The organism is Mycolicibacterium sphagni (assembly GCF_002250655.1).
In the GTDB taxonomy this organism is placed as follows: domain Bacteria; phylum Actinomycetota; class Actinomycetes; order Mycobacteriales; family Mycobacteriaceae; genus Mycobacterium; species Mycobacterium sphagni.
Genome location: NZ_NOZR01000008.1, coordinates 57,672 through 115,342, shown reverse-complemented (window position 1 = coordinate 115,342; position 57,671 = coordinate 57,672). Strand labels below are relative to the sequence as shown.

The 57,671-nt window shown below is 65.2% G+C and carries 51 protein-coding genes and 2 pseudogenes (2 of these 53 cut by a window edge); 22 read left to right on the top strand and 31 right to left on the bottom strand.

What is annotated here, in order from left to right:
- Both CG716_RS31325 and CG716_RS11690 read right to left on the bottom strand, forming a co-directional pair.
- Positions 1–238 (bottom strand): annotated as a pseudogene (locus tag CG716_RS31325) (tyrosine-type recombinase/integrase); its annotated part reaches 191 nt to the left of the window's first position; the annotation flags it as partial.
- A 571-nt stretch (positions 239–809) separates the two neighbouring features.
- Positions 810–1,385, bottom strand: coding sequence for a helix-turn-helix transcriptional regulator (locus CG716_RS11690; RefSeq protein ID WP_165774115.1), 576 nt, complete (start codon positions 1,383–1,385; stop codon positions 810–812).
- Between the two features lie 137 nt (positions 1,386–1,522).
- Here CG716_RS11690 and CG716_RS11685 point away from each other — a divergent pair, with 137 nt between their 5' ends.
- The 4 genes from CG716_RS11685 (at position 1,523) to CG716_RS11670 (ending at position 4,807) form a co-directional block, all read left to right on the top strand.
- On the top strand, positions 1,523–1,708 hold the full coding sequence (locus CG716_RS11685; RefSeq protein WP_094479629.1) for a helix-turn-helix transcriptional regulator: 186 nt from the start codon (positions 1,523–1,525) through the stop codon (positions 1,706–1,708).
- 2 nt (positions 1,709–1,710) lie between these two features.
- Positions 1,711–2,877, top strand: coding sequence for an AAA family ATPase (locus tag CG716_RS11680; protein ID WP_165774114.1), 1,167 nt, complete (start codon positions 1,711–1,713; stop codon positions 2,875–2,877).
- Between the two features lie 615 nt (positions 2,878–3,492).
- Positions 3,493–3,912 carry a hypothetical protein gene (locus tag CG716_RS11675; RefSeq protein ID WP_094479625.1) on the top strand — a complete coding sequence of 140 codons (420 nt, stop codon included), beginning with the start codon at positions 3,493–3,495 and terminating at the stop codon, positions 3,910–3,912.
- A 7-nt stretch (positions 3,913–3,919) separates the two neighbouring features.
- Positions 3,920–4,807, top strand: a complete 888-nt coding sequence (locus CG716_RS11670) for a hypothetical protein (RefSeq protein ID WP_094479623.1) — start codon at positions 3,920–3,922, stop codon at positions 4,805–4,807.
- A gap of 99 nt (positions 4,808–4,906) precedes the next feature.
- Here the strand turns inward: CG716_RS11670 and CG716_RS11665 are convergent, their stop codons facing one another.
- Positions 4,907–5,782, bottom strand: coding sequence for a hypothetical protein (locus CG716_RS11665; protein WP_133066925.1), 876 nt, complete (start codon positions 5,780–5,782; stop codon positions 4,907–4,909).
- Positions 5,783–6,061: 279 nt separating this feature from the next.
- Positions 6,062–9,481, bottom strand: coding sequence for a DEAD/DEAH box helicase (locus CG716_RS11655; RefSeq protein ID WP_094479617.1), 3,420 nt, complete (start codon positions 9,479–9,481; stop codon positions 6,062–6,064).
- A gap of 125 nt (positions 9,482–9,606) precedes the next feature.
- On the opposite strand from CG716_RS11655, the gene CG716_RS11650 reads away from it, so the two are divergent.
- The 5 genes from CG716_RS11650 to CG716_RS11630 all read left to right on the top strand — a co-directional run bounded on the left by CG716_RS11650 (position 9,607) and on the right by CG716_RS11630 (position 20,705).
- Positions 9,607–13,017: a helicase-related protein gene (locus tag CG716_RS11650; protein WP_094479615.1), complete on the top strand. Its 3,411-nt coding sequence runs from the start codon at positions 9,607–9,609 to the stop codon at positions 13,015–13,017.
- Positions 13,017–15,779: a DUF1156 domain-containing protein gene (locus CG716_RS11645; protein ID WP_094479613.1), complete on the top strand. Its 2,763-nt coding sequence runs from the start codon at positions 13,017–13,019 to the stop codon at positions 15,777–15,779. The genes CG716_RS11650 and CG716_RS11645 overlap by 1 nt, the downstream gene beginning before the upstream one ends.
- A gap of 1 nt (position 15,780) precedes the next feature.
- Positions 15,781–19,143 (top strand): Swt1 family HEPN domain-containing protein, encoded by a 3,363-nt coding sequence (locus tag CG716_RS11640; RefSeq protein ID WP_207760645.1) that lies wholly within the window; start codon positions 15,781–15,783, stop codon positions 19,141–19,143.
- A gap of 366 nt (positions 19,144–19,509) precedes the next feature.
- Entirely contained in the window at positions 19,510–19,854 is a 345-nt protein-coding gene (locus CG716_RS11635; RefSeq protein WP_207760644.1) for a cation efflux transmembrane domain-containing protein, read from the top strand.
- 401 nt (positions 19,855–20,255) lie between these two features.
- Entirely contained in the window at positions 20,256–20,705 is a 450-nt protein-coding gene (locus CG716_RS11630) for a hypothetical protein (protein ID WP_094479609.1), read from the top strand.
- Between the two features lie 155 nt (positions 20,706–20,860).
- Here the strand turns inward: CG716_RS11630 and CG716_RS11625 are convergent, their stop codons facing one another.
- The 3 genes from CG716_RS11625 to CG716_RS11615 form a co-directional block, all read right to left on the bottom strand.
- Entirely contained in the window at positions 20,861–22,219 is a 1,359-nt protein-coding gene (locus CG716_RS11625) for an alpha/beta hydrolase (protein WP_094479607.1), read from the bottom strand.
- A gap of 146 nt (positions 22,220–22,365) precedes the next feature.
- Complete coding sequence (locus tag CG716_RS11620; RefSeq protein WP_133066924.1) at positions 22,366–22,959, bottom strand: hypothetical protein; 594 nt, start codon at positions 22,957–22,959, stop codon at positions 22,366–22,368.
- 119 nt (positions 22,960–23,078) lie between these two features.
- On the bottom strand, positions 23,079–24,749 hold the full coding sequence (locus tag CG716_RS11615) for an FAD-binding dehydrogenase (RefSeq protein WP_094479603.1): 1,671 nt from the start codon (positions 24,747–24,749) through the stop codon (positions 23,079–23,081).
- Between the two features lie 351 nt (positions 24,750–25,100).
- On the opposite strand from CG716_RS11615, the gene CG716_RS11610 reads away from it, so the two are divergent.
- Entirely contained in the window at positions 25,101–26,060 is a 960-nt protein-coding gene (locus CG716_RS11610) for an iron-containing redox enzyme family protein (RefSeq protein ID WP_207760643.1), read from the top strand.
- Here the strand turns inward: CG716_RS11610 and CG716_RS11605 are convergent.
- From CG716_RS11605 to CG716_RS11590, 5 genes are all read right to left on the bottom strand, one after another.
- Positions 26,040–26,207, bottom strand: coding sequence for a CDGSH iron-sulfur domain-containing protein (locus CG716_RS11605; protein WP_094479841.1), 168 nt, complete (start codon positions 26,205–26,207; stop codon positions 26,040–26,042). The two genes, CG716_RS11610 and CG716_RS11605, sit on opposite strands and share 21 nt — an antisense overlap.
- Before the next feature lie 44 nt (positions 26,208–26,251).
- The gene (locus CG716_RS11600; protein WP_094479839.1) at positions 26,252–26,935 is read right to left on the bottom strand and encodes a HemK2/MTQ2 family protein methyltransferase; all 684 of its coding nucleotides are present in this window, start codon (positions 26,933–26,935) and stop codon (positions 26,252–26,254) included.
- A gap of 105 nt (positions 26,936–27,040) precedes the next feature.
- A complete protein-coding gene (locus CG716_RS30180) occupies positions 27,041–27,205 on the bottom strand; it encodes a hypothetical protein (protein ID WP_165774113.1) in 165 nt (54 codons plus the stop codon).
- Between the two features lie 60 nt (positions 27,206–27,265).
- On the bottom strand, positions 27,266–28,252 hold the full coding sequence (locus CG716_RS11595) for an LLM class F420-dependent oxidoreductase (RefSeq protein ID WP_094479599.1): 987 nt from the start codon (positions 28,250–28,252) through the stop codon (positions 27,266–27,268).
- A gap of 43 nt (positions 28,253–28,295) precedes the next feature.
- The gene (locus tag CG716_RS11590; RefSeq protein WP_094479597.1) at positions 28,296–28,760 is read right to left on the bottom strand and encodes a GatB/YqeY domain-containing protein; all 465 of its coding nucleotides are present in this window, start codon (positions 28,758–28,760) and stop codon (positions 28,296–28,298) included.
- Between CG716_RS11590 and CG716_RS11580 the strand changes: the two are divergent.
- The 5 genes and pseudogenes from CG716_RS11580 (at position 28,759) to CG716_RS11560 (ending at position 34,169) form a co-directional block, all read left to right on the top strand.
- Positions 28,759–30,083: pseudogene (locus CG716_RS11580) on the top strand (DUF7847 domain-containing protein). The gene CG716_RS11590 and the pseudogene CG716_RS11580 sit on opposite strands and share 2 nt — an antisense overlap.
- A gap of 12 nt (positions 30,084–30,095) precedes the next feature.
- Entirely contained in the window at positions 30,096–30,749 is a 654-nt protein-coding gene (locus CG716_RS11575) for a DUF4129 domain-containing protein (RefSeq protein ID WP_094479591.1), read from the top strand.
- Positions 30,746–31,867, top strand: coding sequence for a DUF4350 domain-containing protein (locus tag CG716_RS11570; RefSeq protein WP_094479589.1), 1,122 nt, complete (start codon positions 30,746–30,748; stop codon positions 31,865–31,867). Before CG716_RS11575 ends, CG716_RS11570 begins: the two co-directional genes overlap by 4 nt.
- Positions 31,864–32,847, top strand: a complete 984-nt coding sequence (locus CG716_RS11565) for an AAA family ATPase (protein ID WP_207760642.1) — start codon at positions 31,864–31,866, stop codon at positions 32,845–32,847. Before CG716_RS11570 ends, CG716_RS11565 begins: the two co-directional genes overlap by 4 nt.
- Positions 32,847–34,169, top strand: a complete 1,323-nt coding sequence (locus CG716_RS11560; protein ID WP_094479587.1) for a DUF58 domain-containing protein — start codon at positions 32,847–32,849, stop codon at positions 34,167–34,169. The genes CG716_RS11565 and CG716_RS11560 overlap by 1 nt, the downstream gene beginning before the upstream one ends.
- On the opposite strand, the gene CG716_RS11555 is transcribed toward CG716_RS11560, so the two are convergent.
- Positions 34,166–35,158 (bottom strand): stage II sporulation protein M, encoded by a 993-nt coding sequence (locus CG716_RS11555; protein WP_094479585.1) that lies wholly within the window; start codon positions 35,156–35,158, stop codon positions 34,166–34,168. The two genes, CG716_RS11560 and CG716_RS11555, sit on opposite strands and share 4 nt — an antisense overlap.
- 28 nt (positions 35,159–35,186) lie before the next feature.
- Here CG716_RS11555 and CG716_RS11550 point away from each other — a divergent pair, with 28 nt between their 5' ends.
- Complete coding sequence (locus CG716_RS11550; protein ID WP_234817812.1) at positions 35,187–36,035, top strand: RDD family protein; 849 nt, start codon at positions 35,187–35,189, stop codon at positions 36,033–36,035.
- Here the strand turns inward: CG716_RS11550 and CG716_RS11545 are convergent.
- Genes CG716_RS11545 through CG716_RS11520 form a run of 6 tightly spaced genes read right to left on the bottom strand, consistent with a single transcriptional unit; the run spans position 36,032 to position 40,604 of the window.
- On the bottom strand, positions 36,032–36,373 hold the full coding sequence (locus CG716_RS11545) for a hypothetical protein (protein WP_094479581.1): 342 nt from the start codon (positions 36,371–36,373) through the stop codon (positions 36,032–36,034). The genes CG716_RS11550 and CG716_RS11545 overlap by 4 nt on opposite strands.
- A 44-nt stretch (positions 36,374–36,417) precedes the next feature.
- Positions 36,418–37,518: a cation:proton antiporter gene (locus CG716_RS11540; protein WP_094479835.1), complete on the bottom strand. Its 1,101-nt coding sequence runs from the start codon at positions 37,516–37,518 to the stop codon at positions 36,418–36,420.
- Between the two features lie 41 nt (positions 37,519–37,559).
- A complete protein-coding gene (locus CG716_RS11535) occupies positions 37,560–37,937 on the bottom strand; it encodes a hypothetical protein (protein ID WP_094479579.1) in 378 nt (125 codons plus the stop codon).
- Between the two features lie 25 nt (positions 37,938–37,962).
- The gene (locus CG716_RS11530) at positions 37,963–38,463 is read right to left on the bottom strand and encodes a nuclear transport factor 2 family protein (RefSeq protein WP_234817811.1); all 501 of its coding nucleotides are present in this window, start codon (positions 38,461–38,463) and stop codon (positions 37,963–37,965) included.
- Positions 38,456–39,208 (bottom strand): SDR family NAD(P)-dependent oxidoreductase, encoded by a 753-nt coding sequence (locus CG716_RS11525; protein WP_094479574.1) that lies wholly within the window; start codon positions 39,206–39,208, stop codon positions 38,456–38,458. The genes CG716_RS11530 and CG716_RS11525 overlap by 8 nt, the downstream gene beginning before the upstream one ends.
- 49 nt (positions 39,209–39,257) lie before the next feature.
- Positions 39,258–40,604 (bottom strand): carotenoid oxygenase family protein, encoded by a 1,347-nt coding sequence (locus CG716_RS11520; RefSeq protein WP_094479572.1) that lies wholly within the window; start codon positions 40,602–40,604, stop codon positions 39,258–39,260.
- A 104-nt stretch (positions 40,605–40,708) separates the two neighbouring features.
- Between CG716_RS11520 and CG716_RS11515 the strand changes: the two genes are divergently transcribed.
- Together CG716_RS11515 and CG716_RS11510 are read left to right on the top strand one after the other, a co-directional pair.
- Positions 40,709–41,233, top strand: a complete 525-nt coding sequence (locus CG716_RS11515; RefSeq protein WP_094479570.1) for a PadR family transcriptional regulator — start codon at positions 40,709–40,711, stop codon at positions 41,231–41,233.
- A gap of 83 nt (positions 41,234–41,316) precedes the next feature.
- Positions 41,317–42,063 carry a PadR family transcriptional regulator gene (locus tag CG716_RS11510; RefSeq protein WP_094479568.1) on the top strand — a complete coding sequence of 249 codons (747 nt, stop codon included), beginning with the start codon at positions 41,317–41,319 and terminating at the stop codon, positions 42,061–42,063.
- 57 nt (positions 42,064–42,120) lie between these two features.
- Here the strand turns inward: CG716_RS11510 and glpK are convergent, their stop codons facing one another.
- Positions 42,121–43,686 carry a glycerol kinase GlpK gene (gene glpK / locus CG716_RS11505; protein WP_165774111.1) on the bottom strand — a complete coding sequence of 522 codons (1,566 nt, stop codon included), beginning with the start codon at positions 43,684–43,686 and terminating at the stop codon, positions 42,121–42,123.
- 1 nt (position 43,687) lies between these two features.
- Between glpK and CG716_RS11500 the strand changes: the two genes are divergently transcribed.
- Genes CG716_RS11500 through CG716_RS11490 form a run of 3 tightly spaced genes read left to right on the top strand, consistent with a single transcriptional unit; the run spans position 43,688 to position 46,666 of the window.
- Positions 43,688–44,446 (top strand): class I SAM-dependent methyltransferase, encoded by a 759-nt coding sequence (locus tag CG716_RS11500; protein WP_094479566.1) that lies wholly within the window; start codon positions 43,688–43,690, stop codon positions 44,444–44,446.
- Between the two features lie 50 nt (positions 44,447–44,496).
- Complete coding sequence (locus CG716_RS11495) at positions 44,497–45,978, top strand: glutamate-cysteine ligase family protein (protein WP_094479564.1); 1,482 nt, start codon at positions 44,497–44,499, stop codon at positions 45,976–45,978.
- 10 nt (positions 45,979–45,988) lie between these two features.
- Positions 45,989–46,666 carry a class I SAM-dependent methyltransferase gene (locus CG716_RS11490; RefSeq protein ID WP_094479562.1) on the top strand — a complete coding sequence of 226 codons (678 nt, stop codon included), beginning with the start codon at positions 45,989–45,991 and terminating at the stop codon, positions 46,664–46,666.
- Between the two features lie 34 nt (positions 46,667–46,700).
- Here CG716_RS11490 and egtE read toward each other — a convergent pair whose 3' ends face one another.
- The 9 genes from egtE to CG716_RS30175 all read right to left on the bottom strand — a co-directional run bounded on the left by egtE (position 46,701) and on the right by CG716_RS30175 (position 55,208).
- Positions 46,701–47,816, bottom strand: coding sequence for an ergothioneine biosynthesis PLP-dependent enzyme EgtE (gene egtE, locus CG716_RS11485; protein WP_094479560.1), 1,116 nt, complete (start codon positions 47,814–47,816; stop codon positions 46,701–46,703).
- Positions 47,813–48,778, bottom strand: coding sequence for an L-histidine N(alpha)-methyltransferase (egtD, locus tag CG716_RS11480; protein ID WP_094479558.1), 966 nt, complete (start codon positions 48,776–48,778; stop codon positions 47,813–47,815). The genes egtE and egtD overlap by 4 nt, the downstream gene beginning before the upstream one ends.
- Positions 48,775–49,467, bottom strand: coding sequence for an ergothioneine biosynthesis protein EgtC (gene egtC / locus CG716_RS11475; protein WP_094479556.1), 693 nt, complete (start codon positions 49,465–49,467; stop codon positions 48,775–48,777). The genes egtD and egtC overlap by 4 nt, the downstream gene beginning before the upstream one ends.
- The gene (gene egtB, locus CG716_RS11470; RefSeq protein WP_094479554.1) at positions 49,467–50,753 is read right to left on the bottom strand and encodes an ergothioneine biosynthesis protein EgtB; all 1,287 of its coding nucleotides are present in this window, start codon (positions 50,751–50,753) and stop codon (positions 49,467–49,469) included. The genes egtC and egtB overlap by 1 nt, the downstream gene beginning before the upstream one ends.
- Positions 50,750–52,039: an ergothioneine biosynthesis glutamate--cysteine ligase EgtA gene (gene egtA, locus CG716_RS11465; protein WP_094479831.1), complete on the bottom strand. Its 1,290-nt coding sequence runs from the start codon at positions 52,037–52,039 to the stop codon at positions 50,750–50,752. The genes egtB and egtA overlap by 4 nt, the downstream gene beginning before the upstream one ends.
- Before the next feature lie 66 nt (positions 52,040–52,105).
- Positions 52,106–52,744 carry a sensor domain-containing protein gene (locus CG716_RS11460; RefSeq protein ID WP_094479552.1) on the bottom strand — a complete coding sequence of 213 codons (639 nt, stop codon included), beginning with the start codon at positions 52,742–52,744 and terminating at the stop codon, positions 52,106–52,108.
- Positions 52,745–52,748: 4 nt separating this feature from the next.
- Complete coding sequence (locus CG716_RS11455) at positions 52,749–53,177, bottom strand: organic hydroperoxide resistance protein (protein WP_094479829.1); 429 nt, start codon at positions 53,175–53,177, stop codon at positions 52,749–52,751.
- A gap of 8 nt (positions 53,178–53,185) precedes the next feature.
- Complete coding sequence (locus CG716_RS11450) at positions 53,186–54,634, bottom strand: catalase (protein WP_094479550.1); 1,449 nt, start codon at positions 54,632–54,634, stop codon at positions 53,186–53,188.
- Positions 54,635–54,764: 130 nt separating this feature from the next.
- Positions 54,765–55,208, bottom strand: coding sequence for a hypothetical protein (locus CG716_RS30175; RefSeq protein WP_094479548.1), 444 nt, complete (start codon positions 55,206–55,208; stop codon positions 54,765–54,767).
- Positions 55,209–55,382: 174 nt separating this feature from the next.
- Between CG716_RS30175 and CG716_RS11440 the strand changes: the two genes are divergently transcribed.
- Positions 55,383–55,601 (top strand): hypothetical protein, encoded by a 219-nt coding sequence (locus CG716_RS11440; RefSeq protein WP_094479546.1) that lies wholly within the window; start codon positions 55,383–55,385, stop codon positions 55,599–55,601.
- Here CG716_RS11440 and CG716_RS11435 read toward each other — a convergent pair.
- Together CG716_RS11435 and CG716_RS11430 are read right to left on the bottom strand one after the other, a co-directional pair.
- A complete protein-coding gene (locus CG716_RS11435; protein WP_420093185.1) occupies positions 55,588–56,712 on the bottom strand; it encodes a DUF4185 domain-containing protein in 1,125 nt (374 codons plus the stop codon). The genes CG716_RS11440 and CG716_RS11435 overlap by 14 nt on opposite strands.
- 36 nt (positions 56,713–56,748) lie before the next feature.
- On the bottom strand, positions 56,749–57,671 hold the 3' portion of the coding sequence (locus tag CG716_RS11430; RefSeq protein WP_094479544.1) for an aspartate-semialdehyde dehydrogenase. 124 nt of this gene lie beyond the right edge of the window; 923 of the gene's 1,047 nt are visible here — the last part of the coding sequence; the start codon falls outside the window, past its right edge — the gene reads right to left on this strand; its stop codon occupies positions 56,749–56,751.

The following is a 57,671-nucleotide window of genomic DNA, read 5'->3' as shown; positions in this document are numbered from 1 at the left end:
ACTTCCCGACCATCAGAGCCGCGATTTCGTGGCTCAAGAAGGGCGGGAATGGCACTGACCGGCGCTCATGCGATTTCGGCGTTGACCAAACCACCCGACCTTTCACTTCGGCGACAGCCTCACGGACGATTACCCGGCGACGGAGCATGTCGAACGAGTTGACTCGCAGGGCTGCCATCTCGCCCCACCTGAGACCGGTGTACGCGAGGAACCTCACCACCGATCCGTACGCTCCCATCTCATCAGCAAGTAACTCGACCTGGTTGTGGGACAGATAGCCACGCGGGCGATGTTGGCGGCGGGGCGACTTGACCCCTGCACACGGATTGCGGGCCAAGCGGCGGTCCTCGACGGCCAGAGCCAAGACCTGTCGTAAGACGCTGAGCGCATTCTCGACAGTCGCTGGGCCAGCGCCCGCAGTCGCCATATCTTGCACCCACAACCGGACCGCCGAAGTCTCGACGTCAGCCACAGCCACATGCGCCCAACGCGGTTTCACATGACAAGTCCACGTATAGGCGCGTGTCGCGACTGTCGTTTGCTTCAAATGTCCTTGAGTGCCAATCCATTTCGCATGCAGGTCTTCCACCGAAACGCGACCGGCCTTGGGCGCGACGTAGGTTCCGGTCACCTGAGCCGCAACGATCTCATCCAGCCACGCCTGCGCATCCCTTTGTCGGCCGAATGACTTGGTGTTCTCGCGCCCATGCTCGTCCACATAACGGGCCATCCATCGTTTACCCTTCCCCGCGCGGGCAGTCGGAAGACCATCAGCGCGCCTCCAGCGATCTTCGACACCGCTGCGCCGGTTACGCTTCTGAGTCATCGCGAACCTCTTCTGCGCCTTCTTCATTCATTGACAGAACGACCTTCTCTACTTGTCCCAGCCAGTAGGCGTAGTCCTGCGCCGAGGAGTACAGCCTGTCTCGGGCATCGTCGGATTCTTGGCGAGCCTTGTCCAAGATTTCCTGCCGCCTTCGAACTGTTTCCGATTGACCTTCGGGTGCCCACCACGGTGCGTCGCCGGGCAGCGACAACTCGAAGACAGCCATGACCGGCATGCCGAAGACCTCTGCGAGCGCAGTCGCCTCCGCGACGCGCAGCGGTCGCGTCCCGCGCTCGATTTTGGCAACGGTCGTCTGGTGCATCTCGAACCCCTCGTAGCGGAGCTTCTCGACTACATCTTCTTGCGACCAGTTGCGGTCCAACCGCCAGCCGCGAACGACCTCGCCGAATCTCTTTTCCCACGACTCGTGCGCCGTGCGCCGCCGTGCAAGGTTGTTGATCGATAGGTCGGCGGCCTCGGGCGGTAGCTTTTCGCGCAGCTCACGGGCGTATTGCTGGTTCTCAACTGCCGCGAGGACGGACGGATCGGGAGCGGTCACATAGCACAGTGTATGCGCAGAGCGCTTTGGATTCAAGCGACGCAGGAATACAGTGGTAGCCTTGGCGTCTAGACGCTTGAAGGTCAAGCGCTATGAGGTTAAGGAGAACTGTGTCAACAACATCCGAGGTTGTACTGATGAGCACGACGGAGGTGTCGGCGGAGCTGGGCATTCCCGTCGGCACGCTGCGCTACTACCGCTCGTCGGGCTGCGGGCCGGCATCGTTTCGGCTGGGTGGTCGCATCCGCTATCGCCGCGCTGACGTACTTGCGTGGGTCGCGGAACAGGAGCGCAACTCCCGGCGCGGCCAGGGAGTGGCATAGCCGTGAAGCGCGTGCACATCACCTGGGCCGACTCGATTGCACCCGAGCCGGTCACCTGGGCTTGGTCGGGAAGCCTTGAGCCGCTGTACGAAGGTTCCGAAGATTCCGATGGCATCGGTCCGGAATCTTCGGAATCTTCAGGGCGGATCGCTGCTGGGACGATCGCCATCGCGGCCGGACCGGAGGGTGTCGGCAAATCCTCCTTCGGCATCACCATCGCGGCTCTCGTCTCGACCGGTCGCCTGCACGGCGCGTGGTTCGGAACTCCACGCACGGTTCTCTATGCGGCCGTGGAGGACTCGTGGGCGCATACTCTCGTTCCGCGCCTGATGGCCGCCGGTGCTGACCTCGCGCGCATCGGACGATTCGAGGTGGTCTCTGACGAGGATCTCGCTGCCACGCTGTCCCTGCCGCACGACAACGATTTGTTCGAAGCCGCTATCAGCGACCACGATGTTGCACTGGTCGTTCTCGATCCGCTCATGTCGCTGGTGAGTGATCGCATCGACACGCACCGTGAGCGTGAAGTTCGTGAGGCGCTTGACCCGCTGGCAAAGATCGCCGATCGCACGAAGGCAGTGATCTTGGGCATCGCGCACTGGAACAAGGGGTCCGGTTCCGACATCAGCGCGCGTATCACCGGTTCGGGAGCGTTCAAGAACGTCCCGCGCGCGATCTTCGGGTTCGGTCGGGACCCAGAGTCGCTCGATGGTGGATGCGTGATGACGCAGTCGAAGAACTCGCTCGGGCGGTCTGACCTGCCTTCAATCCGATACCGCATCGAATCCGCGACGGTCGGGACCCCACACGGTGATGCCCACACCGGTCGCCTCGTCGTTCTCGGTGTATCTGACCGGTCGCTCGCCGAAATCTTGGCGACGGCGAACAGTGGCGAGAAGGGGAAGGGACGGGCTGAAAAGCTCACTCCCGCTCAAGAGTTCATCTTGACGTACGTGCAAGCGTACGGCGACGCCCATGGGGAAGTTGCGAGCCGCGACCTTCTCACCCAGGGGGCCATCGAAGGCTTCAAGGAGAACGACCTCAGCAAGGCGCGCAATGCGATGCGCAACCTCGTAGGTACCCGGAAGACTGGCACCGACGGCGGGTGGAACTGGTTTCTAACGGATGAGGGAGTCAACGCCCAGTCCGGCAACGCAGCCGCCGCATAGCCTCGTCCCACGAAGAGCGCACGCCATGACTCGGCCAGAGTCGGGCGTGCTTTCTTCGTTTGGGAATTGAAGCCTGCTATCCGGCGTGCTCACGCGCTCGATTTGCCGCACGGCGGCCTGCACACCGGATGCTGAAATCGAGGGCCTGCGCAGCCACACTAGAGATCAGGTGGCGCTGAAATACCCTCGCGGGCAACGCGATTGCTATCATTTGATGACTGGACACGGTCCTAGCCCATTTTTCTAAAACTTGCCCCACCACAGATTGCATTTACCCGGTCGCTCTGGCGCAGGTTTGTTAGCCATTCTTGACCCACCCCGGCCGACGCCGAAAGCTCAAGGTCTTGGATCCAGAAGCAAGCAGTAGCGGCCCATTTGGTGGTCCGTAACGAAGCCTACGATCGAGGAGCCCATGATCCGAGCTTTCGTCCCGGCCCGGTTCGTCGTCAGAGCACCCGTAAAGGCAGCCCGCCCAGGCTTCCCTGCTACTACACAATGGCGGCCGCAGCGCAGCAGATGACGCCAGCCTGCAATCAACAGCGCATTCCCAGTGGGCCACAGCATGGCAGGGAACCTCGACCGCGGTGTCGTACCTTTCGCTTATCCTCCGTAGCGATGACAGAACCAGCGAACCCCTCGGATTCTCTACTCGCGGCGTTGGCGAAGGCGCGGATCCCCGTGGAGAACCACGAGCTGATCCGGCGGCTCACTACCGCCATCGGCATCACGGAGTTCCGCGCCGTGGACAGTTCCGGCAAGCCGCATGTGATGGCGAAGCGCCGCGATGGCCTGCCCGACTTGCACATCTACTACGGGTACACGAGCGGGTTCACCTCCGCGGACGAAGGCCTTCAAGCCGCCGGCCACGGCGCCGTCTGTCGGCCGAGTTCCCGAAGGGGCACGTGGTACGTGGAGCATCCGACGAATCAGGTGCGTGCCGGTGGCGAGCGCTCAGACAATGTACGGCGTGAGGCGGGCTTCTGCAGCTGCGGGATGCAGTTATCGCTGACCGGATCCTGCAGTAGTTGCGATTGACACGCGCATGAACCCGTTCTTCGTTCAGTCGACCGGCACTGTGGTCGAGGTCTGGTCCGGATACCGCATCCAGTTCGAGGGAATGGAGCGTCAGCTTTGGCAGAAGGAACTGAAATCCGACCTTCAACAGGCATTGTCGCGCTTGACCATTCCGCCCGGCGTGCCATTGGCCGGTTTCTACGACACCACTGATCCCGGCGGCGGCGACCCCGAGAACAGCCTGTTTACGAACTCGCTCGAGTCGATGCCGCGCGGTGTCAGCATGCTGCGGTTCGAGCGCGGCACATCGTGTCCGCCCAAGCCACCGGTTCCCATCGAGCTGGTCGGCGGCCACCTCCACTATTACCGGTATGAGGTAGGCGGGTTTTGGACCAGATGGCAACCCGACCAGACGATCGCAAGCTGGGACCGCATCCCACGCCGGCTGCCAGACGACGGCTCGGCTCGACCAGTCTGGTTCGCCCTTCGCGAGGCCATCGCTTCCGGCTTGGTCTCCACCGCGGAACGCCCCCTTGCGCCCCACATGGCCTTCGGGATTCGTCTGACGGTGCACGCCACGAATCGCGGTCCCCGCGATGCGATTCGGTACAGCGAGAAGGTGGTGGACGGCACGATCGCGGCCTTCCATGACGATCGCTGTTCGGATGATCTTGTCGCGACGCTGGCTCGCAAATTACCGAGCGTCACGGAGAAGAACCTCCGTCTCGCGCTGGACCACTCGGCCAGTCCGATCTTCTCGACCCCAGCGATTAGGACGAACGGCCATTACGTCCAGATCAGTCCGGACGATGAGCGTTGCATCGTCGGCGAAGTGAATATCACGAAGGATTCGAAGGGACAGTGGCCAGAATTGAGTGGCGCACTATTCACCGTGCGGCCGACTGTCGCTTGCTGAAATCCTGCACTCCGCATTGCCAGTTGGGGGACGAGTTTGGAGCTACCACGAAGGCAGCACCGCCATGCTCCATGAGCGCAAACCTATCGCTGTTGCCGGTCATCGGATTCGCGCGATGACGCGGTTCGGACTTGCGGAGTAGTCGCCGAGATCGAACGACAGGTCAATGAGCCACCGAGGCACACGGGACGGAGTGCGACCGTTCTTATCTACGGGAACATCGATCGACACATCGCCACGGATCTGCTCAAGAAGGAAGTCGGTTTCGTCGAGGATCTCGAAACTGAACCTCGGCGCGGGTCGCGCAAATGGTGCCTTGTCGGCAACCGTGGGCGTCTTCCCAATAGGGCGTTGCCATGTCGATACCCAGTCCGCCAGAAGGTCTTCCGGCGTGCCGAATTCAACACAACCAGAGAGCCGGATTTGCCCTAAGCGCTTCGCCGGGTCCTCGTTCTCAGCCCTGTGTGTGAACGCGTCGATCGCTTCAATCTGAAGCCGCACGCTGGATTGCGTTGACTCGTCCAGGATCTCGATTGGAAGCGGTTGTACATCGAGTGGTATTTCGGATCCATAGCCGCTTGCCTGGATCGAGTCGAATCCCGTCAGCTCGATCCGGAGGTCCGAATGGTCGATTGCCTGATAGCTATTCAGAAAGAACTCGTTGGCAGCCACTCGCGATGTGCGTCCACGCGTCGGCTTCTCCATGTGCAGCGCGGTAATGGCTGGCCACGCTGAGAGTGCCGGTGAGCGCAGCATCATCACCGGACTAGGCGGATACTCGCGGTGCCCGAAGCAATCTGTCCAATCGTCGTCGTTGAACCGAAACACTCCGGAAATGGCCATCTTGTGGAAGCAGTCACCGTCGTCGTAGCAGGCACTGGTGACTCGGGCGCGGAAGTCCTGGACTTCCCATCCAAGAATCGACAGCGCCTTTTCATTTACGTAAACGTTGACGTCGCTTACTTTTTCGGCCATCTTGTTCTCCTTACCCTGAAGCTGATCGCGTTATTTTCCTACGCGCAGCGTGAATCCGCCGTTACGATAGCGGGCCCGTACGACAACAGGGGCCCGCCCTTCGCCAGAGACCGAAACGCCAAGATCTGAACGCGTAAGGCGATCCGACGTGGCGTCAAGCGCAGTCTTCCCGCATGGATTGTGAAGCATGCGGGCAAACACCTTCGAACTTGCTGCTTCTGCAGCGACCGATCCATATGCCGATGTCCTTCGGGGAAGCGAGATTTGGGTTGCACCCGCTCAAATACCGAGCCGCTTCGCGGCCATGACAGCCTTCCGAAGGTCGGTGGCCGATTGCGTATTGCCGAGCAAATTGCCCACGTTCTTGATCAGTTCGCCATCAGAGATCGATCCTCGTCCCCCGGAAGCCTTACGGCAGTATTGCACTACCTCGTGGGGTGGAACGATATCGAGCGTTCGGGGCCCAAGTTCGCGTGCGGCGGTGGAAGCTTGAGTAGACAGTCTGAAAGTTCTTGGCTTGTTACCAGTTTGGTTGAACGGATTCTCCGAGATGATCAGCTGGCGTCGCTCAGCGGCCGAGATCGCACGGTTGAGTAGGCGTGAGAACTCGTCGTAAGATTCTCGGCCTGGCGCGCACTTCATATACACCTGGTGGATGCGCCAACCCGTCATCGGTCCTTCGGCGTCAACGATGCGCACCACATTGTCGATGATGCGGTCGGCTGAAGTCTGCGAGATCGGTGTCAGCGGTTGAGTAAAGGCCTTGTACGGCTTGAGATCCGCTACGCCAGGACTGGCCGTCTTCGGCGTGGCGCCTGGCGCTACCGAGGGCTTCTGCTGGCGAACGGCCACACTCCGTGGTTGTTCGGTGAACCTGCTTGGGCTGGGTCGGCCAGTCGCCGGGTACGACTGCGAGGTCGGTTCGATTGAGGTCGCGGGCTGTACGGCGACGGGGTCCATTGCCGCAGGCGTCTGAACGGGCGGACGAGGATCGCGAGACGGTGGCTCTGGAGCCTCCGGAACGCCTCCGGTCGCGTTGACTGGCTTTTGAGTCGGTTCCGCGGAAGTGCCCTGGCCGAAGATCCGTTCACGTTCGGCGGCGATGATGTCGCGCGCGAGTTCAGCCTCTGTGACGTCATAGGCCTCCGGCGCACTGGCTGCGGTTTCGCTCTCGCGGGCGAAGCTTTCGAACAATTCCTGCTTGCGGGCGAGGATCTCGCGGACGCGCTGGTCGACACCTTCGTCGGACAAGAGCCGGTGCACCTGGACGGATTCCAGCTGTCCCATCCGATGCGCCCGGGCGATGGCCTGCCACTCGGTGGTGGGTTTCAGTTGGGGTTCGCAGATCACCACGACGGAGGCGGCTTGGATGTTCAGTCCGACGCCCCCAGCGATGATCTGAGCGACGAGGACGGCACCCTTCTTGGCAGCTGAGAAATCGTCGACCATGACCTGACGTTGGCTGGCGGCGACCGACCCGGTCAGCGGTCCGAAGACACGGCCCGGCATGTGTTGTGCCACGTCCCGCAGGACGTCGAGGAAATGTGAGAAGACGACGACGCGTCGCCCGTTGGCTTCTGCCTCTTCGACGATCTCGACGAGTCGTTGCATCTTGGCCGATTTGATCCCCTGACGCATGCACGCCTGACGCATCGACATGAAGTTGCGGTCGGCGACGGCGCCGCTGTATGCCGACGCGTCCTCGCTCGACATGGTGACCCATTCATCGACCTCGACGAGCTGCGGGAGCTCTGTCAGGACGTCTTCCTGGTTGCGGCGCAGATACGCGGGCGCTACCTGTCGGCGGAACTTCCGGGGTGAGAACTCATCTGCGTCCAGCGCCAGATCAGGACGAAGGTAACTGACCAGGTTGCGAAACTCGTCGAGTCGATTTTCCAGCGGTGTTCCAGTGAGAAGGACTGCGCGTTCGCAGGAGTCGAGAACCTGCGCCGTGCGCTGTGTCCTGCGCGCATCGGGATTCTTGATGTAGTGCGCTTCGTCGACAACTACGCATCCAAGGGTCGGCACGGCGACGTTCGCTGTCAGCCATGGCAGGGTCTCGAAGGTGGTGACAGCGATGCCGCCGTTGCGTGCCCAGTTCTTCGCGGCCCATTGGCGGTCTGGACCGTGCAGCCGGTGCGCCGGAAGCTTCGACTTGGCGGTGATTTCGCGCACCCAGTTGGTCACCACGGCGGCGGGGCATATGACGAGGAAGTTGTGGTCGCCCTTAGCGCGTAAGTGAGTGAGGACCGCGATCGCCTCAACCGTCTTTCCCAATCCCATCTCGTCGCCGATGATGACCTTGCGTTGGACCAGGGCGAAGCGGGCAGCGAAGCTCTGGTATCCGCGCAACGAGGCGGTCAGGTGGTCAGCCTTGAGCTCGAACTCACGGACTGCCTGGATGATCTCCGTGGGAAGGTCGCCGTGTGTCTTCTCGTCGTCTTCGGTGATGAATCCGAGTTCTGCCAGCAGCGCGAAGTAGTCGGCGGGGCGAGTCAGGAAGTCGTCCCACGGATCGCCGGATACAGCGGAGCTGTGGGCGTTCGAGATGGACCACGCAGATTGTGCGACGGCGTCGACCGCGTCGCGGAACTCTTCGACCTTCGCCGATGACGTTGGCATCACGATGGCGTGCGTTACCGCCTTGTCGATGACCGCAGCGACTGGAGCCAGCGTGTCGACGAGCTCGACAACGGCGGGTGACGGTAAGGCTCGACGGCCGGCATCCCAGGCCCTCAGCCGACGCAGGAACTCCGTGTACTCGGGTGTGCGGCTGTTGATGTCGATACGCATCGGCATCTCGTCGAAGGTGTTCTGCCGCAGTGTCCGTGCTGCAGCACGGATACGTTTGGCCGACGTTTCGCCGATTCCGTCAAGCCTCTCCAGCCGGTTCTCGCTGAGCAGCACCGCGTGCACATTGCTGATGCCGTTGCCGGTGAGCGCTCCGACGCGGATCTTGTCGCGACTCGCCTCCCGCAGGCGCTCGACGGACATTTCGGCGAGCATCCGGTCGGTTTCTTTGTTCCGGACCGTGTTTCCGCCGTCGAATGCCGCCTTGCGCAGCTTGGCCTCGTCGGCAGCCGCCTTCTGGATGATGGTCACCGCGCTGGGCAACTTCGCAAATGACGTCGCCGCAGCAAGCGCGGCGTTCGCCCCACGGTCGGGCAGGTCGTGCGCGAAGCCCACCCAGTCCGCAAGGGCATCGGGGATCCCGAGCGTTCGGACCCGTGGGTCGTCCCGCGGTGTTGCTCGCGCAATCTCGTCCTGCAACCGGCTTGTTAGAAACCAGCGACGATAGTCAGTCAGAAACTGCGCGGCCTGGTTGGCCTTCTCCCGGGTAGCGCCGAAGAGGAGGAGCCGGCCAAATCCGGTGACCTTGCGCAGATCGTCGGTGGCTTGACCTACCTCGGTAGTCAGCCGGTCGAGTTCTCGTTGGATGTCGGGTGGGACCTGAGGAAGCGTGGCCTTGGCGGCAACCGCACGGAGTGGTTCGAGGTCGCTGGTGTGCAGTGGCAGGAAGTGCCAACGCACCCGATTGTCGCGCCGCGCCTGAACTAAACGGCCGCGCAGCCCGGTTGATGCCTTGTTTGCGGCGTCGATCACTTGCGCTCGGGCAGCGAGAACGGCACGGGCTGCGTCAACCCAGCCGCGTACCTCGTCTCCGATCTCCGACGTCGATGGCTGCTCGTGCGCGCTCATCGCCCCCCACTGGTCGTCCAATTTCAGCGAAGATTAGCGAACCTAGCGACGCCGTGCGAGCTCTCCCGGATATTGTCGGATACCTCGACTAGCGTGGGTCGGCTGTCTACTGGGGAGGACGAACGGTGCTGCTAGAAGAGCTAAAGCCAGGTCTGCGGATCGATGGGCTCATCCCAGCGCAGGTGATCACGGTGATCTTCGCCCAATGGCACGGCACTGACGCTCTGGAGCTGACCTACAAGACCAACGACGGCGCACTCGGCCAGCAGGTCGTGTTCCGCAAAGACCAGGACAACCTCACCGTCGCCCAGACCGGCAGCCGCGCGTTCGACGCCAACGCCACAGACTTCAAGATGGTCGCCGAGGCCCAGCGGATCACCCTGGCCGGCCTGTTCGACCCGATGCTGGCAGTGGCCACCAGCGATGTCCGGCCGCTCCCCCATCAGATCCGTGCTGTCTACGGAGAGCTTCTGCCCCGCACGCCGTTGCGCTTCCTGCTCGCTGACGACCCCGGCGCCGGCAAGACCATCATGGCCGGGCTCTACATAAAAGAACTCCTGTTACGCGACGACGTGCGTCAATGCCTGATCGTCGCCCCCGGCGGGCTGGTCGAGCAGTGGCAGGACGAGTTGTTCTTCAAGTTCGGGCTGCGCTTCGACCTGCTGACGAACCAGCTCATCGACGCCAACGTCAACCTCAACGTCTTCGAGACAAATCCACTATTGATCGCACGGATGGATCAGCTGTCGCGCAACGAGGAGCTGCAGGCCCAACTCAAGGAAACCGAGTGGGACCTGATCATCGTCGACGAAGCACACCGCATGGGCGCCCACTACTTCGGCGGCAAGCTGGAGAAGACGAAACGCTTCCTGCTCGGTGAAATGCTCGGGCGTATCACGCGGCACCTGTTGCTGATGACCGCGACGCCACACTCGGGCAAGGAAGAAGACTTCCAGCTCTTCCTCACCCTGCTCGACCGTGACCGCTTCGAAGGCAAGAACACCAAGACCGCCAACACCGACGGCGTCATGCGGCGCATGGTCAAAGAGGATCTGCTGACCTTCGAGGGCAAGAAACTCTTCCCCGAGCGTCGCGCCGAGACTGTGCCCTACGAGCTCACCGCGCTGGAGTACTCGCTGTACGCGCAGGTCACCGACTACGTGCGCGAAGGGATGAATCGGGCCGACCGGGTGGGCGGCAAACGCAAGAACACTGTCGGGTTCGCCCTCACCGTGCTGCAACGGCGCCTGGCGTCCAGCCCTGAAGCCATCTACCGGAGCCTCGTGCGTCGCACCGAGCGCCTGGAGCGTAAGAAGCTCGAAATCCTCAACGGCACCTACACCGACAAAGAGCCCACCATCGACTTCGAGGGCCTGGACGCCGACGACTACAACTCCGAGCAGATCGAAGAACTCGAAGAGGAACTACTCGACGCCGCCACCGCTGCCCAAACCGTCGAGGAACTCGACGCCGAGATTCTCGAACTGGCAGAGTTGACGACGGTCGCCAAACAGGTCCGCGACTCCGGCACCGACCGCAAATGGACCGAGCTGAGCAGAATTCTGCAAGACGAAGCGCTGACGGTCGACGCCAACGGGTCGCCGCGCAAGCTCATCATCTTCACCGAACACCGAGACACCCTCGACTATCTCGCGAGCCGCATCCGGACGTTGATCGGCAAGCCCAACGCCGTACAGGCCATCCACGGTGGGGTGCGCCGCAAGGAACGGCGCATGATCACCGAAGAGTTCACCAAGAACCGCGACTGCCAGATCCTGCTGGCCACCGACGCCGCCGGCGAAGGCCTCAACCTTCAAGCCGCCCATCTGATGGTCAACTACGATCTGCCGTGGAACCCCAACCGCATCGAACAGCGCTTCGGTCGCATTCACCGCATCGGCCAAGAAGAAGTCTGCCGGCTGTGGAATCTCGTCGCCAGCAACACCCGCGAAGGCGCGGTCTTCGAACGCCTGCTGGAAAAGATCGAAGAGCAGCGGAAGGCGTATGGCGGCAAGGTCTTCGATGTTCTCGGTGAAGCTTTTGCCGATACTCCTTTGCGAGAGTTGCTCTTGGATGCGATCCGTTACGGTGAACGCGACGAGGTGAAGGCCAAGATGCATGAGGTCATCGATCACAAGGTGGCCGATGGACTCAAGGAGTTGCTCGACGAACGCGCCCTGGCGTCGGATCACCTCGCCGACGCCGATCTGGTCAAGCTGCGTGCCGCCATGGACGAGGCCCGCGCCCGCCGGCTACAACCGCACTACATCGAGCTCGCGTTCAAGGCCGCGTTCACCCGGCTTGGTGGTCGCATCGCCAAACGCGAACGCGGTCGCTACGAGATCGCCAACGTCCCAGCACAAATCAGAGCCAGCAAGTACCAGCCGATCGCGACCAAGTACGACCGAGTCACCTTCGACCTGGAACACGTGCACTCCGAGGAACTGGCACGCGCCGACCTGCTGGCACCGGGACATCCGCTCCACGACGCGGTGATGGACGAAGCCATTCGGCATTTCGGCGGCACTCTCAACAGCGGCACGGTGCTGGTGTCGGCGGCGCTGGAGGAGCCGCATCTGCTGGTGGGTGTCGTCGAGGAGGTCGCCGACGCCACCGGTGCCGCGGTATCCAGACGATTCGGTTACGCCTATGTCGACAGCCTGGGCACCGTGACGCCCGCCGGCCCGGCACCGTATCTGGACTGTGTGGCCGCGCCGGAGACGCCCGCTGTCGCGGCAGCGCGCCAATTGCCTTGGCTGGCGGAGGCTGAGGATCGCGCGACCAGTTGGATCATCACGACTCAACTCCCCGAGTACCTCGCCGAAGTACAGCCGCGCCGCGCCGCTGAGCTCGCCAAGACCCGGGAGCTCGTAGTGAAGCGCCTTGAGGCCGAACGCGACCGGATGCTTCTCGATGCCGCGGTCGCGGCTGAGAAGGAGCAATCCGGCGAGAAGCCGAAAGAGTCGGCCGAAAGTCTCAACCGCAAAGCCGTCGAGCTCGACGCGCGGCTCCGCAATCGTCTCGATCTGCTCGACAAGCAGGCCTTGATGTCCACCAAGCCGCCGCGGATCATGACCGCCGCGCTGGTACTGCCAGTTGCCATGGTCGACGGCGAACTGCCGGCGTCGGCACCCATTCACGCCAAGGAAACCAAAGAGGTCGAACGCCGTGGTGTCGACCTCGTGATGGCGACTGAACGAGCTCTTAGCCGTACGCCCGTCGAACAGTCCTTCAATAACAAGGGTTTCGACATCCTGTCCTCGGACGCCAACGGTGACACGTACCGCGTCGAGGTCAAAGCCCGACTCGATGGTGCTGAGGATTTCTTCGTCACGCACAACGAAGTGATGGTCGGCAAGAACGCAGCACCCCGCTACCGACTGGCGTTGGTGAAGGTCGATCCGCGAGGGCCGGCACATGACGAGATCCGCTATCTCGACAACCCGTTCGCGTCGACGGACTTGGGTGACTTTGAGGCCACTGGTGTACGTGGTGACTGGAACAAGATGTGGAACAAGGGAACTGAGCCATTCTGATGACTTCTGACAATCAACAGCCGAAGCGCAAGCTGATCGAGGTCGCGCTGCCACTGGAAGCAATCAATCGCGCGGCGGCAGACGAGAAAGCAGTTCCGCGCAGAGGACACCCAGCAACACTTCACCTCTGGTGGGCCCGACGCCCACTGGCGGCGGCTCGTGCTGTTCTGTTCGCACAGCTAGTTGATGACCCAAGCGCACGACCAGATGAATTTCCCACCGAGGACGCTCAGCGGATAGAACGTGAACGGCTGCACCGAATCATTGAGCGGCTCGTCCACTGGAGCAATACCGGCGACACCAAGCTGTTCGCCGAAGCGAACCAGGAAATCCTGAAGTCGGCGGGCGGAAAGCTACCGTCCGTCCTAGATCCATTCGCCGGCGGCGGCACCATTCCACTAGAGGCGCAACGCCTCGGCCTCAATGCGATCGCCTCCGACCTCAACCCAGTGCCCGTTCTTATCAACAAAGCGCTCATCGAGATTCCGCCCAAATTCCATAACCAACGACCGGTCGCTCCTGGCCTCGCTGATTCCGAGATCCAAGACTGGAGCGGCACGAGTGGTCTTGCTGCTGACGTTGCCGAGTATGGAACCTGGATGCGCAATGAGGCTTTGACTCGCATCGGTCATCTCTATCCAGACGTCGACGGACACAGCGTCGTTGGTTGGATTTGGACACGAACTGTCACCTGCCCCAACCCAGCTTGTCAGATCGAACTGCCACTTGTGCGGTCATGGTGGCTAGGCAAGAAGAAGGGCAAAGAGACCTACGTGCTGCCCGTCATCATTGACGACCCTTCGCATCCATCCGGGATGCGAGTCAAGTTCGAAATCGGCAAGGGGCTAGACGGGGCTCCTACCAGTGAGTCCGACGGAACAGTTACGCGAACAGGCGCCGTTTGCATTGCATGCCAGTCACCCGTGACTCTGAAATATGTACGAGCGGAGGGCGCCGCAGCCCGGATGGGCCAGCGGATGATGGCGGTGGTTGCTGAGGGAGTTCGATCCCGCTTGTATCTCGCTCCCGACGACTTGCAGATCGATGCGGCCCGGGCAGCAGAACCGACGAATGTACCGGACGCGGAGATCCCCGATCAGGCTTTGGGTTTCCGAGTCCAAGCGTATGGAATGACAAAGTGGTCTGACTTGTTCACTCGCCGCCAACTTGTCGCGCTCACCACATTCAGCGACCTGGTAGGCGAAGCTCGGACTCGCGTTATCGCAGATGGAGGAAGCGAGGAGTACGCCGACGCCGTTGCGACTTATCTCGGGTTTCTGATGTCGAAGCTGGCCGATTGGCTGTCAGCGTTCTGTTCATGGATGGCGCCAGTAGAAAAGGTCCGAGACACGTTCGCACGCCAAGCAATCCCGATGGTTTGGGACTTCATGGAGATTAATCCGTTCTCCCACTCTGTTGGCAACGCGTCTGCTCACTTTGAGTGGATCGTGGCGGCGATCAAAACTCTCCCCAGCACATCAAACGAAGTCACCATTCGGCAGGGCGATGCGAAGGACCTGATCACACAGAACGCCGTGATCTCGACCGATCCGCCCTACTACGACAACATCGGATACTCCGACCTGTCTGATTACTTTTATGTTTGGCTTCGGAGAACTCTAAGGAATGTCCACCCTGACGTGTTCGGGACACTGCTTGTGCCAAAGTCGCAGGAACTCGTTGCAAATCCCTTCCGCCACAATGGAAAAGAGGGAGCTAAGCGATTCTTCGAGGACGGCTTCAGGGAAGTCTTTGCATCAGCACGGGCTTCGGCCAACCCGGATTACCCAATGACCGTGTACTACGCGTTCCGCCAATCAGAGATCAGCGCTGAGGGCGAAGCCTCAAGCGGATGGGAGACTCTTCTCGAAGGAATGATTCGTTCAGGCTGGGAGATCACCTCTACGTGGCCAATGCGAAGTGAACGCGGAGGACGCATGATCAGCGTAGGCACGAACGCGCTTGCCTCGTCAATTGTGCTTTCCCTACGGCCGCGTTCGGAGAAGGCATCCACCATTGATCGTCGTGGCTTCATTGGGGCACTGGAAGCTGAGTTGCCCGGGGCATTGCGCAAGCTTCAGCAAGGTCAAATAGCTCCCGTCGACCTACCCCAGGCCGCGATTGGGCCAGGCATGGCGGTATTCAGCCGCTACAGCGCCGTACTGGAGCCCGATGGCAAGAAAATGACCGTCCGATCCGCGCTATCGCGAATCAACGAGATCCTTGATCGCGTCCTCAACGAACAGGAGGGTGACTTTGATTCCACATCTCGGTTCGCGATTGCCTGGTACCGCCAACACGGGTACGGCCTGGGGAAGTTTGGCGACGCCGACAATCTAGCCCGCGCAAGGAACACCAGCGTTGACACCTTGGACCGTGACGAAATCCTGACCTCGCGTGCGGGCAATGTCCAACTCACCAAGCCCGCGAGCCTTAGTTCGGGCTATAACGTGATTGCCGACGAACACACTAGTACCTGGGAAGGCCTCCATCATCTGATCAGAGTTCTTGAGCACGAAGGCATCACAGCTGCCGGCGGGTTTCTGAAGCAGGCCTTAAGCCGAGCGGACGGCGCAGTCAATGCCGACCTCGTGAAGGAGTTGGCCCACTTGTTGTTCCGTATCGCTGAGTCCAGCGGATGGGTAAAGGACGCTTTGAGTTTCAACAGCCTGGTAACGATATGGCCCGAGATTCTCGACGCTGCACAGAGCGAAAGTCGGGTAGTAGATGCCCAAGGTTCACTCAACTTCGAGGAGGACTGAAATGGCGCTAAGCAACCGCGACCGCGTCGACCGGATGTTTCAGACGATGGCGCCTCCGCTCGATGACTTCATCGCCTCCGTTATCGGCCAAGGCGATCCAGCACTCGGAGCGGCTTGGACGAAACTCGTTCAGCTCAAGGACAGCAAGAATGGCGCGCCGTCCGACAAGACGTACAACCCGCTGGACCCACAGGTCCAGTTCCGTGTCCTCACCGAGAAAGCCATCACTACAGGCTTTAAGCCGGGTTGGTATCCATTCAGTCAGACGCTGGGCAAGGCCGGGGAGTCGTTCGCTATCGAGCTCCGCGAAGTCCGTAACACGTGGGCCCACAACGGCACCTTCAGCGACGATGATGCCTACAGAGCCTTGGATACCGGTGAGCGATTGCTCAAGCTGATCGGCGCCGCCAAGGAAGCCGACGAGGTCCACGCGATCCGCCTCAACCTACGCCGGGTCACTGCCGACAAAGACGACAAGAAGACGCTCAAGGCCGCCGTCGACAACCCCGAGGCCGCCGGCCTCAAGCCCTGGCGCGATGTGCTGCCGCCCCACCACGATGTCGCTACCGGAAACTTCGCGGCCTCTGAGTTCGCCGCCGACCTCTACAAAGTGGCATTTGGCGGTGAACAGGATTCTGGCTACGCCGACGCCGTCGAGTTCTTCCGCCGCACCTACCTCACCGAGGGACTGACGGATCTCGTCGGCCGAGCTGTGCGCCGGCTCTCCGGCGATGACAACGCCCCGCCAGTTATTAACCTGCAGACCAACTTTGGCGGCGGCAAGACGCACTCGATGCTCGCGCTGTGGCACGTCGCGGCGGGATTGCCCGTCGGGCGGTTCCCGCAGGATACCCAGGAGCTGCTCACCACGAATGGCTACACCGGCGCAAAGGTCAACCGGGTCGCCATTGTCGGCAACCACTTCAGCCCGTCGGGAGAGACCAAGGACGACGGCACCCATGTCAACACCCTCTGGGGTGAGCTCGCCTGGCAACTCGGCGGCTCGGAGGCCTATGCACTGATCGCCAAGGCCGACGCGGACCGCACCACCCCTGGCGAAGCCCTGCACGAGCTGCTCGCCAAGTACTCCCCCGCCGTCATCCTGATCGATGAATGGGTCGCCTACGCCCGTTCACTCGTCGGCCGCGACGACCTGGCTGGAGGCACCTTCGACGACCAGTTCACCTTCGCCCAATCGCTCACAGAGGCCGCGAAGGGTACTTCCGGTGTCCTGCTGGTCATTTCCATCCCCGCCTCGGAATCCGGCGATGCACCCGACAAAATCGTCGCCGGCAACGCCGAGGAGGTCGGCGGCGCGCACGGCCTCGAAGCACTTAAAAGGCTGCAGAACGTCGTGCGCCGCGTCGCCGACCAGTGGCGACCGGCGTCCTCTGCCGAGGCCTACCAGATCGTCCGACAGCGGCTATTCATCCAGCCCAACGGTGCTGCACTGGCCTCGATCGGCGCCACCGCCCGGGCGTACGTCGACATGTACCGCAAATACACCGACGACTTTCCTCGCGAATCCCGCGACACAGCCTACGAAGACCGCATCAAACGGACATACCCAATCCATCCCGAGCTGTTCGACCGACTCTACGAAGAGTGGTCGTCGCTGGAGCGTTTCCAACGCACCCGCGGTGTCCTGCGGCTGATGAGCAGCGTCATTCATGCGTTGTGGACCGGTGAGGACGCGTCACCATTGATCATGCCTGGGTCCATCCCGCTGGCCACCTCCAGTGTGAACGCCGAACTCACCAGTTATCTGCAGGACTCCTGGAAAGCCATCATCGACGCCGATGTCGACGGACCGAACTCCGAACCGGCCCGTATCGACAAAGAGAAGCCCGTCTTTGGTCAGCGGTCGCTCACCAAGCGACTTGCCCGCACCGTCTTCTTCGGCGCGACACCGACGATCGGCTCCGCACACAAAGGGCTTGAGACCCAACGCGTTTTCCTTGGCACCGCCGTACCCGGTGACGTGCCGGGCAACTTCCATGCCGCACTGACTCAGCTGGGTGATCGCGCCACGTACTTCTACTCCGGATCGGGCAAGTACTGGTATGACCTGCAGGCCAACATCAGCCGCACCGCGAAGGACCAAGCCGAGCGCCTACATAAGGAAGACGTGTGGGCCGAGATCGCACACCGTCTGCAAGCCCAGGCAAAAACACGTGGGGACTTCGCAGGCGTGCACGTCTGCCCGGAAGCCAACGCTGACATCCCGGACACCGATGAAGCCCGCCTGGTGATCCTGCATCCGAAGGCGGCGCACAAGCGCGGATCGGACTCGCCCGCAAAGGCGTTTGCGCACAATGCCACCGAGCAGCGCGGCACCGCTAACCGGACCAACCGCAACATGCTGGTGTACCTGGCTGCTGACGAAGCTCGACTCGAAGAACTGGATGCCGCCACGCGGGACTATCTGGGGTGGACCCACGTGTTGGCGAACGAGGCTGACCTGGACCTGACGCAGAACCAGAAGAACCAAGCCTCGAATCGGCAGGCGCAAGCCGACCAGACGGTAAAGTCCCGTCTTCTGCAGACCTTTACGTGGGCCCTGGTGCCCTACCAACCGGACGCTAGCGCTCCATTTATACTGCGGGAGACGAAGATTGAGGGCCAGTCCGAGTCACTGGCCGAGCGGGTTTCCCGCCGGCTCGGCAGCGACGGGGATCTGTCGAGCCGCCAGGCAGCGGTCACGATTCGGCTGGCCATCAACAAGGTCCCGCAGATCTGGAAAGACGGCAACGTCAGCCTTGGGGCGCTGTGGGCGCTCTACTGCCAGTATCCGTACATGCCGCGCTTGCGGGACCGCCGAGTGCTGGAGGAGGGTGTCCTCGACCTCCCGATGATCTGGGAAACCGACGCGTTCGCTCTCGCGACGAGTATCGATGCTTCCACGGGACGTTATGTCGGACTGTGGATTCCCGGGGATACCAACTCAGCACCTGCGCCCGCTGATTCGCTGCTGCTGGTGCGCCCTGACGTCGCGCTACATCAACGTCAGCACGAGGCGCCGACAGGGACTGGAGCTGGTACTGAGACCGGCATTGGAATCGGCACGGACACTGGGACGGAGAGTTCAACGGGGGAAGACACCGGAACCGGCCCGGGTCCAGTAGATATTGCATTCACACGCTTTTACGGTGTAAAGACGCTCAGCTCAGACAAGATCGCGATGGAGTTCAAGAACATCGCCGACGAAGTAATAGCCAATCTGCGGGAGCATGGCATCGACCTGGTCGTGAAGATTGAGATCGAAGCGGTCGACTTTACAGGCTTCGACGAGAACAAGATTCGGACTGTTTCCGAGAACGCAAAGACGTTGAAGTTTGATCAGTCAGGATTCGAGTCAGCGTGAAACCGCGCTGCCCAGATACCCCCGGAGTCCACAGCTTGTCCCGATTCTCCAGCTGAAGACCACTGTCCTGTCAGCTGGTCAGCCGGTGGTCCGCAGCCAGTCCGCAGTAACGTCGTTCGCGCCCTTACGCATCCAACCAAATCAACATGATGAGGTGGCACTTCAAACGCTTCCAGCGCCGTCCTCATCGCCAAACTCGCTGGTGGTGTCGTTCGGGACGAAGAGGTCGTGGGTTCGAATCCCGCCACCCCGACCGCGAAAAGTACAGGTAAAAGCCCTGATTCGGATTGTCCGATCAGGGCTTCCTGCGTACTCGGTACTGCCCCTGGAGCCCGTTACCAACGCCTCTCGGACGGCCAGCTCACGGTGCAGTCCACCGTCGTCCTGGTCAGCGGCCACCACGCCACGCCAAGCCCGCTGGGAATCGTGTGGACCGCAATCACCGCGCTTGTGATGTTTCTCTTGGCGGCAGGCAAGGCCCGAACGGGGGCTGCACTGAACAACCCCGTTTTGCGCACCGAAGGACGCGTGACACTAATCGACGGCCTGCTGGCGGCGGCGGTGTTGGCGGGTCTAACCCTGAACGCGACATTGGGCTGGTGGTGGGCCGACCCTGCAGCCGGGTACGTCTTGGCCTTCTATGCAGCGCGCGAGGTCCGCTCCATCAACTTCACCGGAAACGAACCCGCGGAGCGAGAGCGACTGCCATAGCGTCCGCAATCCGTCCGCAGTGACTTCAGCAACCACCTGAACTCGCCGACGTCGTCAACCCGCTTACGGCTAGTTCTTGGCGCTCCCAACATCGCTAATGGCGACGACCCCTGGATTCGACTCTTTCGCGTCGACTGGATCAGGCGTTTCAATCGGACCGCAGATTGGGCAACCCGCGCAAGGGGTAACTCCGTTGAGGCCGATGCACCAACTGCGCGCGACCAACCGCCTGGCTAACCCGGCGGGCGCGGCGCTGTGATACGTACCCAACGCCACCAGACGGTGGTGGGCACGCCTCTCGTCAAGAAGAGGGCAGTGGTGAAACGAATCGCGGTTACCGGAACTGGCTTCGCTTGCATACGCGATGTCGGAGTCAGCGCACGAAACTAAGGAGTTGCACCATGAACGTCAAAACAGATTTCGCCAAGGGCGCCGTCGCTGCTGTGTTGGGCCTGTCGGCCCTCGGACTGGGAGCCGGAGCCGGCATCGCTTCGGCTGACCCGGGCCAACCCTGTTGGCAACAGAACTGCCAGGGTAATGACCACGGAGGTGGCGGCCCGGATGCCCGCGGTAATGGCGGAGACAATCACCAGTGGGGGAATCAGGGACAGCCCGATCAATGGCGGCCGGATCAGGGACAGCCCGATCAGTGGCGGCCCGATCAGGGACAGCCCGATCAGTGGCGGCCCGATCAGGGCTGGGACCAGCGGCCCTGGGATCAGCGGGGCATCGACGACGCACGTTTCGACCATCAACCGTTCAATTGGCAGGGCCAGCGCGTTGAGCCGTACTGGGACCAGGACCGCGGCGCATGGGGCTTCCAGGCGTTCGGCATATGGATTCCGATGTGACATGAACAGATGACCGTCAGCAGCGACGGGCTGGGCCGGGTGACGAATCGTCGCCCGGCCCGCGCTCTGCCATCGACGACATTGCCACCGGAGTCCAGCTACCCCGACTCGTGTTTTGGCACAGGGCCTTGATCGAGTACTTCGGTTGAGGCCTTTTACTTGGCCCGGAGCGTCAGTCCGAGGGCTTGGTAGATCCCCGGACGCTCCCGATAAGCGTCCGGGAGGGGCGCGAAGATCGTCCAGTCGTGGAACTGACCTTCCCGGAGCACGAACGTGAAGTCAGCGTCCGTCGCGATCGCCTCGTCGCGCAGTCGCAACGTTTGTTGCGTGAGCAGATCATTGGAACTCGAGTACACGGTGGTCGGCGGCAAGCCAGCCAGCGAACCGTAGATCGGGCTGACGATGGGATCATTCAGGGCGAGATCGCCCGCCCACGTCAGCAGGTTGGTGTTGTGCGAATCGGCGGGGTTGCCCAAGAGTGGGTCATCGACCGGGTTCTGGAACGTGTCTGAGAGGTCGAGCGCCGGTGCCAGCAGGAGGAGACGATGGGGCTGCGCGCCGTTGCGCTTGACGATCTCCTGCAGAGCGGCCAACGCGATGGTGCCGCCGGCCGAGTCGCCGTCCACGCTGACATTGTCGGTGCCGTACGCCGTGATCACCGAGCTGATGAAGTCAGCCATCACAGGTATGTCGGTGGCCGCATTGCCTTGCGGGGCAAGGGTATAGAGCGGGACGATGATGGTCGCGCCGGTGTCGCGGGCCATGTCGGTATAGGTCCACCAGTGGAAGATGCTGATCTGGCCGATGAATGAGCCGCCATGGATGGCCACGACGTACTGGCCGCTCGGGTCGCGTGGTGTCAGGGTCCACACGGCCATACCTTCGTATTCGGTCTTCTGCGCCTTGATTCCGGCCAGCAGGAAGAAGTCCGGCACACCGTCGGTGAAGAACGGGATTTGCGCGCTGGTACCGGCGAGGCTGAAGGGCAGGTGGAATGTCGTCGTCACGAAATCGATCAGACGCAGCCCGACCACCACTGCCCGTTGGATAATCGTCGGCGGCGGACCGGTGTACAAGCTCTCGTCGATCGGCGGGGTGTCGGCCGCGGAAACTGTTTCTGTTTTTGCGATCGCTCTGGCCGACGTGGCATGACCAGCCAAAGATGTTGTGGCACTGACTGTTGCGGAAGCAGCGCTGGGCTCGTTATCGCGGCGACTGACGCCGAGAACAGACAGTGTCACCGCCACGATGTTCGGCGCTTTGGGAACCTGGTTGGCGGCGATGCCGCCTCGCGGCGTCGAAATCGACGCCAACGCTTGCGTATTGGCCGATGGCGGCGCTTTGTATCGCGCCCCCGATGCCGTGGTCGCTTTGTTTGCCGGTGACGAGGCGCCGGTGGACGAGGACCCCGAATCCGCCCATGCCACACCCTGCGCGGCAAGGGCTATTCCCGCACCCACTCCCAGCGCGGCGGCAAGCCCGCCGATCCGTCCGACGAACACGCCTGCGCCCACGGCTTGACCTTCCCTTCCCCGGGTGGAACTGCGATCCCGCCGAACGTAGCAAGGTTTCGGTGTTCATTGAGGTCATTACGCGGTACCGCGACATAAAGAGATTCACCCCCGGACCTCGATAGGCCCGGGGGTGAACTAACTCCGCGTCAGAACGGGGGTGGCGGCAACGCTGGGGGCGGCGGCAGCGGCGGCGGACCCGGCAGGGGCGGTGAGCCCGGCAGGAACGGGATCCACGGAGGCGGCGGCAACGCAGGTGGCGGCGGCAGCGGAGGCGGACCGATCGCGGGCATCGGGCCGAGGGCAGGTGGTGGCGGCAATGCTGGGGCGGCCGGCAGGCTCGCCGCGCTCAGCGCCGGCACCGAGGCAGCAGCCGGAACCGCCGCCGACGTCAGACTCCCGAACGGATTGAAGCCGTTCTGGAACGCCGAGAACACCAACGCCGATGCCGCACTGCCGGCCACGGCGGTCGCGCCACCGACCGCACCGTTGGCCACCGGCACCGCGATAGCGGTCGCAATGTTGGCCTCCGTCTGCTGGGTGGCCGAGTCGCGCGCCTCATCCACCGACCGAGCGATGGTGTTGTTGTAGGTGTTCGTCAAGCTGTCGAGGAACGACCCAAATTCATCCGGGCTGGCCGGATCGGCGGGTGCGGCTGATGCGACGCCACCCGCCGCAAACAACGCCCCCACTGACAACGCCGTGGTGGCCACCGCTCGAAGCGATGTACGTCGAAGGCTCATTTCGGCCCCCTTCCTGATGGAGCCATACTATCGGGCCGCGGCTCGGATCAACATCCCTCTATATTGACGTCAACGTCAAATGAGACAGCAACGCTCCCGGGGCTGGTCGGGGGCACGATCTACAGTGCTGTTGCAGCCGCCCGGCCTGCGGCGCGGCCCGAGAACAGGCAGCCCCCGAGGAACGTGCCCTCCAACGCGTTGTATCCGTGCACGCCGCCGCCACCGAATCCGGCCACTTCACCCGCGGCGTACAGCCCGTCGATCGGCCTGCCGTCGACGCCTATCGCCCGAGACGACAGATCTGTCTGGATGCCGCCGAGAGTCTTGCGGGTCAGGATGTGCAGCTTCACCCCGATCAGCGGGCCCGCCGCCGGGTCGAGGATCCGGTGCGGGGCGGCGGTCCGGCCGATCCGGTCGCCGATGTAGCGCCGCGAGTTACGGATGCCCTGCACCTGCGCGTCCTTGGAATACGGGTTGGCCATCTGCAGATCGCGGGCCTCGATCTGCGCCCGCAGGTGTCCGGCGTCCAACAGCGGTTCGTCGGTCAGCGCATTCATTTTCGCGACCAGCTCGTCGAGGCGATCAGCCACCACGAAGTCCGCGCCGTGGCGTTTGAAGGCTTCCACCGGCGCCGGCGCGCCTTTTGTCAGCAGCCGCTCCTTGAGGAATCCGGCGCGGTCCTTGCTGGTGATGTCGGGGTTCTGTTCGGAACCCGACAGGGCGAACTCGCGCTCGATGATCTTCTGGGTGAGGACGAACCAACTGTGGTCGTAGCCGGCGATCTCCGGAGTGGTGCGCAGATAGCGCAACGTGCCAAGGGTGTCGTAGCCGGGCAGGTACGGCTGGGGCAGCCGCCGGCCCAGTGCGTCGAACCAGATCGACGACGGCCCCGGCAAGATCCGGATCGCGTGCGCCGGCCAGATCGGATCCCAGTTCTGCACACCCTCGGTGTAGTGCCACATCCGGTCCCGGTTGACCGTGCGCACCCCGGAATCGGCGGCGATGTCGAGCATCCTGCCATCGACGTAAGCGGGCACTCCGGTGATCATCGAGCGCGGCGGGGTGCCCAGTCGCTGCGGCCAGTACTGCCGCACGATGTCGTGGTTGGCGCCGATGCCCCCGGTGGTGAGAATGACGGCTTGGGCATGAAATTCGAACTCCCCCAAGGTATCCCGATTAGATGGCGCGCCGCGGGGCGCGTTGTCGGGTGCCAGTACGGCGCCCCGTACGCCGGTGACCGCGCCGTCGGCGATGAGCAGTTCATCTACCCGGTGCCGGTGCCGGAACGTCACCAGCCCGCGCTCCGCGGCGGACAGCGCCGAGTTGACGAAGGGCTCCACCACCCCGGTCCCGGTACCCCATGCGACGTGGAAACGCGGCACCGAGTTGCCGTGCCCGTCGGCGCGCAGGTCACCGCGTTCGGCCCAGCCGACCGTGGGAAGGAATTTGATGCCGTGTCCGAGAAGCCATGAGCGCTTCTCGCCGGCGGCGAAGTCTACGTAGGCATGGGCCCATCGCACCGCCCAGCTGTCCTCGTCGTCGAGGCGGTCGAATTGGGCGCTGCCAGACCAGTCGTTCCAGGCGAGGTCGAGGCTGTCCTTGACTCCCAGGCGCCGCTGTTCGGGAGAGTCCACCAGAAACAGCCCGCCGAACGACCAGAACGCCTGCCCGCCCAGGTTCGCTTCGTTCTCCTGGTCGACCAGCAGGACCTTCTTGCCGCGGCTGGTCAGTTCGTGGGTAGCCACGAGACCAGCCAGTCCGGCTCCGACGACGATGACGTCTGCGTCCATGGGTGACGGCCTTTCGCTGTCGAGACAGGCCCACGGTACAACCAGGTACTTTCACCCATCGCAACCACTGATGGGGCCCCTGTCGTCGCCACCATGACGAAGATCGGTTTCAACAGCTGCAGGTGTCGATGAGCTGGGGCGTGCACGGTTGGCGGTGCCGGTGCCCGGTCAACGACTCTGCGCACTTTGCTGGTCGGCGTCACCGACCCGGACGCATTTGTCGCCTCCGTCAACCGATCCTGATGTGACGCACGGGGTTTAGCCCGGCCCGTGTTGGGGGAAAAGGATTAGGTGACGCTCGCCCCCATCTCGCTGGAACCCCTTCTTCCCCAAGCTCGAGGACCGTTGTCAATGGCTGTCCTCGAGCTTCTGACCGAACGGGCGCCACGTAATTATCTGGCTCGGGTCGAGGCCCCGGTGCGCGACTCTGACCCGTACGGCATCGATCTGCAGCTGGCGCTCTACGTCTGCTACGAGCTGCACTACCGCGGGTTCGCCGGCGTTGACCCGGGCTGGGAGTGGAACCCCGGTCTGCTGCATCTGCGCGCGCAACTGGAAGAGGCATTCCTGGACGCGGTGCGTCGCGATGTCGGGGAGATCAGCGCCGAGACCACCGCGGCCGCCGAGATGGAGCAGCTGACAATCGAACCGGTCGACGGTTCCGGGCCGTCCTACCACCTGCGCAGCACCGGGACCTGGGAGCAGATGCAGGAGTACTTCGTGCACCGCTCGCTCTATCACCTCAAGGAGGGCGACCCGCACGCGTGGGCCATTCCCCGGCTGACCGGCCAGGCCAAAGCCGCCTTCGTGGCCGTCGAGTTCGACGAGTTCGGTGCCGGCCGAGGCGATCACGTGCATCAGCAGTTGTTCGCCGACCTGATGGTGGCAGCGGACCTGGATGCGACCTACTTGGGTTACATCGACGCCGTGCCCGCCGTGTCGCTGGCCGTGGTGAATTTGATGTCGTTCTTCGGCCTGCATCGTGAGCATCGCGGCGCGGCGATCGGGCACTTCGCGTCCACCGAGATCACCTCATCGCCGGGCTCGCGGAGGCTGGTCGATGCGCTGGAACGGCTCGGCGCCCCGGAGGCCTGCGTGCGGTTCTACCGGGAGCACGTCGAGGCGGACGCCGTGCACGAACAGGTGGTCCGCACCGATGTCGTCGGCGACCTGGTCAGCCGGGAGCCGGCACTGGAACGCGACGTCATCTTCGGGATCCGGGCACATCTAGCGGTCGAGGATCGGCTGGCCGATCACCTCATGCGGTACTGGACCAGCGGGCGCAGTTCCCTACGGCGTCCGCTGAGCTGACGGCTCGTCGCGCTGTTTGCGTCGATGGCTGGTGTCGCAGAGCGGATAAGTCTTACTGCGCCGGCACATACAAATCGCCACCATGAACCGGTCGGATTCGACGACGGCCCCGTCGGGCGTTTCGATACGCACGGGGCCTTGAACCATCACCGGGCCGCCGGAAACGATTCGGACCAGCCGGGTTTCGTCGCTCACCGTTTCTCCGCGCGGATCACCACGATCTCCTCCTCCCGCCGCCCCACAGGCAGCCGACCGGTGCTCTCCAGCCAGTTCGCCCGGGCTTTCAGCACCGGACCAAACGGAATGAGTTGGTTGAGAACAACTTCCGACCGGAGGCCGACACTGCGCAGACGGCGCAGCGACTGTTCGGTGTCGGAGAGCTCCGAGTGGACGATCAGCATCGTCCCCCCATCGGAAAGCAGTTCCGGGGCGCGGTCGCACATTGGATTCAGCACGAGGCGGCCGTCGATGCCCGCGTTCCACGCCGTCGCAGAGCCCACCCCGGCGGGGATGTTTTCGGAATGAGCATGAGGACCGGTTGGGACATAAGGCGGATTCGATACGACCACATCGAAGGGACCGGCCGCCAGCGCATCGGCCCATGTGCCCACCCGTGCGTCGACATCGACGCCTGCATCACCGGCATTGGTCGCGGCGCATCCCACGGCACGCGGGCAGATATCGAACGCGGTGACGGTGCGCGCACCCAGTTGCGCCGCGGCAATCGCCACGACCCCGCTTCCGGTGCAGAAGTCCAGAACACGAGACCCTTTGACCAGACCGCTGAGGGTCATCGCTTCAATCAGCAGGTAGGAATCATGTTGTGGGGCATAGACATCCACGGACTCTTGGACGTCCGGGTAAAGAATGGTCAACATCGGCCTTTCGACAATTGGGGGCGCTCTGTGCTGTCAAAGGCGCTCCGTTTAAGTGCCCCATAACGGCACCGTTAAACCAGTTCAATCCGGGGGCAAACCAGTTCAATCCGGGGGCTCGTGGTCGGGCGAGTCGGCGACGTCGGGAGCGATTTCGCGGATATCGTCGCCGCCCCCGGGCTTGGCCCCTGGCCGGTCGATTCTGCGTTCCTCCTGGTGATCGTCGGTGTAGTCCGCGTGATCTTCTTCGTCGGAGGTCGGGTCCGTCATGGCCGACGGGATTGCCCTGTGGGAAGGTTTTCAATCCCAAGGGTGGGCGTCGTCACGTGATCAGTTCGCGGCGTTGCGGAGTTTCTCCAGCAGCGGCTCGGCGGCCTTCGCCAAAAACTCGTCCTGACCTTCGTCACCGATCTGCACCAGCGCAATATCGGTGAATCCGGCTTCCCAGTACGCACTGACCGCCTCGACGATGGCGTCCAGGTCGGGCCCGCACGGGATGTTCTCGGCCACCGCCTCCGGGCTGACGAATTGCGTGGCGCCAGCGAATCCGGCCGGTGTAGGGAGATCGGCGTTGACGTCCCAACCGCCACCGAACCAGCGGAACTGTTCATGGGCGCGTTTGACCGCCGCGTCGCGGTCGGGGTCCCAGCACACCGGGATCTGACCGATCACCCGCCCGCCCCCGGGCAGGCCGGTGGCCTGGCGCGCCGAATGCCACCCGTTGACCAGCTTGGCGTCGGGCTCGACGGCGATCATGTGGTCACCGGCGGTTGCGAAGGCGTCCACGGATCGCTGCCCGGACACCGCGACTCCGATGGTGACCGGCTCGTCTGGAACATCCCAGATCCGTGCCGAATCAACCTGGAAGTACTCGCCTTTGTGATCGACGAGCTCACCGCTGAGCAGTTGCCGGATGATCACGATGGCCTCGTTCAGCATGTCCTGGCGTCGTTGGATGGTAGGCCAGCCCCTGCCGACGACATGCTCGTTGAGGTTCTCCCCCGAACCGACGCCGAGGGTGAACCGGCCATCGGCCAGGATCTGCAAGGTGGCGGCCTGCTGCGCGACGACGGCCGGGTGATAGCGCATCGTCGGGCAGGTCACGTAGGTGTACAGGGCGACCCTGTCGGTGGCGTGGGCCACCGCACCGAGCAAGGTCCACGCGTTGGGTGCGTGTCCCTGTGTGGTCAGCCACGGCGAGAAGTGGTCGCTGGACACTTCGAAGTCGAAGCCCGCGCGTTCCGCCGAAATAGCATACTGTACAAGGCTTTTGGGGCCGCTTTGCTCGGTCATCAAGGTGTATCCGAAGCGCGTCATACGCAACGGGTACCCGAGACTCACACAGCGAAACGGGGCAGGACTACAAACGCGCCTTGACCGCCGCCGACAGCCGCGACCCGTCGGCCTTGCCTGCCGCGATCGCGCTGGCCGCCTTCATCACCAGACCCATCTGTTTGGCCGACGGGCGTTCCCCGATCTCCTCGGCCACCTGCGCGATCGCGGTGTCCGCGACGTCGGCCACCTCGGCGTCGGTCAGCGGGGTCGGCAGGTACTCGTCGATGATCCGGGCCTCGGCGTGCTCCTCGGCAGCCAGTTCGCCGCGCCCGTTCTGGGTGTAGATCTCGGCGGATTCGCTTCGCTTCTTGGACTCCCTGGCGAGCACCTTGAGCACCTCGTCGTCGGAGAGGTCACGCGCCTGCTTGCCCGAGACCTCCTCGGTCTGGATCGCCGCGAGCAGCAGTCGCAGCGTCGCAGTGCGCAACTTGTCCTGACTCTTCATCGCTTCGGTGAGGTCCGATCTCAGCCGGTCCTTGAGCTCCGCCATGGCGCAAACGCTACGCGCCCGGGATGGGCGGGACGTTGAGAAATGGCTCGGCGCTCGACAGGATGGGCGTATGAGCAACGACGTGGGGGGCGTTGTCCGGTGACGGCACCACCTGCCGGACCACCCGGACCGCCGCCCGGATGGCCTGGTCAACCGGCATTCTCGCCGCCAGGGCCGCCTGCCGGTTATCCACCGCCCGGATATCCACCGCCGGGCTATGGGCCACCCGCCTATGGCCCGCCCGGTTATCCGCCACCGGCTTACGGTCCGCCGGGATATCCCCCACCGGGGTACGCCGCGCCCGGGTATCCACCACCCGGTTTCCCACCACCGGGCTACGGACCGCCGATGGCGCCCAAGCCAGGCATCATCCCGCTTCGGCCGCTGTCGCTCAGCGATATCTTCAACGGCGCTGTCGCCTACATCCGGTCGAACCCGAAGGCGTCGCTGGGCCTGACAACCATCGTGGTGGTGATCACCCAGATCCTGGCGCTCGTCTTGCAGCTGGGTCCGATCATTTCTATGGGCGGCAAGGTCGGCGCCCAAACCGGCGAAGAGTTGTCCACACCGGTGGTGGTGGGCTCTATCCTGTCCGGCCTCACCACCGGCGTGACGACCTTCCTGGCGGCAATCCTGCTGTCCGGCATGCTCACCGTCGTGGTCGCGCGGGCAGTATTCGGCTCCAAGATCACCGTCGGCGAAGCCTGGCAGCGGGTGCGTGGCCGGCTGCTGGCCCTCCTCGGGTTCAGCGTGCTGGAAGTTTTGGCCGCATTGCTGTTGGCGGGTGTGGTCGCGGCCGTCATCGCCGGAATTGCGGTGGCGGCTAACGGCCTTGCCGCAGTGATCATCGGCATCCCGCTGGTACTGGCATTGATCGCTGCGCTCGCCTACCTGTACACCAGCCTGTCGTTCACTCCGGTCGCCATCGTGCTGGAGCGAAAGCCCATCATCGAGTCGATCCGCCGTTCGTTTGGCTTGGTGCGCAACCACTTCTGGCGAGTCATCGGAATCCGGCTGCTCGCTTCGGTGGTCGCGGGGGTGATCGCCGGCGCGGTCTCGATTCCGTTCAGCATCGCCGGTCAGGTACTGCTCCTCGGGGACACGTCCTCAGGCTCGATCATCCTGTCGACCACATTGATCGCCATCGGCGGCGCGATCGGCGAGATTCTCACCGCGCCGTTCGCCGCCGGTGTGGTGGTGCTGCTCTACACCGATACCCGCATCCGTGCCGAGGCGTTCGATCTGGTGTTGCGAACTGGGGCTAACGCCGGGCACACCGACATCGTGCCCGCCGACAATCTGTGGCTTACCCCGTCGCGGTAGCGCCGGATCAGCATGCCCGCCATCGATATCGACCGTGAGGCCGCTCACGAGGCCGCCCAGCGTGAGCTGGCCAAGCCGATCTATCCCAAGCCCTCGCTGATGGATCGGCTCGGGGACTGGCTGCAGGAGTTGCTGTACCGGCTGATCGTCAAGGGCTCGTCGATCCCGGGCGGCTGGTTGACCATCACCGTGCTGGCCATTGTGGTTGTGGTGGCGTTCATCGTCGCGGTACGGATCGCGCGACGCACTATGCGGACCGACCGGGGTGGTGACGCCGGCCTCTTCGGAGCCCACGAACTCAGTGCGGCGGAGCATCGAGTGACGGCTGAAGCTTATGCGGCCCAGGGTAACTGGGCCGCAGCAATCAGGCACCGGCTGCGAGCAGTCGGCCGCCACCTCGAGGAGACGGGCATGCTGAATCCCGTCCCGGGCCGCACCGCCACCGAGCTCGCCCGTGACGCGGGTGAACTGCTGCCCGCGTTCGACGGTGACTTACGCCGCGCGGCATCGGTGTTCAACGACGTCACCTACGGTGAGCAACCGGGAACCGAACCGAACTACCGCATGGTGGCCGAACTCGACGAGGCTCTTCGCCGGCATGCCGCGCCGACCCCGGCCGATGCGGCAGCGCCCGCCGTCCCCGACACCTGGGCCCCGCTGCGGTGAGCACAACCATCGGCCAGCGTTGGCGCACCGGACGCTGGATTGCCTTGGCGCTCATCGCGATCTCGGTTGTCGCCGTAATCGGTGCCTACTTCACCGCCCCGCGCCCGGGCGGCCGGATGGATCCCGACTCCACGAGCCCCGACGGCGCACACGCACTGGTCACCCTGCTTCGCGAGCACGGCGTCGACGTCGTCGTCGCCCACACCGTGGCCGATGTCGAGCAGGCTGCACGGCCCGACACTCTGCTGCTGGCGGCCGAGACCTACTACACCCGTGGCGAAGATCTGCTGAGCCGGCTCGGCGACGTCCCGGGTGATCGGCTGGTCCTCGAACCCACGTCACGCGCCCGACAGGCGCTGGCCCCCCACGTGCGTATCGGCGGTGCCGGGATGCTCACCATGAAGCCCGATTGCGATCTGCCCGAAGCCAATCGCGCAGGGACAGTGGAACTGGGCGCCACCGACACCTACGAGAAGGCCGGCGATGTCGACCTGACCCGTTGCTACGGCGGAGCGTTGGTGCGCTACCACACCGACGGCCGCACCGTCACCGTCGTCGGTAGCGCGGATTTCATGACCAACGGCGGCCTGCTCCAGGAGGGCAACGCCGCGCTGGCGATGAACCTGGCCGGCAACCGGCCCCGGCTGATCTGGTACGCCCCGCAGCAGGCCGAAGGTGATGGTGCGGAAGGCTCGTCGCTCACCGACTTGATGCCCGACGCGGTGACCTGGATCGTATGGCAGCTGTGCCTGGTCGTGCTGTTACTGGCGGTGTGGCAGGGCCGCCGTCTGGGCCCGCTCGTCGCCGAGAAGCTGCCCGTGGTGGTGCGGGCATCCGAAACCGTGGAGGGTCGTGCGCGCCTTTACCGGTCCCGCCGGGCCCGCGGCCAAGCGGCCGAAGCATTGCGCACCGCAACCTTGCAACGGCTCATACCCCGACTGGGCCTGGGTCCTAACGCATCCCCCGGTGCGGTGGTGGACGCGGTCGCGGCGCGTTATGCCGGGGACCCGAACACCTTGTACCACTTGCTTTTCGGTCCGCCGCCGTCCACCGATTCCGATCTGCTCCACCTGGCCCACGCACTCGACGACATCGAAAGGCAGGTCACGACGTCGTGACGTACATTGCCCCACCTCCCTCTTCCACCGCCGAGAGCGACGCGGCCCGCGCCGCACTCCTGGCCCTGCGCAATGAGATTGGCAAAGCCGTCGTCGGGCAGGACGCCGTGGTCAGCGGGCTGGTGATCGCCCTGTTGTGTCGCGGCCACGTTCTGCTGGAAGGTGTTCCTGGCGTGGCCAAGACGCTGTTGGTGCGGGCGATGGCGGCCGCACTGCAACTAGAGTTCAAGCGGGTGCAGTTCACCCCTGACCTGATGCCGGGTGACGTCACCGGCTCTCTGGTCTACGACGCCAAGACCGCCGCGTTCGTCTTCCGCAAGGGACCGGTGTTCACCAATCTCATGCTGGCCGACGAGATCAACCGCACCCCGCCGAAAACCCAAGCGGCTCTGCTCGAGGCGATGGAAGAGCGCCAGGTCAGCGTCGACGGTGAACCCCAGCTGTTGCCGGATCCGTTCATCGTGGCCGCCACCCAGAACCCGATCGAATACGAGGGCACTTATCAGCTGCCCGAGGCGCAGCTGGACCGGTTCCTGCTGAAGCTGAATGTGCCGCTGCCGCCGCGTGACCAGGAGATCGCGATCCTGTCCCGGCATGCCGGCGGTTTCGATCCGCGCGATCTGAGCGCCATCCGTCCGGTAGCCGGGCCGGCCGAGCTGGCCGCCGGGCGCCGGGCGGTCAAGCAGGTGCTGGTTGCCGATGAGGTGCTCGGTTACATCGTCGACATCGCCGGCGCGACAAGGACTTCGCCGTCGCTTCAGCTTGGCGTGTCACCGCGTGGCGCGACCGCCCTGCTGGGCACGGCGCGCTCGTGGGCGTGGTTATCGGGCCGCGGCTACGTCACACCGGACGACGTCAAGGCAATGGCCCGCCCGACATTGCGCCACCGGATCGCGCTGCGACCGGAGGCCGAGCTAGAAGGCGCCACCCCCGACGGGGTGCTGGACGGCATCCTGGCCTCGGTGCCGGTGCCGCGCTAGTGGTTCTCACCGGGCGCGCCGGACTACTCGCTCTGGTGGGCGTGCTGCCGATCGCGCTTTCTCCTTCACCGGCAACGACTTTCGCCATTGTGTTGGGGCTTCTTCTCACGGTGTTGGCCGGCGACGTGGCGTTGGCCGCGAGCCCGCGTGCACTGCACGTGACCCGCGCGGGTGACACATCGGCGCGGCTGGGCCAACCCGTCGAGGCCGTTCTGCATGTCCACAACACCGGGTCCCGCCGGTACCGTGGCGCCCTGCGTGATGCCTGGCCGCCGAGTGCCTGTGCCGACCCCCGGGCGCAGGTGCTCTCAGCCCGGGCGGGTGAAAGTCTCACTGCCATCACCCTGCTGCGGCCCGTTCGCCGCGGTGACCTGCGCTCGGAAGGTGTCACCGTCCGCTCGATCGGGCCGCTGGGTCTGGCCGGCCGGCAGCGTACGCTCCCCCTCGCCGGCCAGGTGCGCATCCTGCCGCCGTTCCTGTCGCGCAAGCATTTACCGTCACGGTTGGCGCGGTTGCGGGAGATCGACGGGCTGCTGCCGGTCCTGATCCGCGGTCAGGGAACCGAGTTCGACTCGCTGCGCGAATACGTCGTCGGCGACGACGTCCGCTCGATCGACTGGCGGGCCACGGCCCGCCGCGCCGACGTGGTCGTCCGCACGTGGCGCCCCGAACGTGATCGGCGGGTGGTGATCGTGCTCGACACGGGCCGGACCTCGGCAGGCCGCGTCGGCGTCGACCCGACCGCCAGCGACCCGGGTGGCTGGCCGCGGCTGGACTGGTCGATGGACGCCGCGCTGCTGCTGGCCGCGCTGGCCGCACGCGCCGGCGATCACGTCGACTTCCTGGCGCACGACCGTCTCACCCGCGCGGCGGTGTTCGGCGCCTCGCGTGCCGATCTGCTCGCTCAGCTGGTGGATGCGATGGCGCCGCTGGAGCCGGCTCTGATCGAATCGGATGCGACGGCAATGGTGGCCACCGTGCAGCGCCGAGTGCGCCGCACCGCACTGGTGGTGTTGCTGACCGACCTCAACGCCTCTGCCCTCGCCGAGGGCCTGCTGCCCGTATTGCCGCAGCTGTCGGCCAAGCACAACGTGATCGTGGCAGCGGTGTCCGACCCGCGCGTTGACCAGCTCGCCACTGGCCGGGCCGACGCCGCTCAGGTCTACGACGCCGCGGCCGCCGAGCGCGCCCGCAACGATCGGCGTAACATCGCAAGCCGGTTGCGGCACAACGGAGTCGAGGTGGTCGACGCGCTGCCAGAGGATCTGGCGCCGGCGCTGGCCGACCGATACCTGGCGATGAAGGCCACCGGCCGCCTCTAGCCCGTAGGCACGACGTCGGGCGCGTCCTCGACGTCACCGGTCTCACCGGCGCGGCTGGCCTTGCGGCCGAAATAGACGACATAGGACAGGAACGCCACCTCGGCGGCCACCCCGATGCCGATACGAAGAAAAGTCGGCAGAGCCGAGGGCGTCACCAATGCCTCGAGCAATCCCGACACCAGCAGCACACCGGCCAGGCCCACGGCTGCTGCCACCACGGCCCGGCCCTGTTCGGCCAGCACCTGGCCGCGCGGTCGATCGCCCGGTGAGATCACTGTCCATCCCAGCCGCATCCCGACCGCCCCGGCGAGGAATACCGCCGACAGCTCCAGCAGTCCGTGCGGAATCAACAACCCGAACAGCACATCGGCCTTGCCCGCGTCGACCATCAGGCCGCCGATCACGCCGAGGTTGGCCGCGTTCTGAAACAGCACCCACGGAATCGGGATGCCCAACAGGATCGCGTAGCCGATGCACTGTGCGGCCACCCAGGAGTTGTTGACCCACACCCGCAACGCGAACGACCCGGCCGGGTTCTCGCTGTAGTACGAGGCGAAGTCGTGGTTGACGAGGTGCTCGATCTCGTCCGGCGTACTCAGCGCCGACTGCACCTCGTGGCTGCCACCCACCCAGATCCCGATGACGACGGCCACGGCGAAGAAGACGACAGCCGTGGCCAGCCACCACCGCCACGCCCGGTAGGCCACCACCGGGAACGACACCGTCCAGAACCGGGCGAATTCGTGCCACATCGGGGCGTGCGCCCCGGTGACGGCGGCGCGGGCCCGGGCCACCAGGCTGGACAGCCGGCCGACCAATACGGAGTCCGAGGAGGCCGAGCGGACCATCGACAGGTGGGTGGAGACCCGCTGGTAGAGCTCGACGAGCTCGTCCACCTCGGGGCCGGACAGCCGACGACGGCGCTTGACCAGCTGCTCGAGCCGCTTCCAGGTGTCCTGGTGTGCCAGCACGAATGCGTCGACGTCCATCCGGCCGATGCTAGTAGCGTTGGTCGTTATGGTGCCCGAGACCGTGGTGACGGGGGATGCCGTCGTCCTCGACGTGCAGATCGCCCAGCTGCCGGTGCGGGCCGTCAGCGCCATGATCGACATTGCCGTCATCATGGTCGGCTACATCATCGGGGTGCTGCTGTGGGCCACCACGCTCACCCAGTTCGACGACGCGTTGTCGGCGGCGATTCTGATCATTTTCACGGTGCTGGTGATCGTCGGCTACCCAGTCGTGTTCGAAACCGCCACTCGCGGAAGGACACTGGGCAAGATCGCGATGGGTCTTCGTGTGGTTTCCGACGATGGCGGCCCAGAACGGTTCCGGCAGGCCCTGTTTCGGGCACTGGCGGGGTTCATCGAGATCTGGACGTTCATGGGCGGCCCCGCAGTGATCTGCAGCCTGATCTCGCCCCGCGGAAAGCGCATCGGCGACGTGTTCGCCGGCACCGTGGTGATCAGTGAACGCGGCCCGAAGCTGCCGCCTCCGCCGCTGATGCCACCCGCCCTGACCTGGTGGGCGTCGTCGCTGGAGCTGTCTGCGCTCACTCCCGACCAAGCCGAACTCGCACGCCAATTCCTCGCTCGCGCTCCAGAATTGACGTCCCATGTGCGCGACGAGATGGCCTACCGCATCGTCAGCGACATCTCCACCCGCATCTCACCCCCGCCACCGCCCGGCGTCCCGCCGCAGTACGTAATCGCCGCGGTGCTCGCCGAACGGCACCGCCGAGAACTGGCCCGGCTGCGCCCATCCGGGCCACCCGCGCCGCCGCCGCCGGTCTACCCGACCGCACCGCCGCCGGGACCGGTTGCGCCGCCACAAACCGGTGCCGACAGGTTCGTGCCGCCGGCCTAGGAGAACGTGGCCGCCAGGATCGCGACGTCCAGAATCAGCAACAGCCACCCGACCAGCGGCACCAAGAACCCGCGCCGATGCCCCGCGGTGAAGAACGACGCGCCGAGGACCAGCACCACCAGGACGGGTGCCCCGTACGTGAGCAGGCCGTAGATGGATCCACTGGGTTTCGGGCAGTTGGGGGCGCTGCACGCCGAGGTGCCCATCACCGCTCCCATCGCGAAGAGCTCCACGACGACCGCGCCCAGGATGGTGGACACCGCCAGCAGCCAGTTGACCCACAACCGCCTCCGATGAGCTTTGTCGGGATGGGTCTCGGCGGCGATCGGTGCGGTCATAGGGGTCGGCTACCCGAAGCGGGCACCCGGCACACATCGTGTCGTCAGGCCGGCTGCTCCCGGGGGCGGCGCGCAGCGATCACGCTGGCCACCGAGGTGACCCCGATCGTCAACAGGGCACCGAGCATCAGAGCTGATGGTTCGCCCGCCGACAGCAGATGCTTCTGGGTGCCGAGGGTGGCGGCGGCCACCGGCACGCCGAGTTGCGCGGCGGCCAGCGCGGCCAGCGCGATGGGCTGACCGGTCAGCCGGCCCACGCAATGGGCCAGCACCGCGCCGACCCCCAGTCCCAGACCCAGCAGGATGTAGGCGGGATGCTCGCCCAGTTCGCGCACCTTGAGCGAGGCGCCGAGCCAGACGAAGAACAGCGGACCGAACAGCCCTTCGGTGATGCCGAACAGCTGGCGCGCGAGCCGACGTGGCTCCCCCGCGGCCTTGACCGCCAGGCCCAGCGCGAATCCGGCCAGCATGATCGACACATGCGTGGCGACCGCGAGCGCGGCGAGCGAGAATAGCGCGATCAGGCTGATCCGGAACTCCAGGGCGAACTCATGGTCCTCGGAATAGCGGTGTAGCCGTTTACGCAGCCCGCGGCGGTCGAACCACCACAGCGAGGCGAACACAGCTCCGGCGCCCAGCGCGATCACCACCGCCCCGATGGCCGCCGTAAGAGCGCGGTCCGGATCGATCACCAAGGGCAGCAACACAATCGATGTTGCGTCGGCGATCGCAATCTGGGCGGTGACGCCCGTAACTGACGGTCCGTTGATGCCAAGTGCCTGGATGACCGGTAGTGCCAGCGCCGCCGATGACGACGCCATCAACACCGCATACACCGCGGCATGGCCGGTGTGGAACAACGTCGCCAGACCAACCCCGAATACCGCGGCCACCGCGCCGATGAGGACGGCTCGCAGCACGGCGGCCGGGATCGAGGAGCGCAGGGTGGCGTCGCGGATCGGGACGTGTGTACCGACCACGAACATCACCAGTGCGAACCCGATGTCGGCGAGCAGGCTGAAAGTCGGATCGGCGGCGTCGACGATGCCGAATCCAGTTCTGCCGATGAGCAATCCCGCTGCGAGTTCTCCGATGATGACCGGGATGCGCAGCCTCGGCACCGACGCCAGCAGCGGCCCCGCCATGCCGACGACCGCGACAAGGGCCAGGGTGGCGAACCCGAAACTCACGTCTTGGGCACCCACGATGCAAGCCGGCACGGAATCGCGGTGTTCTCATCGGTGAGATAGCTCGCGCACACCCGGTGATAGCCGTCGGCGATCTGCAGGGCATCGGCCGGCGTGCCGCGCACCAGCAGAATCGGTGACAGCTTCTTACCGTGGTTGATCTTGTCCAGGTCCGAGCGGACATGCAGGTTGTCGGGGGGCAACAGCGTCAGACGGGCTGCGCGCAGGATGTCTTTGGCCTCGCGGTCCACCGGCTTCGCCGATTTCAGCGCCTTGATTGTCGCTGCCACGGTGGCGTCTTCGGCGAGCATGCTCAGGTAGTCCGCCGCAGCGTCATAGTCGTGTTCTTCAGGTTCGTCGAACCATTTAACCGCCATGGTGTGGTGACGGTACTCGCCCTACCTACAGGCCAAAGCGTTTCAGCAGGACGGACAGCGGATCGTCAGCGTCGCGCCGGCCGCGCGGGCCGGGCCGCTCGGGCGGCACGAACACATCAGGCCGGGTCCACTCGCGCACTGCCCAGCGTTCGGCGATCGCCCACCGGCCGTCCCGGCGCTCCATGAGGTCGACGTAGCGTGCACCGGTGGTGAAATTGGTCCGCTGATCCTGATCGGGCCGGCCCCAATGCGTTGCCAACAAGTAAGTCTCGCTGATCGCGACATCGTCGCTGACGAAGTCGACGTGATGGTTGCCGATGAAATGCATTGTCCCGGCGATGAACTCGAGGTTCTTGCGCAGCCATACGAGGTACTCGTCGACGGTGCCGTCGAAACCGGTGTGGTGATCGATGCCGCCGGGGTGGTACGCCTGTTGGATCAGGCCGAAGTCGAGCCGGTCCACGCCTCGGCAATACAGGGCGACCACATCGCGGATCGCCTGGATGTCGGGCAGCCGGTCAGGCACCGTAGCCTCCGTCGACGTCGAGCTTTTGGCCAGTGATGAAGGCCGCCCGCGGTGAAGCCAGGAAGCACACCGCCTCGGCGACATCCGCAGCAGACCCGAAGCGCCCCAGCGGCGTGTTGCGCCGCGCGGCCTCCAGCGCTTTGTCGTCGAGGTCGCCGTTCGCCGTCAGCCGTGCGGCATTGCCTTCGACGAGCATGCCGGGACCAACACAGTTGGCGCGCACTCCGAATCGGCCTTCCTCGGCGGCGATACCCCGGATCAGCGCCTCGATGGCGGCTTTCGGGGCGACCGACAGTCCGTCGCGAACGGCGAAGCGCCGGGTCGCCGCGGTCGTCACCGCGACGAGACTGCCCTGCGAGGCGCGCAGGTGCGGGAGGGCCGCGGCAACGACGTTGAAAAAGCCGCCGGCGTCGGTGCCGAGCTGTTGGTCGAACTGCTCGGGTTCGACAGTGCTGAGGTGTCGCATCGGCACGTGGGCACCGGCGGCGTGCACGAGGGAGTGCACCCCGCCGGCTTTCCGCGCGAAGGCGTCGATCACCCGACGCGCGGCCACGGCATCGGTGATGTCCAGCTGCTCAGCGCCGACGTCATCGGTCGCGAGTTCGGCTGCCTTGCTTGCGTTGCCGTGGTAGGTAAAGCCCACTCGCGAGCCGCGGGCAGCCAGCATCGCGACGATCTCGGATCCGATGCCGCCGGTGCCGCCGACGACGATCGCCGTGCCGGGCAGCGCGCTGAAGTCACCCATGGGCTCACATCGTCGCAATTGCGGGTCCTCAGCGCGTGCCGCGGTACCGCTAGGCAGGAATCCAGTTGCCGTGGAAGCCGTACGGAACGCGCCGTGGCAGCTGGATCCGGGCGACCGGCTTACCCGCGAAGTCGGACGCGTCCAGGATCACCAGATCGCTGCCGTCGCGCGCGGCGTCGTACACATAGCCGATGTACCAGCCGTTGCTTTCATCGGCGGGTCCCGACGTCGACGGAACGAAAACCGCCTCCCCCGGTCCACCCGGCACCAGGCCGGTGGCGAAGCGGTGCTCGACGGCGCTCCCGGTGGTCAGGTCGTGGCGAACCAGGCTCGCGTCGCCGACCGAGACCGAGTAGCGGGCCGGCAGGCCGGCCAGCCGGTCGTCGATCCGCGGGAACTCCACCGACCGGTCGTCGAGCTGGCGCTCGTTGACCGTGCCGTTCTGCAGATCGATGGTCCAGCTCCACAACACCGCGTTGGCGTCGAAGCCACCGTCGTCACGCCATAGCTCCGGGTACCGAACTGCCTGCAGCACAATCGATTTCCCGTCAGCGCCCTCGTGGGCATTGGCGACGTGGAAGACGTAGCAGGGGTCGATCTCGAACCAGCGGATCTCGCCGAACGGGTCGTCGCGGCGTAGCACGCCCAGCCGGGCACCGTAGGTGTCGTCCCACCGGTAGGGCATATCGCCCTCGCCCTTGAGCGCGATATCGAGGTTGAACACGATCGGCAGGTCCATGAAGATGACATGCTTCGCGGTCAGCGCGAAGTCGTGCATCATCGTCAGCGCCTTCACGTCAACCGGACGATTGATGGTCAGCTCGCCGTTGGCGTCGGCGCGGTGATAGGTCACGTGCGGGGCGAAAATGCTGCCGTAGCCGAAGAAGTGCAGCTCGCCGGTGGTCGGGCAGATCTTCGGGTGCGCCGTCATCGAGTCGATCAGCTTGCCACCGAAGTCGTAGCAGCCCACCGTTTCCAGATCGTTGGTGATCTCGTACGGCAGCGACGATTCCACGAGCGCCAGGGTCTTGCCGGCGTGGTTGACGACGTGGGTGTTGGCGACCGCGGCCCGCAGGTCGCGTGTCCCGTCCTCGCGGTAGAGCGGGAACGGATCGATGAAGCTGTCGGTGCGCACCCAGCGGTTGCGGTACCACTTGGCCGCACCGCCCTCGATGCGAACGCCGTGGATCATCCCGTCGCCGGTGAACCAGTGGCCGGTGGCTTCGCGCGGGTTGGGACCGTTGCGTAGATACCAGCCGTCGAGCTCTGGTGGGATTGCGCCCTCGACGGGCAGGTCGTATTCGGCGAGTTCATCCGGCACCGGCGCGTAGTTGCCGCGCTGGAAGAACTGGCCCTCGGTGGGCAAGTTGGCTGAGTCGGTGGTGATGTCCGTCATGCCGACAACATTGACACTCCACTGATGACATGTCAATGGTGAAATGTTGCGCCGTCGGGCGCGTGACATTCCACAACTGACATATCGCCGCCTACGATGGGTGGGTGAGTCTTCGGTACGCGGCGCTCGGCCTTTTGGCACAGCAGCCCGGCAGCGGGTATGACCTGCTGAAACGGTTCGAAATCTCCATGGCGAACGTCTGGCCCGCGACCCAGAGTCAGCTCTATGGCGAGCTCAACAAGCTGGCCGACGGCGGCCTGATCGAGGTCAGCGACATCGGCCCTCGCGGCCGCAAGGAGTACCGGGTCACCGACGCCGGCCGTCAGGACCTGCTGCGCTGGATGACCAACCCGCAGGACGACCCGCCGTACCGCAGCGCCGAGCTGCTCCGGGTGTTCCTGCTCGGCGAGATGACAACCGAGCAGGCCAGGGCCTACGTGGTGGGGGTGGCCGAACACGCCGAAACCGAACATGCCCGCTACGAGCAGCTGCGCGACGCCATCGACTGGGACGACAATCCCGCCGGTTTCTACGGGCGCGCGGCCTTGGAGTTCGGGCTGCGTGCCGAGGCGATGGAGGCCGAGTGGGCGCGTTGGTTGATCAGGGAGATCGACAAAAAGTCGATCTGACCGTTGCATCGCGATAGTTTCCGATATATCGTCAACGTATCGGAAACGCATTCGGCGTTTCCTGACCAGAAACGAGAACTTCTATGAACACCCCATTTCCCCAGTTCGGCGGCCCTGGCATGGGCCGCCCCGGCTTCGGCCCCGGGTTCGGTCCCGGCTTTGGTTTCGCCCCCGCGGGTCGCGGTCGTCGCCACGACCGCCAGGGCCGACGCGAGCTCCGCGATCAACTGCGTGATCAGTTCCGCGAGCACGGCGATCGCCACGACGGTCCGCCCTTCGGCCCGCGCGGCGGATTCGGTCCCGGCTTCGGTCCGGGCTTCGGCCCGGGTTTCGGCCCCGGCTTCGGTCCCGGTGTTGGACGCGGCGGTCGCCGCGGACACGGCCGCAGTCGCGGTAAGCGCGGCGACGTGCGCGCCGCCATCCTCAAGTTGTTGGCCGAACGGCCGATGCACGGCTACGAGATGATCCAGGAGATCGCCGAGCGCAGCCAGGATCTGTGGAAGCCGAGCCCCGGCTCGGTCTACCCGACCCTGCAGCTGCTGGTCGACGAAGGTCTGCTGGTGGCAACCGAATCCGAAGGCAGCAAGAAGCTTTTCGAGCTGACCGAGGAAGGCCGCGCCGCGGCCGAGAAGATCGAGACCGCACCGTGGGACGAGATCACCGAAGGCGCCGACCCCGGCCAGGTCAACATTCGTGCCGCCGTGGGTCAGCTGTTCGGCGCCGTACGGCAAGCGGCTTTCGCTGCCAACGCCGAGCAGCAACAGCGCATCATCGACATCGTCAACAATGCGCGCCGCGAGATCTATCAGATCCTCGGCGAATCCGAGTAAGCAATCAGACTTGGGCGCGGGTTCGTGCGCACAGCGCACGAAACCGCGCCCAACTCGTCAGACCTCCACCCAGTCCAGCGTCCGCTGGACTGCCTTGCGCCAGCCCGCATAGCCGGTCTGACGCTCTTCGTCGCTCCAGGCCGGCGTCCACCGGCGGTCCTCCTGCCAATTCGCCCGCAGATCATCGGGATCGGCCCAGAAGCCGACCGCCAGCCCAGCCGCGTAGGCCGCGCCCAGCGCCGTCGTCTCGGCCACCACCGGACGCACCACGTCCACGCCGAGCACATCGGCCTGAATCTGCATGCACAACTCGTTCTGGGTGACACCGCCGTCGACCTTCAGAACCTCAAGGTGCACACCGGAATCGGCTTCCATCGCGTCGACCACGTCGCGGCTCTGATAGCAGATCGCCTCCAACGTCGCGCGGGCCACGTGCGCATTGGAGTTGAACCGCGACAGCCCGACGATCGCCCCGCGCGCATCCGAACGCCAATACGGAGCGAACAGCCCAGAGAACGCCGGCACGAAGTACACACCGCCGTTGTCCTTGACCTGACCGGCCAGCGTCTCGCTCTGTGAAGCTCCGCTGATGATGCCCAGCTGGTCGCGCAGCCACTGCACGGCCGAACCCGTCACCGCGATCGAACCTTCAAGGACGTAAACGGGTTTCGCATCACCGAACTGGTAGCACACCGTGGTCAGCAATCCGTTGTCGCTTCGCACGATCTTTTCGCCGGTGTTGAGCAGCAGGAAGTTGCCGGTGCCGTAGGTGTTCTTGGCCTCGCCAGGGGCCAGACACACCTGCCCCACCATCGCCGCCTGCTGATCGCCGAGGCTGGCGGTCAGCGGCACCTCGCCACCGGCCGGGCCGCCGGCCAGCGTCGTCCCGTACGGCTCCGGCGATGAGGACGGCCGGATCCCGGGCAGCATCGCACGCGGAATCCCGAAGAGCGCCAACAACTCCTCGTCCCAGTCAAGGGTCTCCAGGTTCATCAGCATGGTGCGGCTGGCGTTGGTCACGTCGGTGACATGCACCCCGCCCTGCGTGCCCCCGGTCAGATTCCACAGCACCCAGGTGTCGGGTGTACCGAACAGGGCATCGCCGCGCTCGGCGTCGGCGCGCACCCCATCGACGTTTTCTAGGATCCACTGCAGCTTGCCGCCGGAGAAATAGGTGGCCGGCGGCAGCCCGGCTTTGCGCCGGATGATGTCACCGCGCCCGTCGCGGTCCAGTGCCGCCGCGATGCGGTCGGTGCGGGTGTCCTGCCACACGATCGCGTTGTAGTACGGCCGGCCGGTCTTGCGGTTCCACACCAGCGTGGTCTCGCGCTGGTTGGTGATACCCAACGCAGCAAGATCACTGGCACCCAGCTTGGTGGTGTTCAGCGCCGACTTCACGACCGTTTGGGTGCGCTCCCAGATCTCCACCGGGTTGTGCTCGACCCATCCGGACTGCGGCAGGATCTGCTCGTGTTCGAGCTGGTGCCGGCCCACCACCGCGCCCTTGTGATCGAAGATCATGCAGCGGGTGCTGGTGGTGCCCTGGTCGATCGAGGCGACGAAGTCAGCCAACGGTGCTCCTCTGACGTGCGGCGCTGCGGATGTGGCAGCCGTTTCGTCCATGATGGCCTACATGGCAAATGAGGTCACCGACATCGCCGACATGCCCCGCGGCGGTCCGGACGCGTCCTGGCTTGATCGCCTGCTGGAGACCGATTGCCCGGAATACCTCGACCGCGACGACGTCGACGACGAGGTCAAGCGCGCGATCGTGTCGGCCCTCGACCGAATCGGCTCACTGTTCGGCGAGCATGATCGCAACGCCGCGTTGGTGCTGCGCGAGGTGGCCGACATCGTGGACCCGACGATCCTCGAACTCGGTGCGGGCCATGGCGCGCTGAGCCGCCGGCTGCTCGAACAGCACCCCACCGCCCACGTCACGGTCTCCGACGTCAATCCGGAATCCGTAGCGGCGATGGCCGCCTCGGATCTCGGTGATAACCCGCGCGCCACCGTGCGCCCCGTCGACGCGACGGCCATCGACGCCGCCGACGGCTCGTTCGACCTGGCCGTCTTCGCGTTGTCGTTTCATCATCTTCGGCCGGCGCAAGCCGCGCGGGTCCTCGCCGAGGGCACCCGGGTGGCCGGCGAGATGCTGGTGATCGACCTGCCCCGGGTACCCTCGCCGCTGCATGTCGCCAAACTGGCGGCGCTCGCACCGCTGGCGCTGTGGTGGCCGTTCGCGCACGACGGATTGATCAGTTCCCTGCGTTCTTACAGCCCTTCGGCGCTGCGGGCCCTCGGCGCCCACGCCGGCATCGACGTCGACGTCAGCACCAACCCGTTCGACCGGCAGGTGGTGCGCGCCCGCCGGCGCGGCTGATCTCGGCGATTTGCTTGCGCAGCCTGCGCTGAACCGGTTGCATCGACCCCGTGGGGGATGAGGTCAAGCAGGCCAGCTACAACCGGGCGCACCGGCAGGAGTACCGGCGCAAGGTTGCGCTGTGCCTGGACGTATTCGAAACGATGCTGACGCAGTCCAGTTTCGAGTTCGACCGGCCACTGACCGGCATGGAGATCGAATGCAACCTGGTCGACGGTGACTACCAACCGGCGATGTCCAACCAGGAAGTGCTGGCTGCGATCGCGGATCCGGCGTACCAGACCGAATTGGGCGCCTACAACATCGAATTCAACGTCCCGCCGCGCCCGCTGCCCGGCCGCACCGCATTGGAGCTGGAGGCCGAGGTCCGCGCCAGCCTGAACGCCGCCGAGACCAAGGCCAACACCGACGACGCCCACATCGTGATGATCGGCATCCTGCCGACGCTGATGCCGCAGCACCTGACTGGCAGCTGGATGAGCCCATCCCTGCGCTACCAGGCGCTCAACGACTCGATCTTCACCGCGCGCGGCGAGGACATCCTCATCGACATCACCGGGCCCGAGCGGCTGAGCCTGCATGCGGAGTCCATCGCACCCGAATCCGCCTGCACCAGTATGCAATTGCATCTGCAGGTATCCCCCGCCGACTTCGCCGCCAACTGGAACGCGGCACAGGTACTCGCCGCCCCGCAGCTTGCCCTTGGCGCCAATTCGCCGTACTTCTTCGGCCACCAGTTGTGGGCCGAGACCCGCATCGAGTTGTTCGCCCAGGCTACCGACACCCGACCCGACGAGCTCAAGGCTCAGGGCGTGCGCCCGCGAGTGTGGTTCGGAGAGCGCTGGATCACCTCGATCTTCGACCTTTTCGAGGAGAACGTCCGCTATTTTCCCTCGCTGCTGCCGGAGCTGTCCGATGAAGACCCGGTCGCGGAATTGGCCGCCGGGCGGACCCCGCAACTACCGGAACTACGGTTGCACAACGGCACCGTGTACCGCTGGAACCGCCCGGTCTACGACGTCGTCAACGGCCGGCCGCATCTGCGGGTGGAGAACCGGGTGTTGCCCGCCGGGCCGACAGTCGTCGACATGCTGGCCAACTCGGCGTTCTACTACGGCGCGCTGCGCATGCTGTCCGAAGAGGACCGCCCACTGTGGACGAAGATGAGTTTCACTGCCGCACATGACAATTTCATCGAGGCCGCCCGGCACGGCATGGACGCCCGGCTCTACTGGCCCGGCCTCGGCGAGATCACCCCTGACGAACTGGTGCTGCGCACCTTGTTGCCGTTGGCCGACGAAGGGTTGCGCCGCTGGGGCGTGGCGGCCGAGGTGCGCGACCGCTATCTCGGGGTCATCGAGGGGCGCGCCAAGACCGGCCGTAACGGATCGGTGTGGCAGGTCGCGACGGTACAGGCACTACAGCGCCAGGGCATTGCGCGTCCGCAAGCGCTGGCCGAGATGCTGCGCCGGTACTGCGAGCTGATGCACAGCAACGAACCGGTACACACCTGGCCCGTCGACGCGGAGTAGGTTGGGGGCCATGGATTCTGAACTGATGGACTGGGACAGCATCTACCGGGAGGAAGGCGACTTCCCGGGCCCGCCGCCGTGGAACATCGGCGAACCCCAACCCGAGTTGGCGGCACTGATCCGGGACGGGAAGATCACCGGTGCCGTGCTCGACGCCGGGTGCGGACATGCCGAGTTGTCCTTGACGCTGGCCGCCGCGGGCAGCACCGTCGTCGGCATCGACCTGTCGCCGACTGCCATCGCCGCGGCGACCAAAGCCGCACAGGAACGTGGCCTGACCGGCGCCACCTTCGTGTCCGGCGATATCACCTCGTTCACCGGCTACGACGACCGCTTCGACACGATCGTCGACAGCACACTGTTTCATTCGCTGCCGGTCGAGGCACGCGATGCCTACTTGCATTCAATCCACCGCGCGGCCGCCCCGGGCGCGAAGCTGTACGTGCTCGTATTCGCGAAGGGCGCCTTCCCGCCGCATCTGGAGGCCAAGCCCAACGAGGTCGACGAAGACGAGCTACGCGCTGCGGTGTCGAAGCACTTCGTGATCGATGAGATTCGCCCGGCGCACATCCACGCCTACCAGCCCGAGATACCCGACGTACCTACCGTCCCGAAGCCCTTCGATCTCGACGAGAAGGGCCGGACGAAGATGCCGGCATTCCTGCTCAGCGCACATAAAGCGGTTTGAATCTATGGGTTGCGCTGGGAAATACTGAGCCGCTTCAGGTTACGCTGCGCAGCGCGGTTGCGAAGGTTTCGATGTCCTCGGCGTAGGCGTCGACGTGCGGCGACACTCGTAGCACCGGCGCCGTGAGCTCGAGCGGCGCGCGCTCGACACCGGCCACGGTGGTCACGATGCCGTGCTCGGCGAGCAGCCGCGCACGCACCTGCACCGGGTCGGCGCCGTCGGTCGGCGCCAAGGTGGTGATCGCGGTGGGCTCGTCGTCAGGTTCCACCACCCGCCAGCCCGGCACGTCGGCCAGAATCGTGCGGGTGAGGTTCCCCAGCGAAGCCAGCCGCTGGCGAACCGCCTCGGGCCCGGCGGCCAAGTGCTGTCCGACTGCTACCGAAAAGCCAACCCGTGCAGCAATATTGGCCTCGCCGAACTCCAGGCATTGCAGCGCCGATAACGGCCCGGCCCACTCCGGGGACTGCAGCAGGTCGGCCAGCGCCGGACGCACCGCCAACACCCCGACGCCGCGCGGGCCGGCCAGCCACTTGCGCGACGACGAGTAAACCGCGTCGGCATGGGCCACGCAATCGATCTGAGCCAGGGCCTGGGCCGCGTCGACGACGAGCGGAACACCGATCTCGCGGCACACGGCCGCGACCGCGTCGACCGGCTGCACCACACCGCGGTGGCTGCCGACCGCGGTCAGGTGCACCATCGCCGGCGGATCGTCGGCCAACACCGTTCGTGCGGCATCGGGATCGACCCGGCCCAGGCCGTCCACCGGCAGCGCTCTCCAGGTGAATCCGCTTGTCGCGAACTCGGCCAGGTTGGGTCCGTACTCGCCGGGCAGACACGCCACTGTGCGCTCCATCGGCCACACGCCGAGCAATAGATGCAGAGCGTTGCCTGACCCGGTGGTGAAAACCACGTCCTCGGGCGACATCCCGGTGAGCGCGGCGACGCCGGCTCGGCCGGCATCGAGAGCTGGTGCGGCTGCCTGCGCGGCGACGTACCCACCGACTTCAGACTCATGGCGCGCATGTGCGGCGGCAGCCTCGATCGCGGCCAGGCTCTGGCGCGAACATGCGGCGTTGTCGAGGTGCACACCGGCAGCAGGCAACCGGGCATCACGCCAGCTCTGCGCCAGAGTCTCCGGCGTGCTCACTTCACCGCCAGCGACAGGCCGAAGTCGCCCGCCTCATCGGTCCACCAGTGGGTGCGGCGCAGCCCGGCTGCGGCGAGTTCCTGCGCGACGGAATCCGGGCGGAACTTGCACGACACCTCAGTGAGCATTTCCTCCCCGGCCGCGAAGCCGACTTCGAGCCCGAGCCCGTCGACGCGAACCTGCTGCGGAGTCGTTGCCCGCAAACACATTTCGATGCGCTCCTCGTCGCCGTTCCAGCGGGCGACATGCTGGAAGCCCGCGATGTCGAAGTTCGCGTTTAGTTCGCGGTTGACCACCGCGAGCACATTGAGGTTGAACCGGGCTGTGACACCAGAGCTGTCGTCATAGGCGCGGACCAGCCGACCGGTTTCCTTGACCAGGTCGGTGCCCAGCAGCAGGCTGTCCCCGGGGTCCAGTACGTCGGCCAGCGACGCCAGGAACTGCGCGCGCGGCCCGGGTGTCAGGTTGCCGATGGTGGAGCCGAGGAAGACGAACAGCCGTCGGCCGCCGCTCGGGATCTTGGCCAGGTGTTCCTCGAAATCGCCACACACAGCATCGATCTCGAGATCCGGGTACTCACTTCCCAATGCCGCACCTGCTGATTCCAGCACGCTTGAGTCGACGTCGAAGGGGATGAATCGGCGCAGTAATCCGGTGGCGTGCAAGGCGGTCAGCAGCAACCGGGTCTTCTCCGAGGTGCCGCTGCCGAGTTCCACCAAGGTGTCCGCACCACTGGCCGCGGCGATCGCCGGTGATTGGGTGCGCAGAATCTGCGCCTCGGCCCGGGTCGGGTAATACTCCGGCAGCCGGGTTATCTGCTCGAACAAATCACTGCCGACTGCGTCATAGAACCACTTGGGCGGCAACGATTTCGGATTCTGGGCCAAGCCGGTCAGCACGTCGTTGCGCAGTGCGTGCGCGGCAGAGTCGGCGGCTAGGAAGTTCGACAGCGTGAACGTCACGAAGATCCTTTCAGCGGTGTCAGCTCCACTCGGCCCACGCCCACGTCGACCAGGTGACGGTCGGGAATGTCCTGCCAGTCGGGATGGTCGTCATAGGGTTCGCTGGCCAACACCACGCCGTCGTCGCGGCGCAGTATCGACAACGTGTCACCCCAGGTGGTAGCCAAAAGACGAGATCCGTTGGCCGCCAAGATGTTCAGTCGGGCGCCCGGATCGGCCGCACCGACCTCGGCGATCGTGTCGGCGAGACGATCCAGGCCACGGTCGAAGATCAGCGCGGCCAGTACCGCGCTGTCGACCGTCGATTCGGCGGCACGGGTCGCTGGCAGCACCCCGCGGTCGACGACTCCGTTGTGCGACAGCAGCCAGCTGCCGTCGCTGAACGGCGCAGTGGCGCTGGCCTCGATGGGCATGCCCACCGTGGCAGAGCGCACTGCGGCGACCACACAGCCGCTGCGCAACGCCGGTGCCACCGAGGCGAATGACACGTCGCCCCACAGCGGAGCGGCACTGCACCACCTTCGCACTTCCCCGTGGTCGAAAAAGCCCACGCCCCAGCCATCGGCGTTGATCAGCCCGTGCTTCTGCCGGCGCGGCGCATAGGACTGCACGCGCAAGCCGCACGGCGGATCGAGCACCAGCGAGGCGACCGACACCGGCTCACCCAGCCATCCGAGATGCCGGCACATCAGGCGTCCCAGGCCAGTCGCACACCGGAGAATATCTGCCGGCGGATCGGGTGATCCCAGTTACGGAAGCTGGGCCGCAGGGTGTCGGGGGCCACCGCCCACGAACCGCCGCGCAGCACCTTGTAGTCACCGTCGAAGAACGGCTCCGAATACCGCTGATAGATCATCGGCGTGAAACCGGGCCACGGCCGCAGCGGCGACGTGGTCCATTCCCACACGTCGCCGAGCATCTGCTCGGCCCCGCAGGCCGACGCCCCGGCGGGATAGGCACCGACGGGCGCGGGCCGCAGCGCCCCGCCGCCGAGATTGGCCAGCCGCTCATTCGGTTCGTCGGAACCCCACGGATAGCGGCGACGGGCGCCGATACCGCAATCCCAGGCCGCGGCCTTCTCCCACTCGATTTCGGTGGGCAACCGCGCACCCGCCCACGACGCGTAGGCCTCGGCTTCGAAGAAGGTGACGTGCTGTACGGGTTCGTCGCCGGGGATGTCCTCGATATGGCCGAACCGGGTCCGGCTGCCGTCGGGATTCCAGAACTCGGGTGAGGTCAGGTTGGCCTGAACCCGATGCTCCCACCCGCGCGGTGACCACCACCGCTGCTGCGTGTAGCCGCCGTCGTCGACGAACTGCCGCCACTCGGCATTGGTCACGGGAACGCGGCCTATCCGGAAGGCCGGGACGTCCACCACGTGGGCGGGCCGCTCGTTGTCCAGCGACAGAGGTTCGGCTTGCACATCGACACCGAGCACGAACGGACCGCCGGCCACCAGAACCGACGTGCCGGCCAGCCAGGAGCGCCCGGCGGGCAGCGTGCTGCGCTGGGCCAGGATCGGCGAGCCGCTGCGCAGATTGAGTGCCTGCAGCATGGTTTCGTCGTGCTGGTTCTCGTGGCTGATCACCAGGCCGAAGCGGAACGCGACCTCGGCGTCGTCATCGCGCTCGGGCAAGGTGTCCAGGACGTCGAGCGCCGCGGCCCGCACGCTGCGGCAGTAGGCGCGCGACTGCGCCGGCGAGAGCAGCGGCAGGTCGACGCGGCTGGCCCGGCTGTGCACGAACGCGTCGTACAGGCCTTCGATATTGGCGGGCAACATGCCCGGCCGGTGCGGGTCGCCGTCGCGCAGCAGCCACAGCTCTTCCTGCTGCCCGATGTGAGCGAGGTCCCACACCAGCGGACTCATCAGCGGGTCGTACTGGCGATGCAGCTCGGCGTCGTCGAAGTCGGTGAGGGTCAGGGTGCGCTGGCGGGCCCGGTCGAGGTCACGGGCCAGGATCTCGCGCCCGATCACGATGCCGGCCTGGCCATCTGCAGGACGGCACCCTCGATACCGCTCCGAATGGTTTGGTCGGCGAAGTCGTCGGCTGGGCAGCGGCCATCCTCCACGTTCTGCACCAACCGCAGCATCGACTCGGATAATTCCGCGGGCACGCGTTCGGCCGCCACCGCCACGCAACGATTGGCCGCCTCATACAAGCGGTTGTCGGCCAGGCCGACCCGGGCTGCGAGGTCCCACGCCGTCGCGACCGGCTCGACGGCTTCGGCGGCGAGCTCGGCGGCGACCGGATCATCGAGAAGCGTCACCATCAGGAACACCAGGGCCGGCAACAGGTCGTCGGGCACGCTGTCGAGGTAGCGGATCTCCAGGAAGCGCCGCGGCCGCACGGGCGGGAACAACGTGGTCAGGTGGTAGTCGAGGTCGGCGGTGGTGGGCCGGCGCCCGCCCAGCAGCACCACGCCGTCAGCCCAGTCGGCGAACGGCACATGTTGGGTGACCGCGACCGCATCCGGGCTGTGCACCAGCATCACCGGCGCCTTGAGCGCGTAACGGGCCCAGTCGGTGCACGGGTCGTCGCCGCTGGCGCCCAGGATCGGGCCGCACCGCGCGGAGTCCAGCTGCCCCCAGACGCGTTGGCGGGTGGACACCCATCCGGTGAACCGCCCGGCAAGCAGTGGCGAGTTGGCGGCGATCGCGATCATCGTCGGGCCGAGGGCATGCGCCAGCCGTACCCGCTCGGCCCAGCCGTCGCGAGGGCCGGCGTCGAGGTTGACCTGGATCGAGGCGGTCGACGTCATCATCGCCGCGCCGGCGGCGCCGGTGTGCGAGGCGGCGAAGAAACGTTCCATGGCCTGATAGCGGGGACCGGGGCTGATCCGGTGCGGGCGCCGCAGCGGGTCGGCGCCCAGCAGTGCCAGGCCCAGGCCCGCCTCGGCGAACGCCGATTGCAGGGCCTTACGGTCGGCGGTGAGCCCGGCGATCGCGGCGACCGGACCTTGAGCCGGCGGGCCCGACAGCTCGACCGCGCCGCCCGGCTCCACGGTGACGGCGCTGCCACCGGGCAGGGAGCCCACCGTGGCGATCACGTCACCGAGCTCCGACCAGTCCGGACGACGGCGCGGATCGTTGAGGTCGAAGCAGTGCGCCTCGAGTTCCAGGCCGACCCGGCCGACCGGACCGTCGTCAAGAGTGGCGCCGGCGATGTGCAATGCGGCCGAGGATGAGCTGGCCAGAACGCGCTCGCCAGCGGCCGGCCCGCTGCGTGCTCGGCCCGGCTCAGACGTGACGACAAACGTCATGGCTTCCATCTTCCAGACCGCACCGACAAATTTCCCTCGATCCCGGATGACAAGTCCGTGACGTGGCTACTGACCCAGCGTGTTCTGCATCGCGCCGGCGAGCACGTTCACCGCGGGCCCGCCATTGCCGGACTGGCACACCTTGGCCTGCAGCAGCACGTTCTCCCGCAGCCGGGTCTGGGTGAAGCACCGCCGATCAGTACCCGCTTCTTGTTTCACCCACACCGCGTCGGTGGCGGTGGGCGCGGCTCCGCCGAACGACCACACCTGCGTCGTCCCGTCGTCGAGGTGCATGGCCGTCGTCTGCCCGGCGCAGCCGACGGTGCGGTCAGTGACGCGGCGGAAGGCTCGGGCGGCGGCGTCGGCCGTGGCGAACACCCCGACGGCCTGCTTGACGAGGTGGTTCTGGTCGGTCGCCGACGTCTGGGTGGTCGCGCTGTTGAACGACGCCAGGTCGGGATCGTAGAAGACCTCCGGCAGGCCGATGTCAGCCCAGTTGTTGCAGACGGGCAGGTCGACCCAGAACGCCTGCACCGGATCAGTGCTCACCGATTCCCACGTCATCGGGGCGCCGACGATATTGCCGACCGATCCCTTGCCCAGCACGGCGTAGGACACCACACCCGGATCCGACGGTCGGGCGTTGGCCGGTGCGGCCAAGCAGACACCGGCAACCAACACGGCCGTCGCCGCGCGAAGACGCATCGCCTCAGACCCTGGCGTCCAGCGTGACGTCGATATTTCCGCGGGTGGCCTTGGAGTACGGGCACAGCTGGTGCGCCTTGCTCATCAGCTCCTCGGCCTGCGCGTGCTCCAGACCCGGGAGGTAGCCGATGAGGCGCACGGTGATGCCATACCCGCCGTCGGCGTCCTTGCCGAATCCGACCTGCGCGGTGACGCCCGATGCACTGTCGAGCGAGATCTTCTCCTTGCGGGCTACCAGCTGAACCGCGCCCAGGAAACACGCGGCGTAGCCCGCCGAGAACAGCTGCTCGGGGTTGGTCCCCTCACCGCTGCCGCCCAGCTCTTTCGGCGGCCTGGTATCCAGATCTATTCGATTGTCCGAGGACTTCACATGACCGTCGCGCCCCCCGCCGCTGGCCGTGGACTCCGCGGTGTAGGTGACATCGATACTCATGGCATCGATCATGCCAGCCCGGCGCGCACTCCTTCTTCGACTTTTTTGCCGAGGTCGGGGTCGACATTGCGCCAGTAATCGAACACCCGGGACAGCACCGGCTCTTTGACGCCGTCCGAGACGTGCCCGATGATGTTGTGCGCCAGCCGGTCCCGCGCGTCATCGTCAAGCACCTCGCGGACCATCGTGCCGGCCTGGCCCCAGTCGTCATCCTCGGGGCGAAGCGCATACGCCGCCCGGACCATGTCGCCGTCTGAGGCCCAGTGCACCTCCGCGGCTCGCGCCGGATCGAACTCGGGGCCGCCCATCGAGTTCGGCGCGTACACCGGATCACTGACGTTGTGGATGCGCATCGCGCCGTCCTTGGAGTAGCTGCGCACTTCGACTCTGGGTGTGTTGACCGGGATTTGCTTGTAGTTCACCCCGAGCCGGTGCCGATGGGCGTCGCTGTAGGAAAACCCGCGGGCCAACAGCATCTTGTCCGGGCTCAAGCCGGTGCCGGGTACCACGTTGTTCGGCTCGAAAGCGGCCTGCTCAATCTCGGCGTGGTAGTCGGTAACGTTGCGGTTCAACGTCATTCGGCCGACCTCGTGCAACGGATAGTCGCTGTGCGGCCATACCTTGGTGAGGTCGAACGGGTTGTAGCGGTAGGTCTTGGCGTCTTCAAACGGCATGATCTGCACGTGCAGTGTCCAGCTCGGAAAGCTGCCGCCCTCGATCGACTCGTACAGATCGCGCTGGTGATAGTCGCCGTCGCTGCCGGCCAGCTGATCGCCTTCCTCCTGCGTAAGGAATTCGACGCCCTGATCGGTCTTGAAGTGATACTTCACCCAGAACAGCTCACCGGCCGCGTTCACCCAGCTATAGGTGTGGCTGGAGTAGCCGTTCATATGGCGCCAGCTCTTGGGGATACCGCGGTCCCCCATCAACCAGGTGACCTGGTGTGCGGATTCCGGCGACAGCGTCCAGAAGTCCCACTGCATGTGGTGGTCGCGAAGGTTGGAGGACTGCAGGCGTTTCTGCGAGCGAATGAAGTTCTGGAATTTCAGCGGGTCCCGGATGAAGAACACCGGGGTGTTGTTGCCGACGAGATCGAAGTTGCCCTCGGTGGTGTAGAACTTCAACGCGAACCCGCGGGGATCCCGCCACGTGTCTGGGCTGCCGCGCTCACCGGCGACGGTCGAGAACCGGGCAACCATCTCGGTCGTGGTGCCAGGCTGCAGAAACGCCGCCCGGGTGAATGGGCTGACGTCCTGGGTCACCTCGAACGACCCGAATGCGCCGCCACCCTTGGCGTGGGGCTGGCGCTCCGGAATGCGCTCACGGTTGAAGTTCGCCATCTGCTCGATCAGGTAGTGGTCCTGCAGCAGAATCGGGCCGTCAGGCCCGACGGTCAGTGAGTGTTCGAAGTTTGGGGCCGGCGCACCGGCATCCGTCGTCGCATACTTCTCTGTCATCTTTCGTGCCTCTCTCAGGCTGTGGGCGCCTTACAGGGAGCGGGTACCCGCCTTGCACGGATTTGCCCCAAACAACCGAAAGCCCAGCGCCCTCGGGGGGAAGAGGGCGCTGGGCAGCTCGGTAATTACGTCAGGGACGCGGTGTTGGGCTGGCGGTCGCACCGGGGCCGGTGCTCCCCGGACCACCCGGGGCGAAGCCGGGGCCACCCGGGCCGCCGCCGGGTCCACCCGGGCCGCCGCCGGGTCCTCCCGGGCCCCAAGGCCCGAAGCCCGGCATCATTCCATCGCCGTGATGATGGAACTGCTGGCCGCTATCGCCATCACCGCCGTGGTGATGGTGCCAGCCGCCGTGGCCGCCGCTGTGGCGTCCGAGGGCGAATCCGGTGAAGAAGACGGCGCCGACGATGAAGATCGTGCCGGCGACGATGGCAACCCACGCGACGGCCTGGTAGAGCCGGTTGGGACGGGTATGAACTTCCACCGGCCCGTAGTACGCGCGCGGCGGTGGCGGGGGTTCGAGAGTGGCAACGGGACTGGTTGCGGGCTCGTCGGCCCGCTCGGGTGTTTCGGTCATGAATCGATCATGCGAGCCTGCTGCCCAGTGCGGGCTAGGTCGGACCTTTGAGTTGACTATGAATGAGGACCCGCACGGGATGGTTGCCGGTGCCGGTGGGCACGGGGTAGCACTGGACAGCGCCAGCGAACTTTGCAACTATATCGCAGGGGTTGCTTCTAAGGAGAGTTCACGGTGCTGTTCTATCTCTATCTCACCGGCATGCCTCTGGCCACCTTCCTGGTATGGGTGTTCTCAGAAGCCTTTCGCGCAGGTGAGGCCGTGCGCGACCGCGTTCGCTTCCCACTCATCGTGGCGTCAGGGTTGCTGTGGCCGGTGTTACTCCTGGGAGTTGCTCAAATTCAACTACTGCGCATACGGGCGAAGCTGATCAACCCACTCACCACGGCTTGATCGGGTTGACCGCAAACTGGAGCACTCGGTAGGGCGCTCGGTCGCGCGGCGTGGTGTTCCACTGGCTGATAAAGACCCGCACTTCATCGAGCGTCGAGCCTGGCGAGATATAGCCGCCGTATGGCTGCGCAAGCCGGTTGTCGTCCGGTGCCGGCAGGCTATCCACCGGGTCGGGCCAGTCCCCCGCATGCACCACCGTCGTCACCGGAGCGGCGCCCAGACCGGTCGGGTCGTAGGCCACCCGCATCTCCATGTTGCCGGTGCTGGCATTGAAATAGGACAGCACGGGTTTGCCGTCGACCTCGCGGAAACTCATCTCACCGATCTTGTCCGGCCACAACGGTGTCGGCGTCTTGTTCCAGCCGCCGCTTGGGCCAGCCGCCCAGCCCTGCCATCGTGAGCGGTCGGTGAACGTCTCCGGAGTGGCGCGGTACAACACCGCCGGACCGGACCGATCGAAATTATTGGCCACGACGTACACCCAGCCGGTCTGTGAGTCCGGCGTGGGGATCGGGTCGTAGTAGCCGCTGATCTGGGTCTGACGCCCGCCCGCGTGGGCCGCGTCGCGCAGCGAACCCGGTACGGTCTGCCAACCGCCCTGTCCTGCTTGCGCTTTCACCAACCGCGAGGTGTGCGGAACCAAGTCCTTGGTGGTGGTCACCAGCAGGTAGTTCTGCCGGTTGATCTGCACGACGCCTGCCGGCAGCTGCGAGGAACCGGCCGGGGCGGGGTCAGCCAGCAGTGGCTTGTCCACGCCGGTGACTCCGGTGTAGCGCACCCCATCGGGGTCGTCGACCGAGTCACCGGAAACATGCAGAGCCACCGGTGAGAACCAGCCGCCGAACCCGACGCCCTGACCGGCGAAGCTATCGCCACAGATCTGCAGTAATTCGGTTGGGAATTCCATGAACTCGCACAGATCGGTGGCGCCGATACCGTAGTCGCGAGTCGGGGTTCCGGTGCCGGCGATCGGCCCGATCCGCACCACCTGACCTGGAGCGAGCGGCGCCAGGATCGGATCGGGTGCCGGGCTCGGCGGGTCCGCGGTCGCAACCGGCGACAGCACGAGTGCCGAGATCGACGAAATAGCGCAGATTGCCCGCAGTTTCACGCCCAAACGTCGGTTTCGGCGCAAGAGGAACCCGCCTCAGAGCTCGGCGGCAAGCAGCTCGGCGATCTGAATGGTGTTGAGTGCTGCACCTTTTCGCAGATTGTCGCCCGAGAGGAACAGCGCCAGCCCACGACCGCCCGGCACGCCGGGATCCTGGCGGATACGTCCGACCAGGGTCTCGTCCACGCCGGCGGCGGCCAACGGCGTCGGTACGTCGACGAGCTTCACCCCGGGTGCGTCAGACAGCAGCTCGGCAGCACGTACGGGCGAAATTGGTTGGGCGAATTCGGCATTGATCGACAGCGAGTGCCCCGTGAAGACCGGCACCCGCACACAGGTACCGCTGACCAAGAGCTCGGGGATACCGAGGATCTTGCGACTCTCGTTGCGCAGCTTCTGGTCCTCGTCGGTCTCCCCCGAGCCGTCGTCGACCAGCGAACCGGCCAGCGGCACCACGTTGAACGCAATGGGCGCAACGTATTTCACCGGCTCAGGAAAGTTCAGTGCGGCGCCGTCGTGCACCAGTTCCTCCGCGCCGTCGATCACCGCGCGCGCCTGGGTGGCCAGCTCGTCGACACCGGCCAGACCACTGCCCGACACCGCTTGATAGGTCGAGGCAATCATCCGCACCAGCTGCGCCTCGTCATGCAGCACCTTGAGCACCGGCATTGCGGCCATGGTGGTGCAATTCGGGTTGGCGATAATGCCTTTGGAAAGGGATCGAGCGCGGTTTCCGACATCTCTTGCGAAGTTGACCTCCGACACCACCAGTGGAACGTCGGGGTCCTTGCGCCAGGCCGACGAGTTGTCGATGACCACCACGCCCGCCTCGGCGAACCGCGGCGCCTGTACCCGCGACATCGTCGCGCCCGCCGAGAACAGTGCGATGTCCAGGCCCGAAGGGTCGGCGGTCGCGGCGTCCTCGACCTCGATCTCCTGCCCGCGGAACGGCAGCTTCT

Bases quoted from the DNA above. Each gene is read 5' to 3' on its own strand.
- CG716_RS11620 (WP_133066924.1), bottom strand. From the start codon at position 22,959: ATGAGCCTTCGACGTACATCGCTTCGAGCGGTGGCCACCACGGCGTTG.
- CG716_RS11615 (WP_094479603.1), bottom strand. From the start codon at position 24,749: ATGGACGCAGACGTCATCGTCGTCGGAGCCGGACTGGCTGGTCTCGTG.
- CG716_RS11595 (WP_094479599.1), bottom strand. From the start codon at position 28,252: ATGACGCGCTTCGGATACACCTTGATGACCGAGCAAAGCGGCCCCAAA.
- CG716_RS11545 (WP_094479581.1), bottom strand. From the start codon at position 36,373: ATGACCGCACCGATCGCCGCCGAGACCCATCCCGACAAAGCTCATCGG.
- CG716_RS11590 (WP_094479597.1), bottom strand. From the start codon at position 28,760: ATGGCGGAGCTCAAGGACCGGCTGAGATCGGACCTCACCGAAGCGATG.
- CG716_RS11525 (WP_094479574.1), bottom strand. From the start codon at position 39,208: ATGGGTGACTTCAGCGCGCTGCCCGGCACGGCGATCGTCGTCGGCGGC.
- egtA (WP_094479831.1), bottom strand. From the start codon at position 52,039: ATGACGTTTGTCGTCACGTCTGAGCCGGGCCGAGCACGCAGCGGGCCG.
- glpK (WP_165774111.1), bottom strand. From the start codon at position 43,686: ATGGACGAAACGGCTGCCACATCCGCAGCGCCGCACGTCAGAGGAGCA.
- CG716_RS11630 (WP_094479609.1), top strand. From the start codon at position 20,256: ATGAACGTCAAAACAGATTTCGCCAAGGGCGCCGTCGCTGCTGTGTTG.
- CG716_RS11455 (WP_094479829.1), bottom strand. From the start codon at position 53,177: ATGAGTATCGATGTCACCTACACCGCGGAGTCCACGGCCAGCGGCGGG.
- CG716_RS11640 (WP_207760645.1), top strand. From the start codon at position 15,781: ATGGCGCTAAGCAACCGCGACCGCGTCGACCGGATGTTTCAGACGATG.
- CG716_RS11605 (WP_094479841.1), bottom strand. From the start codon at position 26,207: ATGGTTCAAGGCCCCGTGCGTATCGAAACGCCCGACGGGGCCGTCGTC.
- CG716_RS11450 (WP_094479550.1), bottom strand. From the start codon at position 54,634: ATGACAGAGAAGTATGCGACGACGGATGCCGGTGCGCCGGCCCCAAAC.
- CG716_RS11685 (WP_094479629.1), top strand. From the start codon at position 1,523: ATGAGCACGACGGAGGTGTCGGCGGAGCTGGGCATTCCCGTCGGCACG.
- CG716_RS11655 (WP_094479617.1), bottom strand. From the start codon at position 9,481: ATGAGCGCGCACGAGCAGCCATCGACGTCGGAGATCGGAGACGAGGTA.
- CG716_RS11520 (WP_094479572.1), bottom strand. From the start codon at position 40,604: ATGACGGACATCACCACCGACTCAGCCAACTTGCCCACCGAGGGCCAG.
- CG716_RS30180 (WP_165774113.1), bottom strand. From the start codon at position 27,205: ATGACGGACCCGACCTCCGACGAAGAAGATCACGCGGACTACACCGAC.
- CG716_RS11665 (WP_133066925.1), bottom strand. From the start codon at position 5,782: ATGGCCGAAAAAGTAAGCGACGTCAACGTTTACGTAAATGAAAAGGCG.
- CG716_RS11490 (WP_094479562.1), top strand. From the start codon at position 45,989: ATGGATTCTGAACTGATGGACTGGGACAGCATCTACCGGGAGGAAGGC.
- CG716_RS30175 (WP_094479548.1), bottom strand. From the start codon at position 55,208: ATGACCGAAACACCCGAGCGGGCCGACGAGCCCGCAACCAGTCCCGTT.
- CG716_RS11460 (WP_094479552.1), bottom strand. From the start codon at position 52,744: ATGCGTCTTCGCGCGGCGACGGCCGTGTTGGTTGCCGGTGTCTGCTTG.
- CG716_RS11535 (WP_094479579.1), bottom strand. From the start codon at position 37,937: ATGGCGGTTAAATGGTTCGACGAACCTGAAGAACACGACTATGACGCT.
- CG716_RS11555 (WP_094479585.1), bottom strand. From the start codon at position 35,158: ATGGACGTCGACGCATTCGTGCTGGCACACCAGGACACCTGGAAGCGG.
- CG716_RS11510 (WP_094479568.1), top strand. From the start codon at position 41,317: ATGAACACCCCATTTCCCCAGTTCGGCGGCCCTGGCATGGGCCGCCCC.
- CG716_RS11500 (WP_094479566.1), top strand. From the start codon at position 43,688: ATGGCCTACATGGCAAATGAGGTCACCGACATCGCCGACATGCCCCGC.
- egtC (WP_094479556.1), bottom strand. From the start codon at position 49,467: ATGTGCCGGCATCTCGGATGGCTGGGTGAGCCGGTGTCGGTCGCCTCG.
- CG716_RS11550 (WP_234817812.1), top strand. From the start codon at position 35,187: ATGGTGCCCGAGACCGTGGTGACGGGGGATGCCGTCGTCCTCGACGTG.
- CG716_RS11675 (WP_094479625.1), top strand. From the start codon at position 3,493: ATGACAGAACCAGCGAACCCCTCGGATTCTCTACTCGCGGCGTTGGCG.
- CG716_RS11540 (WP_094479835.1), bottom strand. From the start codon at position 37,518: ATGGCGGGGCCGCTGCTGGCGTCGGTGCCGAGGCTGCGCATCCCGGTC.
- CG716_RS11670 (WP_094479623.1), top strand. From the start codon at position 3,920: ATGAACCCGTTCTTCGTTCAGTCGACCGGCACTGTGGTCGAGGTCTGG.
- CG716_RS11575 (WP_094479591.1), top strand. From the start codon at position 30,096: ATGCCCGCCATCGATATCGACCGTGAGGCCGCTCACGAGGCCGCCCAG.
- CG716_RS11645 (WP_094479613.1), top strand. From the start codon at position 13,017: ATGACTTCTGACAATCAACAGCCGAAGCGCAAGCTGATCGAGGTCGCG.
- CG716_RS11610 (WP_207760643.1), top strand. From the start codon at position 25,101: ATGGCTGTCCTCGAGCTTCTGACCGAACGGGCGCCACGTAATTATCTG.